48 protein-coding genes (1 of these 48 only partly in view) are annotated in these 56,889 nt (G+C 73.4%); 17 read left to right on the forward strand and 31 right to left on the reverse strand.

The features are described 5' to 3' along the window. Positions 1-116 precede the first annotated feature (116 nt). The 9 genes from ET526_RS13055 to ET526_RS13095 form a co-directional block, all read right to left on the reverse strand. Positions 117-1,223, reverse strand: a complete 1,107-nt coding sequence (locus ET526_RS13055) for a DSD1 family PLP-dependent enzyme (protein ID WP_135468149.1) — start codon at positions 1,221-1,223, stop codon at positions 117-119. Positions 1,224-1,252: 29 nt separating this feature from the next. After that, positions 1,253-1,651, reverse strand: a complete 399-nt coding sequence (locus ET526_RS13060) for a gamma-glutamylcyclotransferase family protein (RefSeq protein ID WP_135468150.1) — start codon at positions 1,649-1,651, stop codon at positions 1,253-1,255. Next, complete coding sequence (locus tag ET526_RS13065; protein WP_135468151.1) at positions 1,648-2,637, reverse strand: Bug family tripartite tricarboxylate transporter substrate binding protein; 990 nt, start codon at positions 2,635-2,637, stop codon at positions 1,648-1,650. Before ET526_RS13065 ends, ET526_RS13060 begins: the two co-directional genes overlap by 4 nt. 322 nt (positions 2,638-2,959) lie before the next feature. Then, the gene (locus ET526_RS13070; RefSeq protein WP_135468152.1) at positions 2,960-3,943 is read right to left on the reverse strand and encodes a tripartite tricarboxylate transporter substrate-binding protein; all 984 of its coding nucleotides are present in this window, start codon (positions 3,941-3,943) and stop codon (positions 2,960-2,962) included. A gap of 85 nt (positions 3,944-4,028) precedes the next feature. Then, positions 4,029-5,444, reverse strand: coding sequence for a phosphoglucomutase/phosphomannomutase PgmG (gene pgmG / locus ET526_RS13075; RefSeq protein WP_135468153.1), 1,416 nt, complete (start codon positions 5,442-5,444; stop codon positions 4,029-4,031). A 22-nt stretch (positions 5,445-5,466) separates the two neighbouring features. Further along, on the reverse strand, positions 5,467-6,786 hold the full coding sequence (locus tag ET526_RS13080) for a UDP-glucose dehydrogenase family protein (protein ID WP_135468154.1): 1,320 nt from the start codon (positions 6,784-6,786) through the stop codon (positions 5,467-5,469). Positions 6,787-6,811: 25 nt separating this feature from the next. Next, positions 6,812-7,687, reverse strand: coding sequence for a UTP--glucose-1-phosphate uridylyltransferase GalU (gene galU, locus ET526_RS13085; RefSeq protein WP_135468155.1), 876 nt, complete (start codon positions 7,685-7,687; stop codon positions 6,812-6,814). 167 nt (positions 7,688-7,854) lie between these two features. Further along, positions 7,855-8,574, reverse strand: coding sequence for a J domain-containing protein (locus tag ET526_RS22060; protein ID WP_135468156.1), 720 nt, complete (start codon positions 8,572-8,574; stop codon positions 7,855-7,857). Between the two features lie 5 nt (positions 8,575-8,579). Next, the gene (locus ET526_RS13095; RefSeq protein ID WP_135468157.1) at positions 8,580-9,281 is read right to left on the reverse strand and encodes a VWA domain-containing protein; all 702 of its coding nucleotides are present in this window, start codon (positions 9,279-9,281) and stop codon (positions 8,580-8,582) included. A 113-nt stretch (positions 9,282-9,394) separates the two neighbouring features. Between ET526_RS13095 and ET526_RS13100 the strand changes: the two genes are divergently transcribed. Beyond that, on the forward strand, positions 9,395-10,762 hold the full coding sequence (locus ET526_RS13100) for a hypothetical protein (RefSeq protein WP_135468158.1): 1,368 nt from the start codon (positions 9,395-9,397) through the stop codon (positions 10,760-10,762). Positions 10,763-11,038: 276 nt separating this feature from the next. Then, positions 11,039-12,010, forward strand: a complete 972-nt coding sequence (locus tag ET526_RS13105) for a Bug family tripartite tricarboxylate transporter substrate binding protein (RefSeq protein ID WP_135468159.1) — start codon at positions 11,039-11,041, stop codon at positions 12,008-12,010. 100 nt (positions 12,011-12,110) lie between these two features. Here the strand turns inward: ET526_RS13105 and ET526_RS13110 are convergent, their stop codons facing one another. The 3 genes from ET526_RS13110 to ET526_RS13120 all read right to left on the reverse strand — a co-directional run bounded on the left by ET526_RS13110 (position 12,111) and on the right by ET526_RS13120 (position 16,264). Next, positions 12,111-12,716 carry a YcbK family protein gene (locus ET526_RS13110; RefSeq protein ID WP_135468160.1) on the reverse strand — a complete coding sequence of 202 codons (606 nt, stop codon included), beginning with the start codon at positions 12,714-12,716 and terminating at the stop codon, positions 12,111-12,113. Between the two features lie 93 nt (positions 12,717-12,809). After that, positions 12,810-15,191, reverse strand: coding sequence for a phosphoenolpyruvate synthase (gene ppsA, locus ET526_RS13115; protein ID WP_135468161.1), 2,382 nt, complete (start codon positions 15,189-15,191; stop codon positions 12,810-12,812). Beyond that, the gene (locus ET526_RS13120) at positions 15,188-16,264 is read right to left on the reverse strand and encodes an NAD(P)-dependent alcohol dehydrogenase (RefSeq protein WP_135468162.1); all 1,077 of its coding nucleotides are present in this window, start codon (positions 16,262-16,264) and stop codon (positions 15,188-15,190) included. Before ET526_RS13120 ends, ppsA begins: the two co-directional genes overlap by 4 nt. A gap of 158 nt (positions 16,265-16,422) precedes the next feature. On the opposite strand from ET526_RS13120, the gene ET526_RS13125 reads away from it, so the two are divergent. Further along, entirely contained in the window at positions 16,423-18,429 is a 2,007-nt protein-coding gene (locus ET526_RS13125; protein ID WP_204623620.1) for a glycogen debranching protein, read from the forward strand. A 13-nt stretch (positions 18,430-18,442) separates the two neighbouring features. Next, a complete protein-coding gene (gene glgP / locus ET526_RS13130; RefSeq protein WP_204623622.1) occupies positions 18,443-20,143 on the forward strand; it encodes an alpha-glucan family phosphorylase in 1,701 nt (566 codons plus the stop codon). A 12-nt stretch (positions 20,144-20,155) separates the two neighbouring features. Here glgP and ET526_RS13135 read toward each other — a convergent pair whose 3' ends face one another. Genes ET526_RS13135 through ET526_RS13145 form a run of 3 tightly spaced genes read right to left on the reverse strand, consistent with a single transcriptional unit; the run spans position 20,156 to position 23,744 of the window. Continuing rightward, the gene (locus ET526_RS13135; RefSeq protein ID WP_135468164.1) at positions 20,156-21,037 is read right to left on the reverse strand and encodes a 50S ribosomal protein L11 methyltransferase; all 882 of its coding nucleotides are present in this window, start codon (positions 21,035-21,037) and stop codon (positions 20,156-20,158) included. Beyond that, positions 21,034-23,247: an ATP-dependent helicase gene (locus ET526_RS13140; protein ID WP_240048384.1), complete on the reverse strand. Its 2,214-nt coding sequence runs from the start codon at positions 23,245-23,247 to the stop codon at positions 21,034-21,036. Before ET526_RS13140 ends, ET526_RS13135 begins: the two co-directional genes overlap by 4 nt. Beyond that, positions 23,244-23,744, reverse strand: coding sequence for a pentapeptide repeat-containing protein (locus tag ET526_RS13145; protein WP_240048385.1), 501 nt, complete (start codon positions 23,742-23,744; stop codon positions 23,244-23,246). Before ET526_RS13145 ends, ET526_RS13140 begins: the two co-directional genes overlap by 4 nt. 167 nt (positions 23,745-23,911) lie before the next feature. On the opposite strand from ET526_RS13145, the gene ET526_RS13150 reads away from it, so the two are divergent. Beyond that, positions 23,912-24,739 (forward strand): bile acid:sodium symporter family protein, encoded by an 828-nt coding sequence (locus ET526_RS13150; RefSeq protein ID WP_240048386.1) that lies wholly within the window; start codon positions 23,912-23,914, stop codon positions 24,737-24,739. 47 nt (positions 24,740-24,786) lie between these two features. Here ET526_RS13150 and ET526_RS13155 read toward each other — a convergent pair whose 3' ends face one another. Together ET526_RS13155 and metF are read right to left on the reverse strand one after the other, a co-directional pair. Beyond that, positions 24,787-25,587 carry a phytanoyl-CoA dioxygenase family protein gene (locus ET526_RS13155; protein WP_135468168.1) on the reverse strand — a complete coding sequence of 267 codons (801 nt, stop codon included), beginning with the start codon at positions 25,585-25,587 and terminating at the stop codon, positions 24,787-24,789. A gap of 17 nt (positions 25,588-25,604) precedes the next feature. After that, positions 25,605-26,546: a methylenetetrahydrofolate reductase [NAD(P)H] gene (gene metF, locus ET526_RS13160; protein ID WP_135468197.1), complete on the reverse strand. Its 942-nt coding sequence runs from the start codon at positions 26,544-26,546 to the stop codon at positions 25,605-25,607. 172 nt (positions 26,547-26,718) lie between these two features. Here metF and ET526_RS13165 point away from each other — a divergent pair, with 172 nt between their 5' ends. Beyond that, on the forward strand, positions 26,719-27,513 hold the full coding sequence (locus ET526_RS13165; protein ID WP_135468169.1) for an MlaA family lipoprotein: 795 nt from the start codon (positions 26,719-26,721) through the stop codon (positions 27,511-27,513). A gap of 35 nt (positions 27,514-27,548) precedes the next feature. Next, a complete protein-coding gene (locus ET526_RS13170; RefSeq protein WP_135468170.1) occupies positions 27,549-28,196 on the forward strand; it encodes an MlaC/ttg2D family ABC transporter substrate-binding protein in 648 nt (215 codons plus the stop codon). Positions 28,197-28,213: 17 nt separating this feature from the next. Here the strand turns inward: ET526_RS13170 and ET526_RS13175 are convergent, their stop codons facing one another. The 4 genes from ET526_RS13175 to ET526_RS13190 all read right to left on the reverse strand — a co-directional run bounded on the left by ET526_RS13175 (position 28,214) and on the right by ET526_RS13190 (position 32,232). After that, complete coding sequence (locus ET526_RS13175; protein WP_135468171.1) at positions 28,214-28,720, reverse strand: GNAT family N-acetyltransferase; 507 nt, start codon at positions 28,718-28,720, stop codon at positions 28,214-28,216. Between the two features lie 13 nt (positions 28,721-28,733). Further along, positions 28,734-30,413 carry an energy-dependent translational throttle protein EttA gene (gene ettA / locus ET526_RS13180; protein WP_135468172.1) on the reverse strand — a complete coding sequence of 560 codons (1,680 nt, stop codon included), beginning with the start codon at positions 30,411-30,413 and terminating at the stop codon, positions 28,734-28,736. A 72-nt stretch (positions 30,414-30,485) separates the two neighbouring features. Then, positions 30,486-31,244: an SDR family oxidoreductase gene (locus ET526_RS13185; RefSeq protein WP_135468173.1), complete on the reverse strand. Its 759-nt coding sequence runs from the start codon at positions 31,242-31,244 to the stop codon at positions 30,486-30,488. 10 nt (positions 31,245-31,254) lie between these two features. Next, positions 31,255-32,232, reverse strand: a complete 978-nt coding sequence (locus ET526_RS13190) for a Bug family tripartite tricarboxylate transporter substrate binding protein (protein WP_135468174.1) — start codon at positions 32,230-32,232, stop codon at positions 31,255-31,257. A 285-nt stretch (positions 32,233-32,517) separates the two neighbouring features. Here ET526_RS13190 and ET526_RS21530 point away from each other — a divergent pair, with 285 nt between their 5' ends. Next, positions 32,518-32,667: a hypothetical protein gene (locus tag ET526_RS21530; protein WP_192898692.1), complete on the forward strand. Its 150-nt coding sequence runs from the start codon at positions 32,518-32,520 to the stop codon at positions 32,665-32,667. Between the two features lie 71 nt (positions 32,668-32,738). Here ET526_RS21530 and ET526_RS13195 read toward each other — a convergent pair whose 3' ends face one another. Next, positions 32,739-33,884: a TAXI family TRAP transporter solute-binding subunit gene (locus ET526_RS13195; RefSeq protein ID WP_135468175.1), complete on the reverse strand. Its 1,146-nt coding sequence runs from the start codon at positions 33,882-33,884 to the stop codon at positions 32,739-32,741. 23 nt (positions 33,885-33,907) lie between these two features. Beyond that, positions 33,908-35,902 carry a TRAP transporter permease gene (locus ET526_RS13200; protein WP_135468176.1) on the reverse strand — a complete coding sequence of 665 codons (1,995 nt, stop codon included), beginning with the start codon at positions 35,900-35,902 and terminating at the stop codon, positions 33,908-33,910. 260 nt (positions 35,903-36,162) lie between these two features. Here ET526_RS13200 and ET526_RS13205 point away from each other — a divergent pair, with 260 nt between their 5' ends. The 3 genes from ET526_RS13205 to ET526_RS13215 all read left to right on the forward strand — a co-directional run bounded on the left by ET526_RS13205 (position 36,163) and on the right by ET526_RS13215 (position 39,084). Next, positions 36,163-37,137 (forward strand): TRAP transporter substrate-binding protein, encoded by a 975-nt coding sequence (locus ET526_RS13205; protein ID WP_135468177.1) that lies wholly within the window; start codon positions 36,163-36,165, stop codon positions 37,135-37,137. Positions 37,138-37,213: 76 nt separating this feature from the next. Further along, positions 37,214-37,810: a TRAP transporter small permease gene (locus ET526_RS13210; protein ID WP_240048387.1), complete on the forward strand. Its 597-nt coding sequence runs from the start codon at positions 37,214-37,216 to the stop codon at positions 37,808-37,810. Next, entirely contained in the window at positions 37,807-39,084 is a 1,278-nt protein-coding gene (locus ET526_RS13215) for a TRAP transporter large permease (RefSeq protein ID WP_135468178.1), read from the forward strand. The genes ET526_RS13210 and ET526_RS13215 overlap by 4 nt, the downstream gene beginning before the upstream one ends. Before the next feature lie 8 nt (positions 39,085-39,092). Here the strand turns inward: ET526_RS13215 and ET526_RS13220 are convergent, their stop codons facing one another. Next, positions 39,093-41,978: a PAS domain S-box protein gene (locus ET526_RS13220; RefSeq protein ID WP_135468179.1), complete on the reverse strand. Its 2,886-nt coding sequence runs from the start codon at positions 41,976-41,978 to the stop codon at positions 39,093-39,095. A gap of 184 nt (positions 41,979-42,162) precedes the next feature. Here ET526_RS13220 and ET526_RS13225 point away from each other — a divergent pair, with 184 nt between their 5' ends. From ET526_RS13225 to ET526_RS13235, 3 genes are all read left to right on the forward strand, one after another. Then, the gene (locus ET526_RS13225) at positions 42,163-42,414 is read left to right on the forward strand and encodes a hypothetical protein (RefSeq protein WP_135468180.1); all 252 of its coding nucleotides are present in this window, start codon (positions 42,163-42,165) and stop codon (positions 42,412-42,414) included. A 17-nt stretch (positions 42,415-42,431) separates the two neighbouring features. After that, positions 42,432-43,643, forward strand: a complete 1,212-nt coding sequence (locus tag ET526_RS13230; protein WP_240048388.1) for a CCA tRNA nucleotidyltransferase — start codon at positions 42,432-42,434, stop codon at positions 43,641-43,643. A 272-nt stretch (positions 43,644-43,915) separates the two neighbouring features. After that, positions 43,916-44,911, forward strand: coding sequence for an alpha/beta fold hydrolase (locus ET526_RS13235; RefSeq protein WP_135468182.1), 996 nt, complete (start codon positions 43,916-43,918; stop codon positions 44,909-44,911). Between the two features lie 12 nt (positions 44,912-44,923). On the opposite strand, the gene ET526_RS13240 is transcribed toward ET526_RS13235, so the two are convergent. The 3 genes from ET526_RS13240 to ET526_RS13250 form a co-directional block, all read right to left on the reverse strand. Then, positions 44,924-45,937 carry an AI-2E family transporter gene (locus ET526_RS13240; protein WP_135468183.1) on the reverse strand — a complete coding sequence of 338 codons (1,014 nt, stop codon included), beginning with the start codon at positions 45,935-45,937 and terminating at the stop codon, positions 44,924-44,926. A gap of 158 nt (positions 45,938-46,095) precedes the next feature. Continuing rightward, entirely contained in the window at positions 46,096-47,733 is a 1,638-nt protein-coding gene (locus ET526_RS13245) for an acyl-CoA synthetase (RefSeq protein ID WP_135468184.1), read from the reverse strand. Between the two features lie 17 nt (positions 47,734-47,750). Beyond that, complete coding sequence (locus tag ET526_RS13250) at positions 47,751-48,572, reverse strand: enoyl-CoA hydratase (protein WP_135468185.1); 822 nt, start codon at positions 48,570-48,572, stop codon at positions 47,751-47,753. Between the two features lie 375 nt (positions 48,573-48,947). Between ET526_RS13250 and ET526_RS13255 the strand changes: the two genes are divergently transcribed. Next, positions 48,948-50,003, forward strand: coding sequence for a class I SAM-dependent methyltransferase (locus ET526_RS13255; protein ID WP_135468186.1), 1,056 nt, complete (start codon positions 48,948-48,950; stop codon positions 50,001-50,003). A gap of 130 nt (positions 50,004-50,133) precedes the next feature. Here ET526_RS13255 and ET526_RS13260 read toward each other — a convergent pair whose 3' ends face one another. The 4 genes from ET526_RS13260 to uvrA form a co-directional block, all read right to left on the reverse strand. Beyond that, complete coding sequence (locus ET526_RS13260; RefSeq protein ID WP_135468187.1) at positions 50,134-50,532, reverse strand: Zn-ribbon domain-containing OB-fold protein; 399 nt, start codon at positions 50,530-50,532, stop codon at positions 50,134-50,136. A gap of 5 nt (positions 50,533-50,537) precedes the next feature. Further along, entirely contained in the window at positions 50,538-51,710 is a 1,173-nt protein-coding gene (locus ET526_RS13265) for a thiolase domain-containing protein (protein ID WP_135468188.1), read from the reverse strand. Between the two features lie 94 nt (positions 51,711-51,804). Next, positions 51,805-52,572, reverse strand: coding sequence for an SDR family oxidoreductase (locus tag ET526_RS13270; protein WP_135468189.1), 768 nt, complete (start codon positions 52,570-52,572; stop codon positions 51,805-51,807). Positions 52,573-52,633: 61 nt separating this feature from the next. Next, on the reverse strand, positions 52,634-55,537 hold the full coding sequence (uvrA, locus tag ET526_RS13275; protein ID WP_135468190.1) for an excinuclease ABC subunit UvrA: 2,904 nt from the start codon (positions 55,535-55,537) through the stop codon (positions 52,634-52,636). A 187-nt stretch (positions 55,538-55,724) separates the two neighbouring features. On the opposite strand from uvrA, the gene ssb reads away from it, so the two are divergent. Beyond that, positions 55,725-56,222: a single-stranded DNA-binding protein gene (ssb, locus tag ET526_RS13280; protein ID WP_135468191.1), complete on the forward strand. Its 498-nt coding sequence runs from the start codon at positions 55,725-55,727 to the stop codon at positions 56,220-56,222. A 255-nt stretch (positions 56,223-56,477) separates the two neighbouring features. Then, positions 56,478-56,889, forward strand: partial view of a PAS domain S-box protein gene (locus ET526_RS13285; RefSeq protein ID WP_135468192.1) — the beginning only. The gene runs 2,249 nt beyond the window's last position; only the first 412 of its 2,661 coding nucleotides appear in the window; it begins with the start codon at positions 56,478-56,480; its stop codon lies beyond the right edge, outside the window.

Here is a 56,889-nt window from a genome sequence, read left to right on the forward strand (position 1 = left end):
CGCGCGCAGCCCCTCCGCCGCGCGCAGCCAGGCCCGCGCTCCGGCCAAGGCCGCCACCGCGCCGGCGCGCCGCACCGCCTCGCGGTGACGCGCCGGCCCGGACACCCCGGGCCGCGTCACGCCATGCCGCCGCGGGCCGAGACGGGCCAGAGGCACTCCACGCGCCCGCCGCGCACCCCAACATACCAATCGTAGCGGTCCACCGTCGGGTCGCAGTGGCCCGGCACCAGCCGCAGCCGCTCCCCGAGCGCCGGTGCCGCGCCGTCCTCCACCAGGATCTTGCCGTGCTCGTCCGAGGCGCTGGCGTAGCGCAGGCCGGGGCGTTGCCAGACCAGCGGCAGGCCCGAATCCACCGCCACTGCCTTGTGTCCCGCATCCACCACGACGACGCCCGGCACCGCGCGGCTCATCACGGTGGCGAGCACGAACAGGCTCTGGCGGAAGGGCGGCGGCTCCTCGTTGCGGGCGTAGTCGGCGTCCATGAAGGCGTAGGAGCCGGCCTGGATCTCGGTATAGACGCCGCTCGCCGCCTCCAGCGCGAAGGTGCCGGTGCCGGCGCCGCCGACGATCGGGCAGTCGAGCCCGCGCTGGCGAAGCTGCTCCACCGTCCGGCGCGCCATGTCGGAGGCGGCGGCGATGGCCGACCGGCGCTCCTCCGGGCTGCGGCGGTGCTGGGCGCTGCCGTGATAGGCCTGCAGCCCGCCGAAGACCAGGTGCCGGCTGGCGGCGATCCGCTCGGCCAGCGCGACGGCGGGCGGCCCGGGCTCCACCCCGCAGCGGCCTGCCCCGACGTCGATCTCCACCAGCACGGGAAGGCGGATGCCGGCCGCCTCGGCGGCCGCCTCGCAGGCGGCGACATGCGCCGCGTCATCGGCGCAGACCGCCACCCGGGCAATGCGGGCGAGCGCGGCGAGGCGCGCCAGCTTGCGCGCGCCCACCACCTCGTTGCTCACCAGGATGTCGGGGATGCCGCCCCAGGCCAGCGCCTCGGCCTCCGCCACCTTCTGCACGCACTGCCCGATGGCGCCGCGCGCCATCTGCAGCCGTGCGATCACCGCCGATTTGTGCGTCTTGGCGTGCGCCCGCAGCTTCGCCCCGGTCGGCGCCAGCCGCGCCGCCATGGCGTCGAGGTTGTGCTCAAAGGCGTCGAGATCGAGCAGAAGGGCGGGGGTGTCCACCTCCTCCTCGCGCATTCCGGGTTCGGCGGGGGGTGGCTGCAGCATGGGCGCTCCTCGGAGGGCTGGGGAAAAGGTCAGGCGGATCGCGGGCGGCGCCCGGGCGTGGACCCCACCCGCTCCCCGCCGGGCGGCGCCCAGGGGCGGGCCGGATCGGCCCGCCAGGCGGCGCCGATCCAGGCCCGGGCGCGGCACGGGCCACGCGGCGTCTCCACCCGCACCGGCACCAGCCGGTAGGACGGGCCCTCATAGGCGGCGAGGCGGGCCAGCGCCGCCGGCCCGGCGCGCAGCACCGCCCCGTCCGTCGCGCCGCCCGGTGCGGGCAGCAGGGTGGGGTAGGGCGTGCCGCGCAGCGCCACCCGCCGCCAGCCCGGCAGGCGGGCCGGCCGCAGCCGCCGCGCCAGCCCGGCCTCACCGGATTGGGCGGCCAGCACCCGCGGGTCGAGCAGCGTGCCGTAGAGGAAGAGCAGCATCATCCCGGGCGGAGGCCCACCTCCTCCACCAACTGGCGGATGCGTGCCGCCTGCGCCCGCACCATCGCGCCGAATTCCTCGCTCGAGGAGCCGACCGGCTCCGCCCCCACCTCCTCGACCCGCGCGCGCAGGTCCGGATGGCGCGCCGCGGCGGCGATCTCGCGCTGCAGCCGCGCCAGGATCTCCGGCGGCGTGCGGGCGGGGGCGAAAAAGCCGTTCCAGCCCTCCAGCTCGATGGCGGGGAAGCCCTGCTCGCGCACCGTCGCGATCTCGGGCAGGGCCGGGGAGCGGCGGGCGGAGAGCAGCGCCAGCCCCCGCAGATTGCCGCCCCTGACATGGCCAAGCGAGGTGGAAAGCTGGTCGCCGCCGAACTGCACCCGGCCCGCCATCAGCTCCTGCACCATCGGTGCGGCGCCACGGTAGGGCACGTGCTCCATCTCGATGCGGGCCTCGCGCTTCAGCACCTCGCCGAGCAGGTTCATGATGCTGCCATAGCCCGTGGAGCCGTAGAACACCGGCTGGCGGCCGGAGCGCACCCACTCCGTGAACTCGCGCAGGTTCGCCGCCGGCACCGCCGGGTTGGCGAGCAGGATGAAGGGCACGTTGGCGCCAAGCGAGACCGGGGCGAAGTCCCGCTCGATCTCGTGCGGGGCCCGCCCGGCCAGCGCCAGGGTCGCGGTGGTGGTCGGGAAGGTGATGTTGTGGAACAGCAGGGTATGGCCGTCGGGCGGCGCCTTCGCCACCACGTCGGCTCCGATCGAGCCGCCGGCGCCGCCGCGGTTCTCCACCAGCACGGTCTGGCCCAGCGTCTCGGTCATGCGCTGGGCGAAGAGGCGGGCCAGCATGTCCGTGGTGCCGCCGGCGGGGAAGGGCACGACGATGCGGATGGGCTGGCGGGGCCACTCCCCGCCCTGGGCCATCGCCCTTCCGGCGAGCGCGGGCGTGGTGAGGGCGAGCGCGGCGAGGCCGCGGCGGGTGATTCGGGCCATTCTCGGTCTCCTCCCGCGGCGCGGACCGTCTTCCCGCGCCGCCACCGGCAGAGCTTGGGAAGCCCCCGGGCCGGGCGTCAATCCGCACCCGGCTTCCCCGCCCATGCCAGCGGCCGCATGCACCGACCCGCATGGCCGTGGCGCCGCCACCGCTCCGGCGCTCCCGCCTTCGCGGATCGGGCGCCGGTCGCGATCGGCCGCGCCGGGATCCCGGCAGCCGCGCGCGGATGCGTCCGGCGAGGTCGCCGGCCGTGCCATGCCGGCAGCCCGTGGCTCACGCCGCGCACCGGCCCGGATGCGCCAGGCATCCGGGCCGTTGGCGTCAGTCCTCGAGCTGCACGCCGCTGTCGCGCACCACCGCGGCCCATTCCTCGCGCTCGCGCCGGATGCGCTCGGCGAAGGCGGCGGGACTCGGCGAGGTGACGGCGCCGTAGTCGAGCTTCTCCAGCGCCTCCCTCATCTCCGGCGTGGCGGCGGCGCGGGTGAGGGCGTCGTAGAGACCCCGCACGATCGGCGCCGGCGTGCCGGCGGGCAGGGCGACGCCGAACCACTCCTCCTTGGTCAGACTCCCGAGGCCGAGCTCGGCGAAGGTGGGGAAGTCCGGATAGCGCGGGTTCCGCCGCTCCGAGGAGACGGCGAGGATGCGCAGGCCCTGGCCGAGATGCGGCGTGATGTCCCCGAGAACGCCCATGAAGGCCTGGATCCGCCCGCCGATCAGGTCCTGCACCGCCGGCGCGGCGCCGCGGTAGCTCACATGGGTCATCCGCGCCCCGATGGCGCGGGCCAGGATCACCCCCATGAAGTGCGGCGCCGCGCCGGCGGCGGGCGAGGCGTAGGGGATGTCCTGCTGCGCCCTGGCCCAGGCGACGAAGCCCTGGAAGTCGCGCGCCGGGTGGTTCGCCGGCACCGCCAGGGCGAAGGGGAAGGTGGCGACGGTCGTCACCGGCGCGAAATCGGTCAGCGCGTCGTAGCGCACCTGGCGGGGGAAGACGTGCGGCTGCAGGGTGAACATGGAGGCCGGGGTCTGCAGCCAGGTCTCGCCGTCCGGCGGCGCGGCCTTCACCGCCTCCACCGCGATGCGCCCGGCGGCGCCGGTGCGGTTCTCGACCAGCACCTGCGGCGCGTAGACCCCGCGCAGCCGCTCGGCGTAGAGCCGCGCCACCACGTCGGAGGAGCCGCCGGCCGGGAAGCCCACGATGGTGCGCCCCGGGCGCTGGATGACCAGCGCGGCGGCGGGCCGGGCGAGGCCGGCGGCGAGCGCCCCGGCGCCGAGGCCGAAGGCGGTGCGGCGGGTGATTCGGACCATCGGGATCGTCTCCTGCCCCCTTGTGACGTTGCGGAGGCAGATGGGGGTGAGGGCGGCCCGGCGTCAACCGGGCCGGCCCGCGGGATCAGTGCCCGGCATTGGCCCCCGTGAAGTCCGGGGCGGCGAGGCCGCTCGCCTCGAGCTGGCGGGCGAGGTGCGCCTTCAGGCGCTCCAGCCCCGCCTCGCTCTTCGCCTCAGCGCGCGCCACCAGCACCGCCTGGGTGTTGGAGGCGCGGAGCAGCCACCACCCGTCCTCGGTCAGCACCCGCACGCCGTCCACGTCCTGCACCTTCGCGCCCTCGGCGGCGAGGCGCTGCTTCACCTCGGCCACCACCTGGAATTTCCGCTCCTCCGGGCAGTCGAAGCGGAGTTCGGGCGTGTTGATCACCCGCGGCAGCGCGGCGCGCGCGGCGGAGAGCGGGCGGTCCATGCGCGCGACGATGCCGAGCAGGCGCACGGCGGAATAGGGCGCGTCGTCGAAGCCGTACCACTTGTCGGCGAAGAAGATGTGGCCCGACATCTCGCCGGCGAGCGGGCTGCCGGTCTCGGCCATCTTCGCCTTGATCAGCGAGTGGCCGGTCTTCCACATCAGCGGCTGGCCGCCCGCCCTGGCGATCTCGTCGAACAGCACCTGGCTCGCCTTCACGTCGGCGATGATGGTGGCGCCGGGGCGCGCCTTCAGCACGTCGCGCGCCAGGATGACCATGAGCTGGTCGCCGAACAGGATGTGGCCCTCGTCGTCCACCACGCCGATGCGGTCGCCGTCGCCGTCGAAGGCGATGCCGAGATCGGCCTTCTCCCGCGCCACCTCCGCGATGAGCTGCTCGAGGTTCTTGGCCACGGTGGGGTCGGGGTGGTGGTTCGGGAAGGTGCCGTCCACCGTGCCGTTGATGACGAAGTGCTCGCCGGGCAGGCGGGAGGCCAGCAGCCTGGTGATGTTGGCCGCCGAGCCGTTGCCGGGGTCCCACACCACGCGCAGCTTCCGCTCCCCGCCGTCGTAGTCGCGCAGCACCCGTGCCGCGTAGTCCTCGGCGATGTCGAGGTGGCGGTCGGAGCCGGCGGCCGAGGCCGGCACCACGTCGCCCTCGGCGGCCATGCGGCCGATCTCCTGGATGTCCTTCCCGAAGAACGGCTTCTTCCCGAGCATCATCTTGAAGCCGTTGTAGTCCGGCGGGTTGTGGCTGCCGGTGACCATCACCGCCCCGTCGGTCTCCTGCGCGTAGGCGGCGAAATACAGCATCGGCGTGGCGCAGAGGCCGATGCGCAGCACCTCCAGCCCGCAGGCGCGCAGCCCCGCGACGAGCTGCGGCTCGAGATCGGGGGAGGAGAGGCGGCCGTCATGGCCCACCGCCGCCCGCTTCCCGCCCTGCCGCGCGACGATGGAGCCGAAGCAGCGGCCGATGGCGAAGGCATCCTCGGGCTTCAGTGTCTGCCCGACGATGCCCCGTATGTCGTATTCCCGCAGCACGGTCGGGTGGAAGCTGTGGCGGAAGGCGGTCATGGGATCGTCCTTCTCAGGGGCGCTATGGACGGCCGATGGAGAGGTAGCGGAACCCCGCCGCGCGCATCGCCTCCGGGTCGTAGACGTTGCGCAGGTCGAGCAGCACGTCGCCGCGCATCGCCGCCTTCAGCCGCTCGGGCGAGAGGGCGCGGAACTCGTTCCATTCGGTCAGCAGCACCAGGGCGTCCGCTCCCGCCGCGGCGTCGAGGGCGTTGGTGGCGTAGTGCACCGAGGAGGGCAGCAGCGGCTTCGCATGCGCCATGCCGGCCGGGTCGAAGGCGCGCAGCGCAGCGCCGGCCTCCGCGAGGCGCGGCACGATGGCGAGGGAGGGCGCCTCGCGCATGTCGTCGGTCTCGGGCTTGAAGGTGAGGCCGAGCACGGCCACGGTCTTCCCCGCGACCGAACCGCCGCAGGCGGCGATCACGCGCTCGGCCATCTGCGCCTTGCGCGCCTCGTTCACCGCGATGGTGGTCTCCACCAGCCGCATCGGCGCGCCGGCGTCCTGCGCCGTGCGCGCCAGCGCCAGCGTGTCCTTGGGGAAGCAGGAGCCGCCGTATCCGGGGCCGGCGTGGAGGAATTTCCGCCCGATCCGGCCGTCGAGCCCCATGCCGCGCGCCACGTCGTGCACGTTGGCGCCCACCTTCTCGCACAGGTCGGCGACCTCGTTGATGAAGGTGATCTTGGTGGCGAGGAAGGCGTTGGCGGCGTACTTGATGAGCTCCGCCGTCTCGATGCCGGTGGCGACGATCGGCGTCTCGATCAGGTAGAGCGGGCGGTAGAGCCGGCGCAGCACGGCGAGGGCGCGCTCCCCCGCCTCGCCCGGCTCGACGCCGATCACCACCCGGTCGGGGCGCATGAAGTCGCCGATGGCGCTGCCCTCGCGGAGGAACTCCGGGTTGGAGGCGACGTCGATGGCGATGTCCGGCCGGGCGGTGCGCACGATCTCGCGCACCTGGGCGCCGGTGCCGACCGGCACGGTGGACTTCGTCACCAGCACCAGCGGCCCGGTCGCGGCGCGCGCCACCTGCTCGGCCGCGGCGAAGACGTAGGAGAGGTCGGCATGGCCGTCGCCGCGGCGCGACGGCGTGCCGACGGCGAGGAACACCGCCTCGGCGCCCGCCACCGCCTCGGCGAGGTCGGTGGTGAAGGTCAGGCGCCTCTCGCGGACATTGTCCGCCACCAGCCGCTCCAGCCCCGGCTCGTAGATCGGGATCCGCCCCTCGCGCAGCGCCGCAACCTTTGTCGCGTCGGTGTCCACCACGCACACCTCGACGCCGAATTCGGCGAAGCAGGCGCCGGAGACGAGGCCGACATAGCCGGCCCCAACCATGGCGATCCGCATTCCGGTCCCCCTTCCCCGAGCGGGCTCAGGCGTAGCGTTTCAGGAATTCCCGCACCGCGGGCGCCATGTCCGGCCGCTTCAGCGCGAAGGCGATCTGCGCCTCGAGGAAGCCGGCCTTGTCGCCGCAATCGAAGCGCCGCCCCTCGTAGCGCAGCCCGTGGAAGGGCTGGCTGCCGATCAGCTTCGCCATGCCGTCGGTGAGCTGCACCTCGCCCCCCGCGCCGCGCTCCATGCGCGCGAGGTGGCCGATCACCTCCGGCATCAGCACGTAGCGGCCGATGATGGTGAGGTTGGAGGGCGCCTTCTCCGGCGCCGGCTTCTCCACCAGCCCCTGCACCGAGATCAGGCGCCCCTTGTCCTCGGCGATGTCGAGCACGCCGTAGCGGTTCACCCGCTCCCGCGGCACCTCCTCGACCGCCACCACGTTGCCCCCCGTCTCGCGGTAGGCGCGGGCGAGCTGCTCGGTGCAGGGCGTGTCGCACATCATCAGGTCGTCGGGCAGCAGGATGGCGAAGGGGTCGTCGCCGATGAAGGCACGGGCGCACCAGATGGCGTGGCCGAGCCCCATCGGCACCTGCTGGCGGACGGTGACGATGCTGCCGGGCTCCACCGCCTGGGCGCGCAGCTCGGCCAGCTCCTTCGCCTTGCCGCGCTCCTCCAGCGTGCGCTCGAGCTCGTAGGCGACGTCGAAATGCTCGACCAGCGCGGTCTTGCCGCGGCCGGTGACGAAGCAGAACTGCTCGATGCCGGCCGCGCGCGCCTCCTCGACCGCGTACTGGATCAGCGGCTTGTCCACGACCGGCAGCATCTCCTTCGCCATAGCCTTGGTGGCGGGAAGGAAGCGGGTGCCGAGGCCGGCGACGGGCAGAACGGCCTTCTTCAGCGGCTTGAGCGCGGGCAAGGGAACCCTCCTGAACAGGGCCTGGCAGCCGAGTCGGCCGTCGGCCGGGCCGGTCGGCCGGGAATGCCATGCGCCCCCGCAGGGAGCAAGCTGGGCCGCATTCTCTTGAACATGTTCAGACCCTGGCGAAGCAACGCGCGGCGCGCGCCCGGGTGGCGCCGCCAGGCTCAGCCGAGCAGCACGTCCCGCGCCTCGTTGATCCGCGCCGCCAGCCAGTCGCTGCCGCCACTGTCCGGATGCGCGCTGCGCATCAGCCGCCGGTGCGCGGCGCGGATCTCCTCCGGCGTCGCGCCCTCGCGCAGCCCGAGCACGGCCAGCGCCTCCTCCCGCGTCATCCGCCCCCCGGCAGGGCGCCGGCCGGCGGCGCGGTCGCCGCCGCCGGAGAAGGCCTCCGCCTCCCGCCAGTCCGGCGCCACGCGGTCGAGCCACGCCTCGAGCAGGGGCACGCTCTCCGGGTCATCGGCGCGGCAGCCGGCGAGCAGGGAGAGCAGCTCCTCCAGATCGAGCTCCGCAAGCTCCCGCCCTGCGAAGCGGCCGCGGCGCACCCGCCCGCTCATGCGCCCCGTGGCGTGGTCCAGGCGCATCAGCAGGGTGGCGGTCTCGACCGCCGTCTCGCCGCCGCCGGACGCGCCGGGCTGGCGGCCGAATTGCCGCGCGGCATGCCAGGACTGCACCAGCCGCCACAGCAGGGGGCCGAACAGCAGCAGGGTCCAGAGCGCCTGCGCACCGCGCCCGGTGGCGAGCGTCACCACCAGCAGGCTCGCCCCGAGGAGGCCGGCGGTCCAGGCCGCGGCCTTCTTCACCGTCTCCACCCTGGCCGTGGCGAACAGGCTGCCGAGCCACAGCACGAGCAGCAGGGCGGCGGCGCCGAGGGCGATCCAGACCATGGCGGCTACCGCGACGGCCCCGGAAGCTGCCCGGCAATCCGCCGCGCGGCGGTGCCCGGCAGCCGCTCCAGCGCGCTCCGCCCCCCGGCGGCATAGACGGCGACGGCGCGCAGCAGCTCCCGCAGCGCCTCGGGGGCGGCGCTGTCGAAGGGCGCGTAGGCCCCGCCTGAGAGCTTGGCCACCTGCCGGAAGACGTTGCCGGCGACCGGGTCCATGCCCTCGTGGAACAGGAAGGCCGGGGTGCCGTGCAGGCCGAGCTGCCCCGCCAGGTGGCAGATCGGGTCGGGCGGCTCCTCCACCGCGTCGCCGACGAAGACGAGCGCGTTCACCCGCTCGCGCCTGGTCTCGGCCAGCACGTGTTCGAGCAGGCGCCGGATCTGGGTCTGCCCGCCGAGGCACTGCACCCCGCTCATGCGCCGCGCCAGCTCCTCGGCGTCGGCGAGGAAGGGGGTGGCGGCGAATTCCATGAAGCCGCGATAGTAGGCGAGCTGGATCTCCAGCCCCCCGAGGTCGCGGGTGGCCAGGAACATCTCCCCCTGGAGCTGGCAGGCGCGGTCCCAGCTCGGCTGGCGGGAGGCGGTGGCGTCGATGGCGAAGATCAGGCGGCCCCGGCGGCCGCTGGCCGGCCGCACCTGCGGCAGGCTCGCCATCTTGCTGAGGAACGCCGCGACGGCGGCGCTGGCCGGCTTGTCGGGCAGGCTGCTCATGCCGGAGAGATGGTCCGCATCCGGCCTTCCCGCCAGACCGGCGCCGCCGCGCGGGAGGCGGGGCGGCGCGGTCCGGTGTAGGATGGGCGCGGCCGGAACGGGCGGAGGCGGCGATGCGGTGGAGGGCATATCTGGCGCTGGCGGGGCTGCTCGCCTGCGGCGCGGCGCTGGCGCAGGAGAGGCCGGCGCCCGCCGCGCCCCCGCCCGCCCCCGCCGCCCCGGCCGGGGAGCCAGAGGCGGTCCGCGCCCTGCGCGCCCTGCTCGGGCCCGGCACGCGGCTCACCTACGCCGCGGCGGAGGTGATCGAGCCGGTGCGCGGCACGCTGCGGCTGCGCGAGGTGGCGCTCATCCAGCCGGAGGGCCGGGCGACGGCGGCCGAGCTGCTGCTGGACGGGCTGCGCGCCGAGGCGGTGGAGGAGGCCACCGCGCGGGGCGTGGTCCTGCACGGGCCGGAGGGGGAGGTGCGCATGGACACCCTGCGCCTCGCGGGCTTCTCGTTGCGGCGCCCCGCCGGCGGGGAGGCGCCGCGTCCGGACATGATCCGCGCCGACGCCTTGCGCGTCGAGGGGTTGACCGTGCCGGGCGAGACGCCGGTCGCCCTCGCGACGCTGGTTGTGGAGGATTACGGCGCCGGGCGGCCCGGCCGGGCGAGGCTCGAGGGGCTCGAGATCCGGCCCGCGGAAGGCGGGGGGCTGGACCGCGTCTCGCTCGAGCGCCTGGAAGTGCGCGGCCTCGACCTCGCCGGGACCCTGACGGCGCTGGCCGGGCAGGAGGTTCCGCCGCCCCCGCCCGGCCCCTACAGCCTGGAGGCGGAGGGGCTGTCGCTGGGGCAGGGGGGGCGGCCGGTCGGCGCGCTCGGCACGCTGCGCCTGGGCGGGGAGGTCACGGCGGACGGCACGGAGAGCGGCCGGCTGGCCCTGCGCGACATCCGGGTGGAACCCTTCCCGGGCCTCGACGAGTGGCTCCGGCGCTTCGGCTACGCCGCCCTGCTGGCGGACCTCACCGCCGAGACGCGCTACGAGCGGGGCACCGGGCGGCTCGAGATCGGTGCCCTCTCCCTGGCGGCGCGGGAGGTCGGCGCCCTCTCCCTCTCGCTCGACCTGGAAGGCGCCACCGCCGAGGCGCTGGAGGCGCAGGATCTGGACGCGATGCGCCTGCGCGCCCTCGCCCTGCGCTACGCGGACCATTCCCTCTATGGCCGCTTCGTGCGCGAGCAGGCGCGGCAGACGCGCCAAGCGGAGCCGCAGGTGCGCCGCCAGCTCGCCGCCCAGGCGGCGGCCGCGCTGGCGGCGGAGGGGGAAGGCGCCGCGCTCGCCCCGGTGCGCGAGGCCATCCTGCGCTTCCTGCACGGCGAGGCGCGGGAGGTGGAGTTCGTCCTCCGCCCGCCGCGGCCCCTGCCCCTGTCGGAGCTGCCGACGGCCGCGGCGGCGGGACCGGCGGAGCTGCAGCGCCTTCTCGGCCTCGGCGCCACGGCGCGATAGGGCGGATCGCAGAGGGCCGGGGGCGGCCCCTTCCGCCCGGTCCGCGGCGGCAGGATCGCCGGGGCGGCGCCCCCGTCGCGCGACCAGGGGCGAAAGTGCGATGCGCGACGGCAGAGCATGCCGCAGGCGGGCCGTGGAGGGGCGGGCTTGACTCCGCCCTGTTTCGCCGGCTGGTTCCATGGCCGAACGGGGCGCGGAAGGCGCCGACGGGTTCGCGGCCGGAGCCGCCCCGGCGGCAGGCCGCCCCCCGGAAGCGGACGCACAGGGAGGACCGCCATGCTCACCCGCCGCCATCTTGGCGCCGCCGCCGCCGCGGCGCTCGCCGCCCCCGCCATCGCCCGCGGCCAGGCCGCCTGGCCTGGCGAGCGGCCGATCGAGGTCATCGTGCCCTTCCCACCGGGCGGCGGGGTGGATGTGATGGCGCGGCTCACCCTCCCCTTCCTGCAGCGCCATCTGGGCGCCGGCCAGTTCGTGGTGATCAACCGCCCAGGCGCGGGCGGCCAGCTCGGCTTCGAGGCGACCTTCAACGCCGCGCCGGACGGGCAGACCCTGGGCGCCGTCGCGGTGCCGGCGATCAACACCTTCCCGCTGGAACGCCCGGTGCGCTACCGGCCGATGGAGTTCACCTTCCTCGCCAATGTGGTGGACGATCCGAACACCATCTACGTCCCGGCCGCCTCGCCGCTGCGCAACCTGGCCGATCTCGTGGCGGCGGCGAAGGCGCGGCCGGGACAGATGCATTACGGCACCACCGGCGTTGGTTCGGACGACCACATCCTCATGCTGGCGCTCGAAGGCATGGCGGGGCTGGAGCCGATGACGCATGTGCCCTTCGTCGGCTCCGCGCCGCTGCTGGCGCAGGTGCTGGGCGGGCACATCGAGCTCGGCGTCGGCAACGTGGCCGAGATCCTGGGGCCGATGCGTGACGGGCGGGTGCGCGCGCTCGGCCAGGCGGCGGAACAGCGCTGGGAGGCGGCGCCGGACGTGCCCACCTTCCGCGAGCAGGGCTTCGACATCGTCGCCGGTTCCGCGCGCGGCATCGTCGGCCCGCCCCGCCTGCCGGATCCGATCCGGGAGCGGCTGGAGCGCGCCTTCGCCGCCACCTTCGCCGATCCGGAGTTCCGGCGCGAGGCGGAGCGCGCCGCCCTGCCGCTGCGGCCGCTGGTGGGGGAGGAGTACCGCCGCATGGTCGAGCAGACGAACACGGCGGTGCAGGCGCTCTGGCAGCAGCGGCCCTGGAGCCGCTAGGGCAGATCCCGTTCAGGCGGCCTCGCCTGAACGGGCGGAGAGGCTCGCGCACGCAACGGGCTGGAGCCTTTACAGTGGGCCAGGGCGAACGGGCCATGCCTTAACGCTGCGTGGCGGCCCAGGCCTCGGCGATCCGCGAGAGCCGGTCCTCCGCCGGCGCGCGGCGCGCGGAGACCTCGCCCCAGCGCCTCACCGGGCCGGAATCGATATGGACGAAGCCGCGCGCGGGATAGACCCCGACCCCGCCGCGACCGAGCGCCAGCGCCGCCGCGCCGAACGCCGCCAGGCGGGCCGAGGGAATCAGCAGGTCGAGCGCCGCGGCGCGCAGATGCTGGCTGTCGGCCGCGCCCTCCACCAGCGCGTTGGTGCCGGGCGTGCGGTAGCCGGAGAGCACGGCGAACTCCCGGATGCGCTCCCGCTCGCCCAGCTCCCACAGGATTTCGATCGCGCGCGGATCGAAGGGGCGGACGGCGCCCGTCCGGCTGTCGGCCAGGACGGCGGAGAGTTCGCGCATCGCCCCGGCATCGGGAACGACGCCATTATGCCACGTGCCGGAGAAGGTGGCGCCCGTGGCGGCATGGCGCAGCGCCAGGCGCCGCGGCGCGATCGCGTGCCACCTGCCCTGCTGACCAGAGGCGGCGAGGGACGGCGCGGCGCCAGCGAGAGCTGCGAGCGCCGCGAGACAACAGGCCGTTCTGCGGTGCATGGCGCCCGGCGTAGACCGGCGGCGTCCGCGCCGGAAACCCGGCCTCGCGCAATAGCTACCGCGCCGGCGTTCAGGCGGCCGTGAGGCTCGCGCTCAGCCGGCCGCTTCCGCTTCCGCCACCTGTCTTGCCGCCGCCACGAAACCGTCCGGATTGAGCGAGATGGAATCGATCCCGCACCGTACCAGGAAGGCGGCGAAGTCCGGGTGGTTCGAGGGCGCCTCGCCGCAGATCCCCACCCTCGTCCCGCAGGCATGGGCGCGGCGGATGACCTCTGCGATCATGCGCTTCACCGCCTCGTCGCGCTCGTCGAACAGGCCGCGCAGCTCGGCGCTGTCGCGGTCCACGCCGAGCACGAGCTGGGTCAGGTCGTTGGAGCCGATGGAGAAGCCGTCGAAGCGGGCAGCGAATTCCTCGGCCAGCACGACGTTGGAGGGGATCTCGCACATCACGTAGACCTTGAGGCCGTCCCGGCCCCGCTCCAGCCCGTGCTCCTTCATCACCGCCAGCACCCGGTCGGCCTCGGCCGGGGTGCGGCAGAAGGGGATCATGACGACGATGTTGCCGAGGCCGATCTCCTCCCGCGCCTTGCGCACCGCGCGGCATTCCAGCGCGAAGCCCTCGCGGTAGCGCTCGGAGTAGTAGCGGGAGGCGCCGCGCAGCCCGAGCATCGGGTTCTCCTCCTCGGGCTCGAAGGGCGCGCCACCGATGAGGTGGGCGTATTCGTTGCTCTTGAAGTCCGACATCCGCAGGATGACGGGGTGCGGGTGGAAGGGCGCGGCGATGCGCGCCACGCCGCGCGCCAGCGTGTCCACGAAGTAGCTGGGCTTGTCGGGGAAGCCGCGGGTCAGCGCCTCGATCTGCCGCCGTGCCTCGGGGTCCGTCACCTGGTCGAAACGCACCAGCGCCATCGGGTGCGCCTTGATCACCGAGCCGACGATGAACTCCATCCGCGCCAGGCCGATGCCCTTGGCCGGCAGACGCCACCAGCGCAGCGCCGCGGCGGGGCTGGCGATGTTCAGCATCATCGCCGTGCGCGTCGCCGGGATGGTGGAGAGGTCGAGCTCGGTCGCGGCGAAGTCGAGCCTGCCGTCATAGACCCGCCCCTCCTCGCCCTCGGCGCAGGAGAGCGTCACCTCCTGCCCGTCGCGCAGCGTGGCGGTGGCGCGCTGCGTGCCGACCACGGCGGGCAGGCCGAGCTCGCGGCTGACGATGGCGGCGTGGCTGGTGGCGCCGCCATGGTCGGTGACGATGCCGGCCGCCTTCTTCATCAGCGGCACCCAGTCGGGATCCGTGGCGTCGGCCACCAGGATGGCGCCTTCCGGGAAGTCCGCCGCCGCCTCGGGGCTGTGCACGACCCGCACCGGCCCGGCGGCGATGGCGTCCCCCACCGCGGCGCCGGTCAGGAGCGGCGCGCGCGGCCGGCCCCTGAGCCGCCAGGTGCGCAGCAGCCCGCCCGAGCGGGCGCCGTGCACGGTCTCCGGCCGCGCCTGGACGATGAACAGCTCGTCCGTGGCGCCGTCCTTCGCCCATTCCATGTCCATCGGCCGGCCGTAATGCCGCTCGATCGCCACCGCCCAACGGGCGAGGGCGAGGATCTCGGCGTCCGAGAGCACCAGCGCGTCGCGCTCGCGCCGCGTGGTCTCGACCAGGGCGGTGCGAGCGCTGCCGCCGGTGGCATAGACCATCTTCCGCGCCTTGGCGCCGCGCGCCTTGTCCAGGATCGGCACCTTGGCGGGATCGTCGAGCGGCGGCTTGAACACCAGGTAGCGGTCGGGGTCCACGAGGCCCTGCACCACCGTCTCGCCCAGGCCCCAGGCGGCGCTGATGACGACCACGCCCGGGAAGCCGCTCTCGGTGTCGATCGAGAACATAACGCCCGAGCCGCCGAGATCGGCCCGCACCATCGCCTGCACGCCGACCGAGAGCGCCACCTGCAGGTGGTCGAAGCCGTGCATCTCGCGGTAGGAGATGGCGCGGTCGGTGAAGAGCGAGGCGAAGCAGGCGCGGCACGCTTCCAGCAGCGCGCGCTCCCCGCGGACGTTCAGGAAAGTCTCCTGCTGGCCGGCGAAGCTCGCCGTCGGCAAATCCTCGGCGGTGGCGCTGCTGCGCACGGCGACGGCGGTCTCCGCCTCGCCGCGGCGGTCGCACAGGGCGCGGTAGGCGGCGCGGATCTCCGCGGCCAGCGGGGGTTGGATCTCGCCGTCGAGGAACAGGCGGCGGATGGCCGCGCCCGTCTCCTGCAACGTGGCGCGGCCCTGGCGCATCGCCTCCAGCCGCGCGCGCATCGCATCGCCGATACCATTGGCGGCGACGTAGTCGCGGAAGGCCTCGGCCGTGGTGGCGAAGCCGGGGGGCACGCGCACCCCGGCGGCGGAGAGGGCACGGATCATCTCTCCGAGCGAGGCGTTCTTGCCGCCGACCCGCGCCACATCGTCAAGGCCGACCTCCTCGAACCAGACCAGGAACCTGCTCATGGCGTGATCGCCACCTTGAGCACGCCGTCGCGCTGGTGCGCGAAGAAGTCGTAGGCCTCCTCGATGCGGTCGAGCGGGAAGCGGTGCGTCACCATCGGCTTCAGGTCCACCCGGCCGGATTCGATCACCGCCATCAGCCGCCGCATCCGCTCCTTTCCGCCCGGGCAGAGGGTGGTGAGGATGCGGTGGTCGCCGAGCCCGGCCGCGAAGGCGTCGAGCGGGATGCGCAGGTCGGAGGAATAGACGCCGAGCGAGGAGAGCGTCCCGCCCGGGCGCAGCACGCGCAGCGCCGCCTCGAAGGTCTGCTGCGTGCCGAGCGCCTCGATGGCGACGTCCACGCCGCGCCCGCCGGTGAGGCGGCGGACCTCCTCCACCGCATCGACCTTGGAGACGTCCACCACGTGGTCGGCGCCGAGGCGCCGCGCCATCTCCAGCCGTCCCGGCACGCGGTCCATGGCGATGATCGTCGTCGCGCCCATCAGCCGCGCCCCGGCGGTGGCGCAGAGGCCGATCGGCCCCTGGGCGAACACCGCCACGCTGTCGCCGATGCGGATGCCGCCCGATTCGGCGCCGCCGAAGCCGGTGGACATGATGTCGGGGCACATCAGCACCTGCTCGTCCGAGAGCCCGTCCGGCACCGGTGCCAGGTTCGCCATGGCGTCGGGCACCAGCACGTACTCGGCCTGGCAGCCATCGATGGTGTTGCCGAATTTCCAACCGCCGATCGGCTTCCAGCCATGCGCGGTGCCGGCGCCGTCCTGGGCGCAGAAGCCGCAGAGGCAGGCATTGCTGTGCCCGCTCGGCGTAATGGCGCCGGCGATGACACGCTGGCCCTCGCGATAGCCCTTCACCGCCGAGCCGAGCCGCTCGATCACCCCCACCGGCTCGTGGCCGATGGTGAGGCCCTCCGCCACGGGGTACTCGCCCTTCAGGATATGCACGTCGGTGCCGCAGATGGTGGTGGTGGTCACGCGCAGCAGCGCATCGAGCGGCCCCACCTCCGGCACCGTCTTCTCGCGTAGCTCAATCCGGCCCGGCCGCACGAAGCAGGCCGCCTTCATCGTCCTCGGCATCACAGCCTCCTCCCGGCTTGCCTGCCTAGTTGGGGGCGGGGGCACCCCGCCGCCATGATCTGGCGCAATCGCTACCGTCTCCGCGCCGCACCGTTCCGCCTGGCGCTGGCGCGGAACGTGGCGGGCGGTATGGTGGCGGCGCGATGCGGAGGACCCCGTTGGCGGATATCGGACTCGAGCCCGGCGACCCGCTGCCGCTCGGCCCCCGGCTGACGGGGGAGGGCTGCAACATCGCCGTCTTCAGCCGCCACGCCGCGCGGCTTTCCGTGATCGTGTTCGATCCCTCCGGCGCGCCGGCGGGCGTCCTGCCGCTCGACCCGGCGCGGCACCGCACCGGCGACATCTGGCATGCGCATGTCACCGGCGTCTCGGCCGGCTGGTCCTATGCGCTGCGGGCGGAGGGCCCCTGGGCGCCGGAGAGGGGTCACCGCTTCGACCCGCACCTGCCGCTGCTCGACCCCTACGCGCCGGCGCTGGCGGGGCGCCCGCGCCCCGGCGAGGCGCGCTGCCTGCTCGCCGACCGCCGCTTCGACTGGGGCGACGACCGCCCGCCTGCCCATTCCTGGCGCGACACCGTGATCTACGAGGCGCATGTGAAGGGGCTGACCGCGCACCCCTCCTCGGGCGCGCGGCATGCCGGGCGCTTCCTTGGCGTGATCGAGACCATCCCCTACCTGCTCTCGCTCGGCGTCACCGCGCTCGAACTGATGCCGGTGCAGGAGGCGCCCGAGGAGGCGGGCGGCGGGCGGGCGGATCCGGCCACCGGCGCGCCGCTGCGGAACTACTGGGGCTACGATCCCGTGGCGCTGTTCGCGCCCCGCGCCGCCTATGCCGGCGAAGCGCCAGGCGCGGCGCTGCGCGAGTTCAAGGCGATGGTGCGCGAACTGCACCGCGCCGGCATCGAGGTGATCCTCGACGTGGTGTTCAACCACACCGCGGAGGGCGGGGAAGGGGGGCCGACCTTCTCCTTCCGCGGCCTCGACAACGCCATCTACTACATGTTGACGCCGCAGGGCGGTTATGCCGACTACACCGGCTGCGGCAACACGCTGAACTGCAATCATCCAGTGGTACGGTCGCTGATCATGGACTGCCTGCGCCACTGGGTGACGGAGATGCGCGTGGACGGCTTCCGCTTCGATCTCGCCGCGGTGCTCGGCCGTGGCCCGGACGGCACGCTGCTGCCCAACCCGCCGCTGCTGGAGCAGATCGCCGAGGATCCGGTGCTGCGCGGCACGAAGCTGATCGTCGAGGCGTGGGACGCGGCCGGCGCCTTCCGCCTCGGCAGCTTTCCGGGGGAGCGCTGGGCGGAGTGGAACGCGCATTTCCGCGACGATGTCCGCCGCTTCTGGCGCGGCGATGCCGGGCTGACCGGCGCCTTCGCCACGCGCCTCGCCGGCAGCTCCGATCTCTACGCCCGCGGCCCGGCCGGGGGACCGCTGCGCAGCATCAACTTCGTCACCTGCCATGACGGGCCGACGCTGAACGACTTGGTGAGCTATGCGCGCCCGCACAACGAGGCCAACGGGCCCGAACCGCCTCCCCTGGTCCCGAGCTGGGGGGAGAACAACGGTACCGAGGGGCCGAGCGAGGATCCCGCCATAGAGGCGATGCGGGCGCGCCAGGTGCGCAACATGCTGGCCACCCTGTTCCTGTCACGCGGCGTGCCGATGCTGCTCGGCGGCGACGAGTTCCGGCGCACGCAGCGCGGCAACACCAACGCCTGGTGCCAGGACAACGAGATCTCCTGGCACGACTGGCGCCTGGTCTCGCGCCACGCCGGCCTGGTGCGCTTCGTCCGCCGGCTGATCGCCTTCCGCCGCGCCCATCCGGTGCTCTCGGCCGAGCGTTTCTACGACGCGGCGGAGATCGCCTGGTTCGGTCCGGACGGCGCGGAACCCGACTGGCACGGCGCGGAGAACCGCCTCGGCTGCATGATCCGCGAGGAGGGCGCGGTGCCGGGTGCGCTCTGCCTGCTGTTCAACGCCTCGCGCCACGCCCCGGCGCGCTTCCTGCCGCCGCCCCCGCCCGCCGGAGCCTGGCGCATCGCCTTCGACACTGCGGCGGCGGCGCCGGACGACGCCGCCGACCCCGGCGGCGAACGGCCGGCGGAGGCGGCCCCGGTGCTGGTGCCCCGCTCCACGCTCGTACTCGTCTCGCGCTGAGGAGGCCGCTCGCTTGCCATCGCCGCTCGACAGCCTGGTGCGCCACACCCGTGTCGCCTACCTTTCGATGGAGATCGCCTTCGATCCGAAGGTGCCGACCTATGCCGGCGGCCTCGGCGTGCTGGCGGGAGACACCGCACGGTCCTGCGCCGACCTCGAACTGCCGGTGGTGTTCGTCACCCTTGCCAGCCGCGAGGGCTATCTGCGCCAGGAGATCAGCCCCGAGGGCGAGCAGGTGGATCATCCCGACCCCTGGGATCCGGCTTCGCGCACCACGCCTCTCGGCGCGATGGTGGCGGTGCGCCTCGAGGGACGGACGGTGTGGATCCGCCCCTGGCTCTACCTCCACGCCTGCCCGCTCGGAAGCTGCGTGCCGGTGATCCTGCTCGACACGCGGCTTGAGGACAACGACCCGGCCGATCGCGGCATCACCGACCGGCTCTATGGCGGCGACGAGGCGCTACGGCTGAAGCAGGAGGCGGTGCTCGGCATCGGCGGCGAGCGGATGCTGCGTGCCCTCGGCTTCGAGATCGAGACCTGGCACCTGAACGAGGGCCATGCGGCGCTCCTGCCGCTGGCGCTGCTGCGGCGGCGGCGCCTGCCGCCCGACCGGCTCGGCGGCGGACCGCTGCACTACGACATCGAGGAGGTGCGGGAACGCTGCATCTTCACCACCCACACGCCGGTGGAGGCCGGGCATGACCGCTTCCCCTATCCGCTGGTGGAGCGGATCCTCGGCGACTTCTTCGAGATCGACCAGCTCCGCCTGCTGGCCGGGGCGGAGGCCCTGAACATGACGCGGCTCGCCCTCAGCCTCAGCGGCTGGGTGAACGGAGTGGCGTCGCGCCATGCCGATACGGCGCGGCGCATGTTCCCGGGCTATCGCATCCATGCCGTGACGAACGGGGTGCATGTGCCGACCTGGGCGCATCCCGCCTTCCGGCGGCTGTTCCAGGCGGTGGCGCCGGAATGGGCGCACGATCCGGACATGCTGCTGCGCGCCGACCGGCTGCCGGACGAGGCGGTGTGGGCGGCGCATGAGGAGGCGAAGGCGGAGCTGATCGAGGAGGCGCGGCGGCGCTGCGGCGTGGCGCTGCGGCCCGACCTGCCGGTCCTCGCCTTCGCCCGCCGCATGACCGGCTACAAGCGGCCCGACCTGCTGTTCGCCGACCCCGCAAGGCTGCGCGACATCGCCGCCCGCCATCCCTTCCAGGTCGTGGTGGCGGGCAAGGCGCATCCGCAGGACGGACAGGGCAAGGCGCTGATCCGCCGTATCCACGAGCACGCCCGCGCGCTGCGCGACGCGGTGCCGGTCGCCTTCCTGCCAGGATACGACATGGCGCTGGCGAAGGTGATGGTGGCTGGGGCGGATCTCTGGCTGAACACCCCGCTGCCGCCCCTCGAGGCCTCGGGGACCAGCGGCATGAAGGCGGCGCTGAACGGCGTGCCCAATTGCAGCGTGCTCGACGGCTGGTGGGTCGAGGCCTGGGAGGAGGGGATCACCGGCTGGGCCATCGGCGGCGAGGCGGCTGCGGCGGATGGAGAGCACGCCCGGGACCTCTACCACAAGCTCGAGACCACCATCCTGCCGCTCTGGCACGGCGACAGGGCGCGCTGGATCTGGATGATGAAGCAGTCCATCGCTCGCGTCGGCAGCCGCTTCCACAGCCAGCGCATGATGCGCCGCTACGCCGCCGAGGCCTATCTGCGCTGAGCGGCTCCGCCTTCAGCCCTTGCGCAGCACCAGCGTGGTCCAGCGCCCATGGTCGAGGCGCGCCTGCAGCCGCAGGCCCTGCCGCCGGTGCGCCGCCAGCACCATCCGCGCCTGGGTGTCGAGCAGCCCGGCCAGGATCGCCGTGCCGCCGGGGGCGAGGTGCGCGGCGAGGTCGCTCGCCATGGTGCAGAGCGGGCGCGCCAGGATGTTGGCGAGGACGAGGTCGTAGCGCCCGGCGCGCACCGCGCGGTGCCGCCAGCCATCCGCGAGCCGCGCCGCGACCAGGCGGCCGAGCCCGTTGCGCCGCGCATTCTCCGCCGCGACGCGCACCGACCAGGGCTCGATGTCGGTCGCCAGCACCGGCCGGCGCAGGAGGCGTGCCGCCGCCATCGCCAGGATGCCGGAACCGGTGCCGAGATCGAGGATGCGCCGCGGCCGGCGATGCGCCACGCGCTCCAGCGCCAGCAGGCAGCCGCGGGTGGAGCCGTGCTCGCCGCTGCCGAAGGCGACCCCGGCATCGAGGCGGAGCACGATGCGCCCAGGGGCGGGCGGGTCGGGCAGGTGGGTCGGGCGCACCAGGAAGCGGCGGCCGATCGGCTGTTCGGGGAAGCCTTCCGCCACGCGCTCCAGCCAACCCTCGGCATCGACCGGCGCCCGGTGCAGCGCCGGAGAGAGGCCGGTGAGCGCGGCGGCGAGGGCCAGCGCGCCGGTGAGCTCCGCCTCGCCGGCGCCGGCCTCGCGCACGCCCTCGATGCGCCAGGTGCCGGCCTCCTCGTCGCGGAAATAGCCGACGGTGCCGCAGACGGTGGCGAGCGCCGCCTCGAAGGCCGGCACCGCCTCCTCCGGCAGGCCGTCGAGGCTGAGCGCCTCCAGCGGCTCGGCGCGGCGCCTCATGCCTTCTCCACGAAGCGGTCGAGCACGCGCTTGCGCCCCGCCTTCTCGAATTCGATGTCGAGCTTGTCGTCCTCCACCGCCTCCACCCGGCCGTAGCCGAATTTCTGGTGGAAGACGCGGCTGCCGACCGCGATCGGCTCGGCGCGGGCGGGGCGCTGCTGCACCTCCCAGACGCCGGCCTCGATCACCCGCGGGCGGCGCGGCTGCAGGCCCCAGGCGCCGGCGAAGACGCTCGGCATCTCGGCCATGCGGTTGCGCGCCATGCCGGCGCTGCCCTCGTGCTCCACCTGCTCCTCGGGCAGTTCGTCAAGAAAGCGGCTGGGGATGGAGCTGGTCCAGTTGCCGTAGACGCGGCGGTTGGCGGCGTGGCTGACGATCGCCTGCCGCCGCGCCCGCGTCAGCCCGACATAGGCGAGGCGCCGCTCCTCCTCCAGCGCCTTCTCGCCGCCCTCGTCCAGGCTGCGCTGGGAGGGGAAGAGGCCTTCCTCCCAGCCGGGCAGGAACACCATGTCGAATTCGAGGCCCTTGGCGGCGTGCAGCGTCATCAGGGAGACGCGGTCGCCCTCCGCGGCCTCGTCGGTCTCCATCACCAGCGCGACATGCTCGAGGAAGCCGGCGAGGCTCTCGAACTCGCCCATGGCGCGCAGCAGCTCCTTCAGGTTCTCGAGCCGGCCCGGCGCCTCTGGCGAGCGGTCCTGCTTCCACATCTCGGTGTAGCCGCTCTCGTCGAGCAGGGTGGCGGCGGCGACCACGTGGCCCTCCCGCGGCAGCATCTCCCGCCAGCGGGCGAAACCCTGCATCAGCTCGGCGAGCGCCTGGCGGGTCCGCGCCACCTTGATGGCGCCGCCCGCCAGCAGACGCTCGGCGGCGAGCGAGAGGGGCAGCCGCTCCTCCCGCGCGATCTGGTGCATGGCCCGCAGCGCGCCGTCGCCGATACCGCGCTTCGGCACGTTGACGATGCGCTCGAAGGCGAGATCGTCGGCGGGCTGGTGCAGCACGCGCAGATAAGCCAGCGCGTCGCGGATCTCCTGCCGCTCGTAGAATTTCAGCCCGCCGACGACGCGGTAGGGCACGCCGAGGGTGATCAGCCGCTCCTCGAAGGCGCGCGTCTGGAAGCCGGCGCGCACCAGGATCGCGATCTCTGAAAGCGCGTGGCCGGCGCGGCGCGCCGCCTCGATCCGCTCGCCGACCATGCGCGCCTCCTCCTCCGAGTCCCAGAGCGAGACCAGGCGCACCTTCTCTCCCTCGGCGTCGTTGCGCCCGCTGCGGAGGGTCTTGCCGAGGCGGCCGGTGTTGTGCGCGATCAGGTGCGAGGCGGCGGCGAGGATCGGCCGGGTGGAGCGGTAATTGCTCTCCAGCCGCACCACCCTGGCGCCGGGGAAGTCGCGCTCGAAGCGCAGGATGTTCTCGATCTCGGCGCCGCGCCAGGAGTAGATGGACTGGTCGTCGTCCCCGACGCAGCAGATGTTGCGGTGGTCCTGCGCCAGCAGACGCAGCCAGAGATACTGCACCAGGTTGGTGTCCTGGTACTCGTCCACCAGTATGTAGCGGAAGCGCCGGTGCCACTCCGCCAGCACCTCGGGGCGGGTGCGCAGGATCTCCGTCATGTGCAGCAGCAGGTCGCCGAAATCGGCGGCGTTCAGCTCGCGCAGCCGCTGCTGGTAGGCGGCGTAGAGGGCGCGGGCGCGGCCGGCGGCGTAGTCGGTGTCCTCCGCCGGCGTCACCCGTTCCGGCGTCAGGCCGCGGTCCTTCCAGCGCTGGATCACGCCCATCAGGCCGGCGGGCGGCCAGCGCTTGGCATCCACCCCGGCCGCCTCCATCACCTGTTTCAGCAGGCGGAGCTGGTCGTCGGTGTCGAGGATGGTGAAGTCGGGCCTGAGCCCCGCGAGCTCGGCGTGCCGGCGCAGCATGCGCGCGCAGAGGGAGTGGAAGGTGCCGAGCCACAGCCCCTCCACCGGCTGGCCGAGGATGGCGGAGACCCTCTCGCGCATCTCCCGCGCCGCCTTGTTGGTGAAGGTGACGGCGAGCACCTGGCCAGGCCAGGCGCGGCCCGTGACCAGGAGATGTGCGAAGCGCGTGGTCAGCACCCGGGTCTTGCCGGTGCCGGCGCCGGCGAGCACCAGCAGGGGGCCCTCCAGCGTCTCCACCGCCTCCCGCTGCTCGGGGTTGAGGCGGGCTAGGTAGTCCGGCGGGGCGGCGGTTCGGCTCACTGGCAGCCTCCGACCGAGCCTTCGGCGCAGATGCGCTCGCCATCCGTCCAGCGCGCCCCGTCCAGCACCGCGTGCAGCAGGTCGGCGCCGTCGAGCCGCGCGCCGGTGAGGTCGGCGCCGGAGAGGTCGGCGCGGAAGAAGCGGGCGCGGCGCAGATCCGCCCTCGCCAGCCGCGCGCCCCGCAGGTTGGCGCGCGTGAAGTCGGCGCGCAGCAGCACCGCGCCTTCCAGATCCGCATCCTCGAGATCGGCGGAGACGAAGCGCGCGCTCGGCGCGTCCGCGCGCGCCAGCGTCGCGCCGCGCAGGATGGCGCGGTCGAACGACGCGTCGCGCAGCACCGCCCCGGCGAGGTCGGCGTTGGAGAGGTCGCGCCCGACCAGCAGGCAGCGCCGCCAGTCCACACCGGGCTGCGGCGGATCCTGGCAGGCCGCGCCGGCGGCCTGGGGCAGGATCAGGAACAGGGCGAGAAAGCCGAGGAACGGGAATGGCGCGGACACGCGAGGCGATATAGAACCGATGCCGCGTCCCTCCAACCGTTCCGGCTTCCGCGCTGCCCCCGCTCCGTCTCCTTCTGGACTGGTCATCGCGTCACGGAGGCGCGCTGCTGGCGGCGAGCATCTTCGGCGGCATCCTCTTCCCGCCGCTCGCCGCCGCCCTGCGCGACGTGGTCACGCCCGCCGTCGCCCTGCTGATGCTGCTCGTGCTCCTGCGCGTGGACCCTGCCCAGCTCCTCGCGCATCTGCGCCGGCCGTTGCTGATCGCCCTGCTGGCCGCGTGGATCCTGCTCGTCGCACCCGTGCTCGCCTTCGCCGCCACCCGCGCGCTCGGCCTGGACGGGCCGCTGGGCACGGGGCTGGTGCTGATGGCGGCGGGCTGCGCCGCCACCTCCTGCCCCGCCTTCGCGCGCCTGGTCGGGCTGGACGCGGAGCTCAGCCTGGTGGTGGCGCTGCTGAGCACCGCGCTGGTGCCCTTCACCGCGCCGCCGCTGGCACTCGGCCTCCTCGACCTGGATCTCGCGATCTCGGCCGGCGGGCTGATGCTGCGGCTGCTGCTGGTGGTCGGCGTGCCGGGCCTGGCCGCGGTGCTGCTGCGGCGCCTGCTCGGGCCGGCGCGCCTGGCGCGCGCGGGGCAGGGCCTGGACGGCGCGGTGGTGCTGGTGCTGATGGCCTTCGCCTTCGGGGTCATGGACGGGGTGCAGGCACGGCTGCTGGCCGACCCGCTCTGGGTCGCAGGCGGCGTCGCCCTGGCGTTGGTCGGCAATCTCGGCCTCAACGCCGCCACCGCGCTCGCCTTCCTGCCCGCCGGGCGGAGGGCGGCGCTGACGGCCGGGCTGCTGTCGGGCAACCGCAACATGGCGCTGTTCCTGGCGGTGCTCCCGGCCGAGGCCGACAGGGGCGTGCTCCTGTTCTTCGCCCTGGGGCAGATCCCGATGTTCCTGATGCCGGCCCTGCTGCGGCCGCTCTATCCGCGTCTGCTGCCGCAGGGCGGCTGAGCCCCGCACCCGCCCTGCCGCAGGAAGGGTGGGTGCGGGGGCGGCCGCTATTCCGCGGCCTGTCGGTAGCGCTGCGCGTAGCGCGTCAGGGCGTCGTCGGCCACCGGCTCGATCGGCGTGAAGTCGCGGTGCGCGATCCACTCCGGCCGCGTCGGGGTACGGATGTAATTCGAGACGGCGTTCAGCGTCAGGTACACGATCTTGCGCGGGTAGGGGGTGATGTTGGGTGCCGAGCCGTGCACCAGGTTGCCGTGGAACATCAGCACCCCGCCCGGCTTGCCGGTGGGGGCGACGATGCCGCCCTCCTCGACCAGGCGCGTCACCGTCGCCTCGTCCAGCGTCCAGAGCGGGTAGGAGGTGGTGGCGGTGTCGTGCTCGGCATCCAGCGTGCCGTAGCGCTGGCTGCGGGGGATCAGCATCAGCGGGCCGTTGATCGGCATCACCTCGTCGAGGAAGACCGAGATGTTCATCGCCCGCGGCTCCGGCATGCCGTCGTCGCGCTTCCAGGTGCCGTAATCCTGGTGCCACTGCCAGACGTCGCCGGTGAAGGCCGCCTTGGCGTTGATCTTGAACTGATGCATGTAGAGCCGCTCGCCGAAGATCTGCTCCACGGGGCGGATCAGGCGCGGGTGGGCGCCGAGGAGGCGGAAGGCCTCGTTATAGGTGTGGGCGGCGAAGGCGGTGCGCGGCGCGCCGGACTTCTCGCGCCAGATCTCCGGGCGCTGCTCGCGGTAGATCGCCTCCGCCTCCTGACGGAGCGCCGCCACCTCCTCGGGCGAGAAGACCTCGGGCAGGAACAGCCAGCCCTCGTCATGGAAGCGGCGGATCTCCTGGTCGGACAGCAGCATCGGACCTCTCCTCCTTCTCAGGCCGGGTTCGTCTCCGGCTGTCGCGCGCGCACGCCGAGGATGTGCGCGATGGCGTAGGTCAGGTCGGGCCGGTTCAGCGTGTAGAAGTGGAACTCGCCCACGCCATTGGCCTGCAGCAGCCGCACCTGCTCGGCCGCGACCACGGCGGCGACCATGCGGCGGGTCTCCGCATCCTCGTCCAGCCCCTCGAACAGCCGCCCCATCCATTCGGGAACGCTGGCGCCGCACATGGCGCTGAATTTCCGCACCTGGGCGAAATTCGTCACCGGCAGGATGCCTGGCACGATGGGAACGCTGATGCCGGCGGCGGCGCAGCGGTCGAGGAAGCGCAGGTAGAGGTCGGTGTCGAAGAAGTACTGGGTGATGGCGCGGCTCGCGCCGGCGTCCAGCTTGCGCTTCAGGTTGTCGAGGTCATGCTCGGGAGAGAGCGCGGCCGGATGGGTCTCCGGATAGGCGGCGACGCTGATCTCGAAGGGAGCGATGCGGCGCAGCCCCGCCACCAGGTCGGCGGCGTAGGCATAGCCCTGCGGATGCGGTTCGTAGCGCGCAGCGCCGGCCGGCGGGTCGCCGCGCAGCGCCACGATGTGGCGAACGCCCGCTTCCCAGTAGGCGCGCGCGACGGCGTCAACCTCCTCCCGCGGCGCGCCGACGCAGGTGAGATGCGCGGCCGGGGTGAGGGAGGTCTCGCGCAGGATGCGCGTCACCGTCGCATGGGTGCGCGCCTGGGTGCTGCCGCCCGCCCCGTAGGTGACAGAGACGAAGCGCGGCCGTAGCGGCTCCAGCCGGCGGATGCAGGTCCAGAGCTGGGCTTCCAGGGCCTCGGTCCGAGGCGGGAAGAACTCGAAGGAGAGCTGCGGCGGCGGCAGTTCCGCCGGAGCCGGCAGCGCGCCTGGCCGGGCGCCGGTGAGCCAGGGACGCGGGGTGCCGGCATGGGCCATCCCTCCGCGACGTGAGGAGGAGTCGGGGCGCGGCCCGGCGTCAGGCGGGGAAGGCTGGTCCATGCCCTATCCTCTGCCGGTTCCCGCCGGGCGGTGCAAGTACGGCGCGAGGGGTGGACAGGCTGGGCGACCATTCCGATATAGCGTGCTCCCCCTTCTTCCGGCCTCCCTCATGTCCCCCAGCCCCCTTCTCGTCGCGCTGTCGCTCGTCGCCGTGCTGGCCACGGGCTGTGCCACCCGGCCTCCGGCGGGCGATCCGGAGGCGCTGGCCGAATTCCGGGAAACCAACGACCCGGCCGAGCCCTTCAACCGGGCCATGTACGACGTCCACCAGGGCCTCGACCGCGCGGTGCTGCGCCCGGTCGCCCGCGGCTACCGCACCGTGGTGCCGCAGCCGGTCCGCACCGGGGTGCGCAACGTGCTCGGCAACCTGCGCTCGCCGGTGATCCTGCTGAACGACATGCTGCAGGGAGAGCCGCGTCGCGCCGGCGACACGCTCGGCCGCTTCGTCATCAACTCCACCCTGGGCCTTGGCGGCATCTTCGACGTGGCGAAGAGCCATTTCGGCGTTCCCGGCCACACGGCGGATTTCGGGCAGACCCTGGGGCGCTGGGGGGTGGGGGAGGGGCCCTACCTGTTCGTGCCCGTGCTCGGCCCCTCCAATCCGCGCGACCTGCTGGGCTTCGGCGCCGGGGTCGCCGCCGATCCCTTCTTCTGGGTGGGCCAGGGGGCGGTGGTGGACGGGCTGGCCTGGGGACGCGTCGGGGCCACGGTTGTGGACACGCGCGAGGACCTGCTCGATCCGCTCGACGAGCTGGAGCGCTCCTCGCTCGATCCCTACGCGACGCTGCGCAGCGTCTACCGCCAGCGCCGCCGCGCCATGATCGAGCTGCGGCCGGGGGCGGAGGCGCCGGCCGGCTATGGCACGGGGTTCGGCATCGGAACTGGCCAGGACCAGGGGCGCTAACACCGCGCACCCGCCATCCGACGGGAGAGACTTGCATGACCAAGACCAACCGCCGCGTGCTGCTGTCCGCCTGCGGGCTCGCCCTGGGCGCCGCCCTGCTGCCCCTGGCGCCGATGGCGCGCGCCCAGACCGATCCCGCCAGGGCCGCGGCCTTCATCCAGGCCGTGGGGCAGGAGCTGGTGGCGGCGATCAACAACCCGGCCCTGCCGCATGCCGAGCGGCGCCGGCGGGTCGCCGACATCCTCCGCCAGGCGGTGGACATCGAGGGGGTGGGACGCTTCATCCTCGGCCGCTGGTGGCGCCAGGCGACGCCGCAGGAGCAGCAGGAGTATCTGCGCCTGTTCGAGGAGACGCTGATCCGCAACCTCGCCGCCCGCTTCGGCGAGTATCAGGGCGTCCAGTTCCAGCTCGGCCGCACCCAGCAGCGCACCGAGGACGACGTGCTGGTGAACACCATCATCACCCGCCCCGGCACCGCGCCCTTCGCGCTGGACTGGCGGGTGAGCGAGGTCGGCGGCCAGCCGAGGATCGTGGACGTGATCGCCGAGGGCACCTCGCTGCGGCTGACGCAGCGCAGCGAGTACTCGGCGGTGGTGCAGCGCAACGGCGGCCAGGTCTCGGCGCTGCTTGCCGCAATGCGCCAGCAGATCCAGCAGCTCGCGGCGCGGGAAGGTCAGAGCTGAGCGGGCGTCCCCGCCCTTCAGCGCAGGCTCTCGTAGACCAGCATGCGGTGGCCGTGGTTCATGAACTCCCCGCACTCCCGCATGCCGAGATCGGCCAGCACGGCGCGGGAGGCGTGGTTGGTCTCCCGCGCCACGGCGATGATGCGGGCGAGCCCGGCGCGGTGGCCGAACTCCAGCGCCGCCCGCGCCGCCTCGCGCGCATAGCCCTTGCCGCGGCATTCCGGCCACAGCGCGAAACGCAGGGCGACGCCCCGCCCGTCCGGGCGCTCCATCAGCCCGGCGATGCCGAGGAAGGCGCCGCTCGCACGCTCGAACACGCTCCAGGTGCCGTAGCCGCGCACCCGCCAGAACTCCATGTCGTCCTCGAGCTCCTCGCGCGTCCGCTGGGGCGTGCGGGTGCCGTGCAGCATGAAGCCGAAGACCCGCTCATCCGCCTTCAGGCGGATGAGGTCGTCGAGATGCTCCGGACCGGGGGGCAGCAGGGAGAGCCGCTCGGTGGTGATGGTCCGGGGCCAGTGCAGCATGGCCCGGCCTGCCTCAGCGGGTCAGCGGCTTGTACTTGATGCGGTGCGGCTGGTCGGCCGCGGCACCGAGGCGGCGGCGCCTGTCCTCCTCGTAGGCCTGGTAGTTGCCTTCGAACCACTCGACATGGCTGTCGCCCTCGAAGGCCAGGATGTGGGTGGCCAGGCGGTCGAGGAACCAGCGGTCGTGGCTGATGATCACGGCGCAGCCGGCGAACTCCATCAGCGCCTCCTCCAGCGAGCGCAGCGTGTCCACGTCGAGGTCGTTGGTCGGCTCGTCGAGCAGGATGACGTTGTGCGGCCGCTTCAGCATCTTGGCGAGGTGCACCCGGTTGCGCTCCCCGCCCGAGAGCACGCCGACGCGCTTCTGCTGGTCTGTCCCCTTGAAGTTGAAGGCGGCGACATAGGCGCGGGAGGGAACGCTGCGCTTGCCGATGGTGATGGTGTCCTCTCCGCCCGAGATCTCCTCCCAGACGGTCTTGCTGTCGTCCAGGCTTTCCCGGCTCTGGTCCACATAGCCGAGCTCGACCGTCTCGCCGATCCGCAGGGCGCCGCCGTCCGGCTGCTCCTGACCGGTGATCATGCGGAACAGCGTAGTCTTGCCGGCGCCGTTGGGGCCGATGACGCCGACGATGCCGCCCGGGGGCAGCTTGAAGGAGAGATCGTCTATCAGCAGCCTGTTGCCGTAGCCCTTGCGCAGGTGCTCCGCCTCGATGACGACGCTGCCGAGGCGCGGGCCGGGGGGGATGACGATCTCGGTCGGGTCGGGGGCGCGCTCCTGGCTCCTCGCCAGCAGCTCCTCATAGGCCTGGATGCGCGCCTTGCTCTTGGCCTGACGGGCCTGCGGGCTGCGGCCGATCCACTCCCGCTCCTCGGCCAGCGCGCGCTGGCGCGCCGTCTCCTCGCGCTCCTCCTGCTGCAGCCGCTTGCGCTTCTGCTCGAGGTAGGCGGAGTAGTTGCCCTGGTAGGGAATGCCGCGGCCGCGATCTATCTCCAGGATCCAGCCGGTGACGTTGTCGAGGAAGTAGCGGTCGTGGGTGACGATCAGCACCGCGCCCGGATACTCGCGCAGCGTCCGCTCCAGCCAGGCGACGCTCTCGGCGTCGAGGTGGTTGGTCGGCTCGTCGAGCAGCAGCAGGTCCGGCTTCTCCAGCAGCAGCTTGCACAGCGCGACGCGCCGCCGCTCGCCGCCCGAGAGGTTGGTCACCGGGCTGTCGGCCGGCGGGCAGCGCAGCGCGTCGAGCGCGATGTCCACCGTGCGGTCCAGCTCCCATCCGTTGGCGGCGTCGATCCGCTCCTGCAGCTCGGCCTGCTCCGCGAGGAGGGCGTTCATCTCCTCCTCCTCCATCGGCTCGGCGAATCTGGCGCTGATCTCGTTGAAGCGGTCGAGATCGGCCTTCAGCGCGGCGAAGGCGTCCATCACGTTCTCGCCCACGGTCCTGTCGGGGTCGAGCTGCGGCTCCTGCGGCAGGTAGCCGACCCTGGCGCCCTCGGCCGCCCAGGCCTCACCGCCGAAATCCCTGTCCTGCCCGGCCATGATGCGGAGCAGCGTGGACTTGCCGGCGCCGTTCGGACCGAGCACGCCGATCTTGGCGCCGGGCAGGAAGGAGAGGGTGATTCCCTTGAAGACCTCGCGCCCGCCCGGATAGGACTTGGTGAGGTTCTTCATGACAAAGACGTACTGGTAGGCGGGCATGGCGCTGCTCTGCTTCGGGAGGTTCGGCCGGGGTTCTAACGGCCTCCGCCCCGTCGCGCCAAGGCTCCCCGGTCAGAGGGCCCGGTTCCAGCCTCCATCCACGTCGAGGATCGCGCCCTGCACGTAGCTCGCCTCCTTGCCCGCCAGGAAGGCGACGGCGGCGGCGATCTCCTCCGGCGCGCCGAAGCGCGCCACGCCCGCCTCCTCGGCCAGCGCCCGCGCCGCCGCCTCCGGCGAGAGGCCGCGCGCGGCGGCCAGCGCCTCGATGCGACGGGCCAGGCGGTCGGTGCGGATGCTGCCGGGGTTGACGCAGGCCACGCGCACCCCGTCCCGCACGCCGCGATCGGCCAGGGCCTTGGTCAGGTTCATCAGCGCCGCATTCACCGAGCCGCCGATGGTGAAGTCGGCGCTGGCCAGCCGCCCGCCGATGCCGGCGATCATCACCACCGTGCCGCCGGAGGCGCGGAGATGCGGCCAGGCGGCGCGGGTCAGTCGCACCGCGCCGAACAGCTTCAGCGCGTAGCCATCCGCCCAGGCCGCGTCGTCGAGGGCGAGGAAGTCGCCCCGTTGCGTCGCGCCGGCATTGTTGACCAGGAGGTCGAGCCGGCCGAACCGGGCCACCGCCTCGGCCACGGCACGGCCTGCCGCCTCGGGCTCGCGCAGGTCGGCGGCGAGCCAGGCGGCGCCGGGCAGCGCCGCCGCCTCGCGCGCCAGCGCCTCCGCCGAGCGGGCGAGGAGCAGCACCCGCATCCCTTCCGCGGCGAGGCGCCGCGCGATGGCGAGCCCGATGCCGCGGCTCGCCCCGCTGACCAGCGCCGCGCCGCCGCGCATCCCCGGCGCCTCAGCGCTCGAGCTGGATGTTGGCCTCGCGGATCAGCCGCCCCCACATCTCGGTGTCGCGGACGAGGATCTCGCGCATCCCGGCGGGGGCGCTGCCCTCGAGCTGCACGCCAAGCTCGGCGAGGCGGGTACGCAGCGCCTCGTCGCGCGTCGTTGCCTGCAGCGCGGCGGAGAGCCGGCTGACGATCGGCTCCGGCAGCCCGGCCGGGCCGAACAGCCCCTGCCAGAAGGAAGTCTCGAAGCCCTCCACCGTCTCCGCCACCGGCGGCAGGTCGGGCAGCAGCGCCAGCCGCTCCCTCGAGCTGACGGCAAGACCCCGCGTGTGGCCCTCCCGCAGCGCCGGCAGCGCCTCCAGGATGGCGGCGAACATGACGTGGATGCGGCCCTGGCGCAGGTCGATCAGCGCCGGCGCGCCGCCGCGATAGGGCACGTGCAGCACGTCGATGCCGGTCCGGATGCGGAACAGCTCCAGCGAGAGGTGGTTCACCGCGCCCACCCCGGAGGAGCCCCAGTTCAGCCGGCCCGGATTGGCCTTCGCGTACGCGATCAGCTCGGCGACGCTGCGCACCGGCAGGTCGGGATGCACGTGCAGCACGAAGCCGGTGCGGTAGGCGAGGCCGATCGGCGTCAGCTCCCGCAGCGGCTCGCGCGGCGCGAGGTCGGGCTGCAGGGTCGGGTTGATCGCCAGGGTGGTCGCGCCCATCAGCAGCGTGTAGCCGTCCGGTCGCGCCTGCGCGACGGCCTGGGAGGCGACCGCGGTGGCGGCGCCGGGGCGGTTCTCCACCACCACCGGCTGGCCGAGCTCCTGCTGCAGCCTCTCGCAGATGGCGCGGGTGGAGGTGTCGGTGAGGCCGCCCGGCGGGTAGCCGTTCACCACGGTGACGGGGCGAGTGGGGTAGCGCTCCTGCGCCCTGGCGTGGCTCGCGGCGAGAAGGAGGGTGGCGGTGCCTCCGGTGAGGAGGGTGCGGCGGCCCGGCATGATGGCGTCTCCCTGTTGCTGCGCCTTTGGCGCCTGATCCGCGGAGGCGGACCCGCCGGAACGGTGACTCGGCCGCCCGACGAACGGCGAAAGTGTGATCCGCCAAGGCGGATCATGCCGTAGGATCGCGCGGCCGGAGGCGTCCGGCAAGGAAGGGGCCGAAACCTTCCGCCGCGGCGGCGAACGGAAGGCGCGCTGCGTCGTTCCCGCTCGGTGGCCCGGCGCCGTCCGCCGCGGCCCCGTCCGGAACGGCACGGCATCCCGTACCCAGCAGGAGAGGTCCGCATGGCGAACGAGCCCGATCCCCCCACGAGGCCGGTCCTGACGACGAAGGAGGCACGGCAGGGCACCACCCGCTTTCCGCTACGGCATGTGCTGGCGGTGTCGCTGGCGCTCGCCGTGATCGTGCTGGTGATCGCCTTCCTGGTGGCCTGACGGCTCCCGCCGCGCCGGGGCGGCGCCCGCTTCCGGCCCCACGCCATGGCGGCGCGGGGCCGGGACCGCGCCTATTTCTCGAACACGACGGGCAGGTTCGCCGCGCGCAACGCCTCGGCGCGGGCGCGCATCCATCCTTCGGCGAAGGCCGCCGCCTCCTGCGGGGCGCCCTGGGCATAGCGCCGCCAGGCATCCGCCAGCACCTCCTGGCGGCGGATCAGCGCCTGGTTGTGCGCGTCGTGCTCGTCCTTCCAGGCGCCCGCCTCGCGCAGCGCCCGCACCGCGCCCGGATGGTAGGGCACGGCCCAGTCGAAGCGCTGGCGCTCCAGCGCCCAGCCGTTGTTGCCCGGCGCGGCGCCGGCATAGTCCCTGTAGAAGGCGAGCATGGCGCGGGTGAAGTTGTAGGCGAGCCCTTCGTCGAGCGTCGCGTAGCCCATCAGGATCGGATAGGGATAGGTGGTGCTCTCCACCGGCTTGTCGGGCGTGATGCCCGCACCCTCGCGGCCGACGCCGGGCAGGAACCAGGGGGCGATCTCCCGCAGCCTGGCCCACGCCTCGGTGTCCGAGTGCGGGAAGGTGGGGTAGCGCAGGCCGCGCGGACTCGCCTCGAGCTGGAACAGCGGGCCGGAGATGGAGCTCGCCCAGCCGGCATCGGCCTGGCCGTTGATGATGCCCTGCATCGCCGGGCCGTAGCCGCCGAACTGCACGCGCTGCACGTCGTTCCAGGTGAGGCCGACCGCGGCCATCACCGCCTCGACATTGGCGTTCAGCGCCGGCGCGCCCGCCACATAGACCACGCGCTTGCCGCGCAGGTCGCGCATGGTCTGGATGTTGGCGTCGGCCGCGGTGGCGATGGTGAGGATCTGGTCCGAATTGTTCAGCAGCAGGATCCGTACGGGCTGCGGCCCCCAGTCGCGGGAGGCGAACTCGAACACCCCCTCCTGGCTGAAATAGGTGCCGACGCCGTGGAAGCTCATCGGCACCCGGCCGTCGCGCACCGGCGCCTGCCGCGCCACGTCGTTGCGGCCGGGCAGGATGCGCAGGTTGACGTTCAGGTGCTGCTTCAGGGCGTTGCCGATGGCCACCGCCTGGTTGTAGCCGCCCGAGCCGACATCATAGGCCGTGACGCCGACGGTGCCGGGAAGCTGGATCTGGGGCTGTTGCGCATAGGCCGGAAAGGCCACGCAGGCGGCGAGCGCCGCGAGACGGAGACGCAAGGCGGTTCCTCCCTCCGGTGTCGTTAGGGCGAAGCTTGCCGCAGCGGGGCGTCGGCCGCAACCGCCCCGCCCAGCAGCCGCAGGAGCAGGAGGCTCGCCAGGGCAAGGATGGCCGCGGCGGCCAGCAGCTCGGCATGCGTGAAGCCGGTCAGCTCGCCCCCGGGCAGCGCGAAGGTGAGGCCGGCGAGGCCGAGCAGCGCCCGCCCCAGCACGCCCTGCAGATTGCCGCGCATCGCGCCCACCCCCACCAGGTAGCCCTGCAGCGCCGAGCCGATCAGCACGATGCCGACCAGCGCCGTCACCACCACCAGCGCCACCTCCCCCCAGGTGCCGTGCAGGATCAGCGCCGGGTTCAGCACGAAGAAGAAGGGCACGATGTAGATCGCCATGCCGAGGCGGCTCGCCTCCAGCCCGGTGCGCATCGGGCTGGTCTTGCCGATGCTGGCCGCGGTGAAGGCGGCGAGCGCCACGGGCGGCGTGATGAAGCTGACCATGCCCCAGTACATGATGAAGAGGTGCACGGCGAGCGGGTCGAGCCCCGCGTTCACCAGCGCCGGCGCCAGGGTGATGGCGAGGAAGATGTAGCAGGCCGTCACCGTCATCCCCATGCCGAAGATGAAGCTGGTGATGGCGCCCATCACCAGCAGCACCAGCGGCCGGTCGCCGGCCATGAACACCAGGTCGTTGGCCAGCGTCCCTGCAAGGCCAGTCATTGCGAAGGCGCCGACGATCAGCCCGACGCCAAGCAGGATGGAGACCAGCTCCGCCAGCCCCCGCGCCGCATCCGCAAGGAAAGCTCCGAGCGCACGCAGCCCGAGACGGCGGGAGGGCATGAACTGGTTGATCACCAGCAGGGTCGCGGTGGCGTACCAGGGCGCCAGCGGCTCCTGCTGCTGCGAGAGCAGGAAGAAGATCAGCACCGCGAAGACCAGGATGAAGGGCCAGCCCTCGCGCAGCGTCTCCCGCACCGGGGGAATCTGCGCCGGATCCACGGTGCCGATGCGCCGCCGCGCCGCGTAGCCGTCGATCTGCACCACCAGGCAGAAGTAGAAGAGCAGCGCCGGGATCGCCGCGGCGACGGCGATCTGGGCATAGGGAATGCCGAGGAAGCTCGCCATCACGAAGGCGGTCGAGCCCATCACCGGCGGCATCAGCACCCCGCCCGTGGAGGCGACGGATTCGATGCCCGACGCGGTCGGCGGCGCGAAGCCGGTGCGCTTCATCAGCGGGATCGTGACGACGCCCGAGGTGACGACGTTCGAGATGACGCTGCCCGTGATCGAGCCCTGCATGCCGGAGGAGACGACGGCCACCTGCGCCGCGCCGCCGCGCCAGCGCCCGACCAGGGCGAAGGCCAGGTTGTTGAAGAAATTGCCCGCCCCGGTGTGGATCATCGCGATGCCGAAGACGATGAAGCCCACCACCAGCTCGCCGAAGGCGCGCATCGGGATGCCGAAGGCGCTCTCGAGCGAGAGGATGTGGAAGGCCGCCGCCTGCTCGAACGGCGCACCGAGGGCGGCGAGCGGGCCCGGCATGTGCTCGGCCACCAGGGGATAGAGCGACAGGACCGAGACGATGATGAAGATCGCCATGCCGCCGCCGCGCCGCAGCGCCTCCAGGATCAGCACCCAGAGCAGCGTCGCCACGGCGATGGCGCTGGAGGGGGCGGCGTATTCCCACCCCTCCATCACGATGCGGTCGGAGTTCCAGGCGAGCCAACCCGCCGCGCCCGCGGCAAGGGCTGCGAGGCCCCAATCCGCCAGCGGCACGCCGGGGCGGGTGCGGCGCCAGCCCGGGAAGGAGAGGAAGGCGGCCGGCAGGAAGCAGGCGGCGAGCAGGAACAGGTAGCGGTTGTCGAGGATGACGATGCCGGCGAAGAATTGCAGGTTGAAGAGCTGGTTCACCGCCAGCGCCATCCCGCAGGCGCCGAGCGCGCCCACCACCGCACGCTCCGCCGGCCGCAGCCGCGTCGCCGGGACCGCACGGTCCCCCTGGCCTTCGAGAGCCACCTCCGACATGTCTCTTCCTCCCTGAGACGCGGCTCTCGGCCGCTGCCGCCCCGGCAGGGGCGCCAGCCCGGCGGACGCTCCCTCGGCCCCGTCTAGCCCCTGGGCGCCGCAGAGGCCAAGCCTCGCCACCCCGCCCGTTCCAGGCGGCGGACCGCGCCGGGAGGCCGCGCGGCAGGGGCGGGATTGCCCGAAACCCGTTGCCTCACCTATAAGCCCGCCGCCGCGGGGCCCCATGCGGGGTTCCGCCCCAGGAGGAGGCTTCCCCGAGAATGCACCCGACCCGCCGGGCGGCGCTGGCCGCCGTGCTCGCCGCCCCGCTCTTCGCCGCTCCCGCGCTGGCCCAGACGCAGATCACCATCCAGCACGCGCTGCCGCTCGACAGCCACTACGGCGCCGGCGCCACCGCCTTCAAGGAGGCCTTCGAGCGCGCCACCGGCAACCGCTACCGCGTCGTCATCCAGCGCAACGACAACGAGCGGGAGATGATCGAGAGCGTGCAGATCGGCACGCTCGACTGCACCATCACCTCCACCGGCCCGGTCGGGAATTTCGTGCCGGAGGTGCGCAACGTGGACGTGCCCTTCCTGTTCCGGGACTACGACCATGCCCGGGGCGTGCTGGATTCCGAGATCGGCCAGCAGCTCCTGCAGCGCTTCTCCGCCCGCGGCCTCGCCGGCGTGGTGTGGATGGAGAACGGCTTCCGCCACCTCACCAACTCGCGCCGGGAGGTGAACCGGCCGGAGGACGTGCGCGGCCTCAAGGTCCGCACCATGGAGAACCAGGTGCACATGCGCGCCTTCCAGACCCTCGGCGCGCTGCCGACGCCGATGGCCTTCAGCGAGCTGGTCCCGGCGCTGCAGCAGGGCACGGTGGACGGGCAGGAGAACCCGATCCCCGTCATCGTCGCCAACAACCTGAACCAGGTGCAGCGCTACCTGACGCTGACCGGCCACGTCTATTCGCCGGCGGTGATGATCTGCAACCCCGCGACGCTGCAGCGCCTGAACCAGGCCGACCGCACCGCCTTCATGGAGGCCGCGCGCGCCGCGCAGAAGGCGAACCGCGATCGCGTTTCCGCCGACGACGCGCGCGGGGTGGAGGAGCTGCGCCGCCGCGGCATGACGGTGACCACCGAGGTGGACGGGGAGGCCTTCCGCAGCGCCCTCGCCCCCGCCTTCGCCGAGTACGAGCGCCAGCTCGACGGGGCGCTGCTGCGCCGCATGCGCGAGTGGCGCCCGAACTGACGGGCGGCCTCGGTCCAATCGGCAACGGGGGCGCGGGCCTCTCCCGCGCCCCCTTCCGCGTCGGGGTGGTGGGCGGATGAACGCGATGAACCTGCTGCCGCTGCAGGTGACGGCGCTGGCGACGCTGCTGGTGGTGGCGGTCTCGCTCTGGGCCGGATCGGGCGCCGGGACGCGGGCGGGGCTGCGCCGCGCCGTGCTCGGCCTCGACCGGTTCAGCACCGGCCTCGCCGCCGCCCTCGCCTGCGCGGCGCTTGCGGTGGCCTTCGTCGCCGGGCTGTGGCAGGTGATCTCGCGCTTCGCCACCGCCACCCCCGCCGCCTGGTCGGAGGCGCTGGTGCGCACCGCGCTGATCTGGATGGCCTTTCTCGGCGTCGCCGTGGCGCTGCGCGCGGGCGCCCTGGTCGCCATAGACGTCGCCCACCGCCTGGCACGCGGCGCCGTGCGGCGGGCGCTGGAGGCGGCCTCGCTCGCCGCCACGCTGTCGCTGCTCGGCGTCATGTTCTGGTTCGGCTGGCTGATGGCCGAGCGGGTGCGCTTCCAGGAGATGGCGGGGCTCGAGGTCTCGATGTCCTGGGGCTACGCCGCGATCCCGGTCGGTGCCGTCTTCGCCATGGTGGGGGCGGTGGCGCGCTTCCTCGACCATCGCGCCGCCGCGCCGGAGGCCGCGCCATGAGCGGCGCCATGCTCGCGGTGATGCTGGTGCTCTTCGCCGCCAGCGTCCCCGTCGCCGTCGCCATCGGCATCGCGGCGGTGGTCGGCATCCAGGGCTACACGAACTTCCCGCTGATCGTCGTCGCGCAGCAGCTCTTCGTGGCGCTGGACCGCTTCCCGCTCGCCGCCATCCCCTTCTTCATCCTGGCCGGCAACCTGATGGAGGTGGGCGGCATCTCGCGCCGGCTGGTGGACTTCGCCAAGTCCATTGTCGGCGGCATCCAGGGCGGGCTGGCGGCGACCTGCGTCGTCACCTGCATGATCTTCGCGGCGATCAGCGGCAGCTCGGTCGCCACCACCTTCGCCATCGGCGCCATCATGATCCCGGCGCTGGTGCGCGCGGGCTATCCCGTGCCCTTCGCGGCGGCGCTGCAGGCGACCTCGGCCGAGCTCGGCGTGGTGATCCCGCCCTCGATTCCGATGATCCTCTACGGCGTCACCACCCAGACCTCGATCCCGGAGCTGTTCATCGCCGGCTTCGGGCCGGGCCTGCTGATCTCCGGCAGCCTGGTGGCGACGGTGCTCGTCTGGTGCCGCCTCAAGGGCTGGGGCAAGGGCGACGCCGAGGGGCGGCTGCCCTTCCTCGTCGCCGCCCGCCAGGCCGGCTGGGCGCTGCTGATGCCCGTGGTGGTGCTGGGCGGCATCTACGGCGGCATCACCACGCCGACCGAGGCGAGCGTGATCGCCGTCGCCTACGCCCTCGTCGTGGGGCTGCTGATCCACCGCGAGATCGGCCTGAGGGACCTCTACCCCATCTTCCGCCGCTCGGTGGTGGCGAGCGCGGTGATCCTGTTCATCATCGCCTGCGCGGCGCTGTTCTCCTGGCTGCTGAACCGCCAGGGCGTGCCGGACGCCGCCGCCACCTGGCTCGCCACCAGCTTCGACAGCCCTGGCCTCTACCTGCTGGCGGTGAATGTCTGCCTGTTCTTCGTCGGCATGTTCGTGGAGACCTCGGCCTCCATCATCGTGCTCGCGCCGGTGCTGCAGGAGGCGGCGCAGCGCCTCGGCATCGACGGGGTGCATTTCGGCACGGTGATGGTGGTGAACCTGGCAATGGGCATGGTCACGCCGCCCTTCGGCGTGAACCTTTTCGCCGCGGCGCAGGTGGCCGGCACCAGCATCGACCGGATGATGCGCTACCTGCCGGTGTTCATCGGCGTGATCTTCGCCTGCCTGATGGCGATCACCTACCTGCCCTGGATCGCGCTGGCGCTGCCGCAGCTCGTCTTCCGCTGAGCGGCGGATCAGGCGCCGGCGACCTGCCGCGCCGCCTCGGGCGGCGCGTTCCCGGCCGGGGGCGGCGCGTCCCACGCCGGCGCGGAAAGCAGGCGGCTGGCGGGGATGGCGAGATCGCAGCGCATCCCCTCCGCGCTCCAGGCGAAGCGCGCCGTGCCGCCGAGCTGCCGCTCCACCGTGCCCTCCAGCACGCGCGAGCCGAAGCCCTGGCGCATGGGCGGCGCGGCGACCGGGGGGCCTCCGCTCTCCTGCCAGCGGAGGCGGAGCACCCCGCCTTCCGCCTCCACCGACCAGGACACCACGACCCGCCCCTCGGGCCGCGACAGGGCGCCGTGCTTCGCGGCATTGGTCGCCAGCTCGTGCAGCGCCATGGACAGCGGCTGGACGGCGTCCGCGCGCAGCCGGACGGGCGGGCCCTCAAGGCGGACGCGCTCCCGCTCCCGCGCGGCGTAGGCGGCAAGCTCCTCCTCCGCCAGTGCCCGCAGCTCCGCGCCACGCCAGCTCTCCCGCGCCAGCAGCGCATGGGCGCGGGCGAGCGCGGCGACCCGTCCCTCCACCGCCTCGGCGAAGCGGCGCGGGTCGTCGGCGCGGGTGAGGCGCAGCACCGACTGCACCACGGCGAGCACGTTGCGCGCCCGGTGGTCCACCTCCCGCGCCAGCAGCTCGCGCCGTTCCTCCGCCTCGCGGCGGTCGTGGATGTCGAGCGCGACGCCCACCCAGCGCTCCACCCGCCCGCCGGGGCCGCGCACCGGCGCGGCCTTGGCCAGGAACCAGCGCCAAGCCCCGTCCGTGCCGCGGCGCAGGCGCAGCTCGGCCACGCATTCGCCCGCACCCCCGGCCGCCGCCTCGGCCAGCGCCGCGCGCAGCGCCGCGTGGCTGCGGGCGCGATCCTCGGGGTGGATGGCCGCGACCCAGCCCTCGCCGGCCGACTCCTGCTCCGACAGACCGGTAAGGGCGTGCCAGTAGGCGTTGAGGTAGGTGATGCGGCCCTCGGCATCCGCCAGCCACACCACCTGCGGCGAAAGCTCGACCAGCGCGCGGTAGCGCTCCTCCGCCTCGCGCCGCTCGGTGATGTCGGTGTTGGTGCCGAACCAGAGGGTGATCCGCCCCTCCGCGTCGCGGATCGGCTCCGCGCGGGAGAGGAACCAGCGCCAGGCGCCGTCGCGGCCGCGCAGGGGGAAGGTGTCCTCCCAGGGCTCGCCGGCCGCGATGGCGCGGCGGAAGCCCGCCTCCACCCGCTCCAGGTGCTCGGGGTGGTGCACGGCGCGCCAGCCCCAGCCCTCCATCTCCTCGAGGGTGGTACCGGTGTAGGCGTGCCAGCGCCGGTTGTACCAGACGATCCACCCATCCGGGCGCGCCATCCAGGCGAGCTGGGGAATGCTGTCGGCCATCGCCCGGAAGCGCGCCTCGCTCTCGCGCAGCGCCGCCTCCTGCCGCCGCCTTTCGGTGATGTCGCGGAGCACGCCGACGAACCGCCCGCCCGGCATCACCCGCCCGCGCGCGGCCAGCCAGCGGAGCTCGCCCGTGTCGGCGCGCAGGATGCGGAACTCGTCCTCGTATTCGCCGCGTGCCTTCACCGCGGCACGCACCCTGGCGAGGAGGTGGGGGCGGTCCTCGGGGTGGATCCGCTCGGCCCAGTCGGCGAACGCCACCCGCCTCCGATCCGCCGGCAGGCCGTGCAGGCGGAGATACTCGGCATTGACCACCGCGCCGCCGCTGCGGGGATCGGCGTCCCAGATCCCGACCCCGGCGGCCTCGGAGGCGAGGGCGAGCCGCTCCTCCCAGGCGCCGATCGCCTCCTCGGCCGCGGCCAGCCCGTCGCGCAGATCGTCGAACTCCAGGACGCCGGTCGGGCCGGGCACCGCCGCCGCGATGCCGCCCGCCCGCCGCCCGCCTGCCGAGGCGATGGACAGGGCGGCGGTGGCCAGCGCCTCCACCGGGCGGAGCAGGCGCCGCGAGAGCGAGAGCGCTGCGGCCGCCGCAGCGGCGAGCATCAGCGCCCCAGCGGCGCCGAGGAACAGCAGCGGCCGCGCCCAGGCGGCGCGGTAGCGGCTCCAGGGTTCGGCGACGACCACCTTCCAGCCCGGCGCGCTCCGCAGCCGCTCGAAGCCGAACAGGGTGGGCGTGCCCTCGATGCTGCGGCCGGTGAGGATGCCCCGCTCGCGCCCCCTGGTCGCCTCCACGTACCAGCCCGGCACCTCCCGCCCGATCAGCGTCGCTGCGCCATGGGAGCGGGCGACGATGCGCTGCCGGGCATCCGTCAGCGCGGCGAAGGCGCCATGCTCCAGGCCTTGCGCCGCCAGCAGCTCCGACAGGCGCAGCGGATCGAGCCGCCCGACCAGGGCCAGTACCGGTGTCTCCTCGCGCAGCACCGGCATGACCACCGCCGCCACCGGCCGGCCCGCCGTGGGGCTGAAGGCGAGATCCGAGAGCACCGGCCGGCGCTCCGCCAGCGCCCGCTTCACATCCTCCGGCCGTCCTGTAGGCGGGAGGAGGGTGCCGAAGGGAAGGTCCGTGCTGGCAAGCTGGCGGCCATCGGGGGCGACCACGGCGATGCTCGTGCCAAGGGCCCTCGCCACCGCCTGCGCCTTGGCATGGAAGGCGGCGAGGTCGCCGCTGGGCGCCTCCTCCGCCGCGAGCTGCGGGAAGGCGGCAAGGGCGAGCAGCGTCGCCTCCACCGTCTCCATCTCGCTTTCCATGGCAAGACGAAGGGCGCGGGCGGTGTCCTGCAGCCGGGCCTGAAAGGCGGCGCCATAATCCCGCATGGCAAGCCAGGCGGCGGCGGCGCCGACGCCGAGGGCGGGCAGCAGCACTGCCAAAGCAAAGAGGGCGAGGTGCCGGCGCAGCCGGCGCGAAGCGGGCCCGCCGCCCTCCTGCCCCAGCCTAGGTGACACCCGCTCCGCCTCCTTCGTCCGCCGGCGCAGTCCCGCCATGGACCGGAGGCGGGGAGGAGAGCTTACAGGAAAATCCCCGCGCGCCAGGGGGGATGCGCCGCCTTGGCGGTGGTCCGGGCCCAGGGCCCTCACGCCAAGGATGGGGACGCGCTACCTAGATGATCGCCGCCGGGAAGCCCCAGTCGTGATCTACCTTCTCAACCTTCTGCTGTTCCTGCTGCCCTTCCTCGCCTATGCGATCTGGCGCCGGTACAACCCGCAGGCGGAGCCGGATCCGCGGATCGTCGTGCTCGGCCTGATCGGCATCGGCCTCGGCCTGGCCGCCGCCACCTGGTATGGGCTTTCCGTCAGCATGGACCGCGACACGGTCTACATCCCCGCCTATCTCGACGAGCATGGCCGGATCGTGCCCGGCCGGGCGGAGCCGCGGCGCTGATGGAGGCGGACCCGCCCGTGGCACGCATCGCACCTCCGCCGATCCTGGCCTGCCCGGCCCCGGCGGCGGTGCTCGCCGCCCTGCCGGGCGCGCGCGCCGTGGGCGGGGCGGTGCGCGACGCGCTGGCCGGGCTGCCGGTGCAGGATGTGGACATCGCCGCGCCGCTGCCGCCCGAGCGCATCGCCGCGCGGCTGCGCGCCGCGGGGCTCAGCGTGTTCGAGACCGGCCTCTCCCATGGCACGGTGACGGCAGTGCTCGCCGGCATGCCGGTGGAGGTGACCAGCCTGCGCCGCGACATCACCACCGACGGCCGGCACGCCGAGGTGGAATGGACCACCGACTGGCGCGAGGACGCGGCGCGGCGCGACTTCACCATCAACGCCATGTCGCTCTCGGCCGAGGGCTGGCTGTGGGACTATTTCGGGGGACGGGAGGACCTCGCCGCCGGGCGGGTGCGCTTCGTCGGCGAACCGGCCCGGCGCCTCGCGGAGGATTATCTCCGTGCCCTCCGCTTCTTCCGCTTCCACGCCCGCTACGGCCGGGGCGCGCCGGATGCGGAGGCGCTCGCCGCCATCCGTGCTGCCGTGCCCGGCCTCGCCCGTCTTTCGGCGGAGCGGATCTGGGCCGAGATCAAGCGCCTGCTGGAGGCGCCGAACCCGTCGGGCGCGCTGGCGCTGATGGCGAAAACGGGGGTTCTGGGCGCGGTGCTGCCGGAGGCGGGGCGGCAGGGGCGGCTCGTCGCCTATCTCCGCTCCCCCTGCCCGCAGGCGCCGCTGCCGCGCCTCGCGGCCCTGCTCGGGGAGGGGGCCGATCCCACCCGCCTCGCTGCGCGGCTGCGCCTGTCGCGGGAGGAGGCGGAGCGCCTCGCCGGCTATCTGCGCGGGCCGACGCTGGACCCCGGGGCGGAGGAGGCGGCGCTGCGCCGGGGGCTGGCGGAGACGGAGGGGGAGACGCTGCTGGTCCGCTCCTGGCTTGCCGCCCAGGCGGCGGCGGGAGGCGACGCCGATCCGCCGGGGGACTGGGCGGGGCTCGCGGCACGGATCGCGGCCATGCCGCGGCCGGTCTTCCCCCTGCAGGGGAGGGATGTGCTGGCCGAGGGCGTCCCGCCGGGGCCACGGGTCGGCGCGCTGCTCGGCGCGGTCCGCCGCTGGTGGCTCGAAGGCGGCTGCACCGCCGGGCGCGAGGCGTGCCTCGCCCGCCTGCGGGCCCTGCGCGGCGGGGAAGCGTGACCGCCGCGCCGCCCGGCTTGCCTCGGGCGGGGCAGGGCGCCATCCTGTGCCGGATCGCTGAAAGGAATGAGCGCCAGAGCCGAGCGCCACCCCCGCCGGCCGCCCCCATCCGGGGGGGCCGGCCACGGCACCGGGGCGATGCCGGAACGGGCGGCGGCCCGTACCTCGTCCCACGACCGTCCCGGCCGGGGCCGGCCCGGGGGCGGTGCCCTGACGCGACCTAGCCCCTGGGCCGGCGCCCCCCGCCACCCCTTGCGGGCATCCTCCGCCCCATGCTGAGGCGCCGGCTGCTCCTCGGCGGGCTCGGACTCGGCGCGGCGGCGTGCACGCCCGTCACCATCCCCGCCGGTCCGCCCTTCGGGCCGCCCGCCATCACCCGCGACGCCTTCATCATGCCGGACGGCGCGCGGCTGCCCTACGAGGCCTGGCTGCCGGACGGGCCGCCGCGCGCGATCCTGCTCGGGCTGCACGGCTTCGGGGACTACTCGACCAACGCCTTCGACCTGCCGGCACCGCTGTTCACCGGGCACGGGGTGGCCCTCTACGCCTACGACCAGAGGGGGTTCGGCGCCGCCCCGCACCGGGGCCTGTGGCCGGGCGGCGACACGCTGGCCGGGGACGCCGCGGCGGTGACGCGGCTGCTCAGGGCGCGCCATCCCGGCGTGCCGGTGTTCCTGCTGGGCGAGAGCATGGGGGCGGCGGTGCTGCTGGTCGCCGCCACCTCCGCCGATCCGCCGCCGGCGGAAGGCTACATCCTCATGGCGCCCGGCGTGCGCGGCCGGGCGGGGATGAGCCGGTTCGCCAGGGCGACGCTGGAGGTCGCCTCCCGCGCCATCCCGGCGGTGGGCTTCAGCGGCTCCGCCCCCGGCTTCTCCCCCACCGACAACGAGGCGGCGATGCGCCGCTGGTCGCGCGACCCGCTGACCGCGAAGGAGTTCCGGGTGGACCTGGTCTATGGCCTGGTCAACCTGATGGACGACGCCCTGGAGGCGGCGCCCCGCTTCCGCGGGCCGGCGCTGGTGCTGTATGGCGGCCGCGACCGCATCGTGCCCGAGCGCCCGGTGCGCCGCCTGCTCGCCGCCCTGCCGCAGGGTGGGGCGGTGCGCCTCGCCTTCTATCCGCAGGGGCACCACCTGCTGCTGCGCGACAGCGGGCGGGCGACGGTGGCCCGCGACATCCTGGCCTGGATGGCGGGGCAGGAGGCGCCGCTGCCCTCCGGCGCGGACGAGGCGGGGCGGCGCTGGCTGGCCGAGGCGCGGGCGTGGTAGCCGGCGACCCGCTCAGGCGGGCGGCGGCGGTTCCGGCGCTTCCAGCCAGCGCTCCACATAGCTGCAGCGGATGATGCCGAGCAGGGTCGCCACGAGCGGCGTGGCCAGGATGATCCCGGGCAGGCCGAACAGCAGGCCCATCAGGGTCTGCGAGGCCAGCACCAGGACCGGCGGCACCCGCGCGCCGGCATACTGCGCCAGGGGCTCGACCACATTCGCCTCGATCGCTTGCACGGCGAGGTAGAGGGCGAGCACCCAGAGCACCATGTCGCCCCCGGCCGCCAGCGCCACGAGCAGCGCCGGCACCGCCGAGGCGATCGCCCCGACATAGGGCACGAACTCGAACAGGCCCGCGATCACCGCGAGGGCGAAGGCGTTCGGCATGCCGATCAGGGTCAGCCCGGCCCAGACGCCGAGGAAGATCACCAGCATGGAGACGCCCTTGGCCCAGAGCCAGCCGCGCAGCGCCCGCCCGCCCGCGCCGAGCGCGATGCGCGCCTCCTCCCGCAGCGGCGGGGCGAAGAGGCGGACCAGCCCCGCCTGGTAGAGGCCGGGCATGGCGGCGAGATAGACCGAGGCGACCAGCACGAGCAGGACGGCGAGCAGGGCGTTCGCCGTGCCGAGGCCGAGCCGCGCCAGCACCCCCGCCGCGTCCTCCGGCCCCTCCCGCAGGAAGTCCTCGGCGGCGCCGAGCAGCGCCTCCCCGCCCGGCAGGCCGGCGAGCAGCTCCCGCACCGCCTCGAGGCCGCGGGGCAGCAGCCGCATCAGGTCGGACCACTGCTCCACCAGCATCGCCGCGCCGAAGACGAGACCGGCGGCGAGGGCGAGGCCGACCAGGGCCATCACCCCGGCCGTCGCCATGCCCTCGCCGAGGCCGGTCCGCCGCGCGATGGCGGCGCCGGCGGTGCGCCAGACCACGGCGAGCATCGCCGCGCCGAACAGCGCGAGCGGGATCTGCGGCGCCAGCACCAGCAGCAGGCCGAGGCAGGCGGCGAGGACCAGGGCGGAGACGGCGGATCTGCTCATCCGCAGCGCAACGGCGGGCGGCGGGCAGGGTTTGCCCCACCGGGCGAGCGCCGCCTGATGCCGGCGGCACCGGTCCTTGACCGGTGCCGAGGCCGTGGCGGGCGCCGATCGGAGCTGCCGCGTGCCTGCCCGGATGAGCCGGGCAGCCGCCGGCCGGATCAGCCCTCCCGCACCCGTGCGCGCAGCACGTGCTTCTGGATCTTGCCGGTGGAGGTGCGCGGCAGCTCGGTGAACACCACCTGCTTCGGCGTCTTGAAGCCGGCCAGCCGCTCGCGGCAGAAGGCGATCAGCTCCTGCTCGGTGGCCCGCGCGCCGGGCTTGAGCTCGACGAAGGCGCAGGGCACCTCGCCCCATTTCGCGTCGGGCTTCGCCACCACGGCCGCCAGCGCGACGGCCGGGTGCCTGTAGAGCGTGTCCTCCACCTCGATCGAGGAGATGTTCTCGCCGCCGGAGATGATGATGTCCTTGGAACGGTCCTTGAGCTGGATGTAGCCGTCCGGGTGCCTCACCGCGAGGTCGCCGGTGTGGAACCAGCCGCCGGCGAAGGCGCGTTCCGTCGCCTCGCGGTCCTTCAGGTAGCCCTTCATCACCACGTTGCCGCGCATCATCACCTCGCCGAGGGTCGCGCCGTCGGCGGGCACCGGGCGCATGGAGGCGGGGTCCATCACCTCCAGCCCCTCCAGCGCCAGGTAGCGCACGCCCTGGCGCGCCATCAGCCGCGCCTGATCGGGCCGCGGCAGCGCGTCCCACTCCCGGTGCCACTCGTTGACCACGGCGGGGCCGTAGACCTCGGTGAGGCCATAGACGTGCAGCACGGCGAAGCCCGCCTCGCGCATCGCGGCGAGCACCGCCTCGGGCGGCGGCGCGCCGGCGACGACGAACTGCACCTGGCGGGGCAGGGGGCGCTTCTCCGCCGCGGGCGTGTCCAGCAGCGTCGCCATCACCACCGGCGCGCCGCACATGTGGGTGACGCCGTGCTCGGCCATCAGCGACCACATGGCGGGGCCGCGCACCGCGCGCAGGCAGACATGCGTGCCGGCCACGGCGCAGACCGTCCAGGGGAAGCACCAGCCGTTGCAGTGGAACATCGGCAGCGTCCACAGATAGACCGGCTGCCGCCCCATGCCGGAGGAGAGCACGTTGCCCACCGCCAGCAGATGCGCGCCGCGGTGGTGATAGACCACGCCCTTCGGCCGCCCGGTGGTGCCGGAGGTGTAGTTCAGCGTGATCGCGTCCCACTCGTCGCGCGGCAGCGGCCAGGCCCAGTCCGGATCGCCCTCCGCCAGCAGCGCCTCGTAGGCGAGGCCGCCCATGGTGTTGGCCCGCGCCGCCTCCGGCGCCTCCGCATCCTCCACCTCCACCACGAGCGGGCTCTCCCTCCTGGTCAGGGAGAGGGCGACGCGCAGCAGCGGGACGAACTCCCGGTCCACCACCACCGCCTTGGCCTCGCCATGGTCGAGGATGTAGGCGATGGTGTCGGCGTCGAGGCGGGTGTTGATGGTGTTCAGCACCGCGCCCGCCATCGGCACCCCGTAGTGGCATTCCAGCATCTCGGGGATGTTGGGCAGGATCGCCGCCACCGTGTCGCCGCGGCCGATGCCGCGCCGGGCCAGGGCGCTGGCCAGCCGCACGCAGCGCTCGCGCAGCTCGCGATAGGGGCGGCGCAGCGCGCCGTGCACCACCGCCAGGTGATCCGGGAACACCGCGGCGGCGCGCTCGAGGAACAGCAGCGGTGTCAGGGGCTGGTGGTTGGCGGGATTGCGGTCGAGCCCGGTGTCGTAGTCCGCTGCGGCCATGGCGCGCGCCTCTCCCTTCAGCGGTGCCGCCATTCGGGGCGGCGCTTGCCGAGGAAGGCGCTGATGCCCTCGGCGGCATCCTCGGCCAGCAGGTTCTCGACCATCACCGCCGACGCCTCCTCATAGGCGCGGTCGAGCGGCAGGCCCATCTGCGTGTTGAAGCCGCGCTTGCCGAGCCGGAGCGCCACGCCGGAATGTCCGGCGACGCGCCGCGCCAGGGCGACCGCCTCCGGCAGGGCCTGTCCGGCGGGTACCACCCGGTTGACGAGGCCCATGCGCTGCGCCTCGGCAGCCGGCACCAGGTCGCCCAGCAGCAGCAGCTCCATCGCCGCCTTGCGCGGCACGACGCGGCCGACGGCGACGCCAGGGGTCGAGCAGAAGAGGCCGGCATTGATGCCGGAGGTGCCGAATTTCGCCGTTTCGGACGCCACGACCAGGTCGCAGCTCGCGGCGAGCTGGCATCCGGCGGCGGTGGCGATGCCTTCGACCGCGGCGATGACGGGCTGCGGCAGGCCGACCACGCTCTGCATCAGGCGGCTGCACTCGGCGAAGCACTCGGCGAAGAAGCCGCGGCCGCCATCCGGATCGCCGCGGTGCGCGGTGAGCTCCTTGAGGTCGTGACCGGCGGAGAAGGCAGGCCCCTCGGCGGCGAGGACGACGCAGCGGATGCCCTCCTCCCGCCCCACCTCGTCCAGCGCCGCCTGCAGCGCCGCCAGCATGTCGCGGGAGAGGCTGTTGCGCGAATGCGGCCGGTTCAGGGTGAGGGTCGCCACCGCCCCCTCGTCCCGGCGCAGGACCGGCGGGGCGTTGTCGCCGGGTTGGGCATGGGTCGCGGACATGCGCAGCCTCCCTCGATCGCCGGAGAGAGCTAGGCCGTGGCCGGCCGGCGCGCAACCGCCGGTCCGCCCGGCTGCGGAAGGAGGGGGATGGCGAAGGCGCCCCGCCTGCCCGTGGCGCGGGCCCTCCCTCCGGCCGGGTGCCGCCGCATTCCGGGGCCGCCCAGATCGTGCCGATGAGAAGGCCGCTCAAATCCTGGTAGTTGCTTACATCCCGCCAGGCAAAACCGGATGGATTGCTTGCCCACACTGTAACGACGCTTCGGATTCTGATCCGAGGCAGGTTTTTTCATGGCAGGATCGCGGCCATTCGGATATCCTTTACAATAATTCGGCGAGCCATTCATTGGCCGCGGCCGGGATGCGGGGAGATGTCCCATGGACATCGATACGGACCGGCTGAACCAGTTCATCGGCAGGATGCTGGGCGATCTGGGCGGGGCGGTGAGCGTCCCCCTGGTGCGGATCGGCGATACGCTCGGCCTCTACAAGGCCCTGCACGCCGGCGGCCCGATGACCCCGGGGGAGCTGGCGGGCAGGACCCGGGTACATGAGCGGTATCTTCGAGAATGGCTCTCGCACAACGCCGCGGCCGGCTACCTCGACTACGATCCGCGGAGCGGGCGCTTCACCCTGACGCCCGAGCAGGCGATGGTCTTCGTCGTCGAGGACAGCCCCGTGAACCTGATGGGGGCCTTCGACCTGATGGCCGCCATGCAGAAGAACCAGGGCAGGGTCGAGGAGGCGTTCAGGACCGGCGGCGGCGTTCCCTGGGGCGACCTGCAGTGCATGTTCTGCGCCACCGCCCGCTTCTTCCGCCCCGGCTACCAGAACAACCTTGTCCAGCAGTGGCTGCCCGCCCTCGACGGCGTGCAGGCCAGGCTGGAGCAGGGAGCCACGGTGGCCGATGTGGGCTGCGGCTGCGGCTGGTCCACCGTCATCATGGCCAAGGCGTTCCCGAAGAGCCGCTTCGTGGGCTACGACTACCACGAACCCTCGATCGAGGATGCGCGCGCGCATGCCCGCGAGCACGGCGTCGAGGCCAACACCCGCTTCGAGGTCGGGATCGCCAAGGAGATCCCCGACGACGGCTTCGATCTCGTGACCTTCTTCGACTGCCTGCACGACATGGGCGATCCCGCGGGGGCGGCGGCGCATGTCCGCCGCATGCTCAAGCCGGACGGCACGTGGATGATCGTGGAGCCGATCGCCGGCGACCGCCTGGAGGACAACCTCAACCCCGTCGGGCGCCTCTACTACGGGGCCTCGACGATGGTCTGCCTGCCCACCTCGCTGTCGCAGGAGGTGGGCGCCGCGCTTGGCGCGCAGGCGGGCGAGGCGAGGCTGCGCGAGGTCATCGCCGCGGGCGGCTTCCGCCAGGTGCGGCGCGCCGCCGAGACGCCGTTCAACATGGTTCTGGAAGCGCGGCCTTGAGCCCGGCGCGCCTTCGCGGGGGAGGGCCTCTCTCCCCCGCCGCGGCCTCCGGAACGGACCGCGCTTCCGCTCCTTCCCGGGCGGCTGCTCCGCCGCTCCGGCGGCCTCGCCTGCGCGGATCAGGCGCTTTCTAGGCCGGCGTGAACATGGTCGCCGGCGGGCCGTCGCCCTGGGTCGGCTTGAACACCACCTTCACCCGCTGGCCGATGCGCACCGTGTCGAGATCGCAGTCCACGATGTTGGTGAAGACGCGCACGCCCTCGTCGAGCTCGACATAGGCGACGCAGTAGGGCTCCTTGGTGCGCATCACCGTGTAGGTGTAGATCGTGCCGGTGCCCTTCGCCTGCACCAGCTCCACGTTGTTGGAGAGGGTGAAGGGGGAGCAGCCGCGCGGATACCAGAAGTACCTGCCGGTGTCCTTGCAGCGGCCGATCAGCAGCCGCCCCTCGCGCGCGGCGTCGAAATAGGGCTTGTTGGTCGGGTCCACCTGCGGCGCAGGGATCGCCCGGTTGCTGGCCATCGTCGGCATCGATCTCACTCCCGCTCCAGGATCACGGTGGCGCTGCCGTGGCGTGTGCCGAGCAGGCCGCCCGTGCCGTGCGCCAGCGCCAGGGTGCAGTTCGGCACCTGGACCTTCGGATGCGCCTCGCCGCGGAGCTGGCGCACCGCCTCGATCACCTTGGTCATGCCGCCGCGGTTGGCCGGGTGGTTGTTGCAGAGGCCGCCGCCATCGGTGTTGAAGGGTAGCTTGCCCACGCCCGAGATCAGGTTGCCGTCGGCGACGAACTTGCCGCCCTCGCCCTTCTTGCAGAAGCCGAGATCCTCGAGCTGCACCAGCACCGTGATGGTGAAGCTGTCGTAGATCGAGGCGTACTGGATGTCGGAGGGCTTCACCCCCGCCTCCTCGAAGGCGCGAGGGCCGGACCAGACGGCGGCGGAGTAGGTGAGGTCGGTGTAGCCGGCGTTCTGGTTCTTGGTCGCCTCGCCATGCCCGCGCACCTTGACCAGCGGGCGCTTGAGCGACTTCGCGATCTCTGGCCGCGCCACGATCAGGGCGCCGCCGCCGTCGGAGATGACGCAGCAGTCGAGCCGGTGCAGCGGATCGGAGATCATCGGCGAGTTCACCACATCCTCGACCGTGACCACCTTCGGCAGCATGGCGTGCGGGTTGTGCTGCGCGTGGTGGCTGGCCGCAACCTTGATCCAGGCGAGCTGCTCGCTGGTAGTGCCGAACTCGTGCATGTGGCGCATCGCCACCATGGCGTAGGCGTTGGCGACGGTGCGGCCGTAGGGGATCTCGAACGGATCGTCGGGCACGTTCACGCCCCAGCTCCGCGGCGCGGTGCCGGTGGCCATCGCCTCCGCCCGCGGCCGGCCGGCCAGCGTGATCAGGGCGATGTCGCAGAGGCCGAGCGCGATCGCCTCCGCCGCGTGCCCGACATGCATGACGTAGGAGGAGCCGCCGATATCCGTGCTGTCGAAATGGCGCAGCTTGGTCAGGCCCAGATAGTCCGCCATGTTGAGCGGGCCGAGGCCCGGCGCGGCGCCGGTGCAGAAGTAGCCGTCGATGTCGTCCTTGGAGAGGCCCGCATCCTGCAGCGCCCCGTAGGCGACCTCGGCGTGGAGCTGCGCGACGGACTTGTCGTCGGCCTTGCGGATCGGGTGCTCGAAGGCACCCACGATGTACGCCTTGCCGTTGATGCTCATGGGCGGCTTGTCCCTCCCTCGGTCATTGCTGCCTCTCTCGCGGCTGCGAAGGCGCGCAAGGTCCTCCCGTGGCGTGCCCGCGTCAAGCCGGGTATCAGACCACCGCCGTCATGCCGCCATCCACGTAGAGCAGGTGCCCGTTGACGTAGCTGGAGGCGTCGGAGGCGAGGAAGACCGCCGCCCCCATCAGCTCCGGCAGCTCTCCCCAGCGGCCGGCCGGGGTGCGACGGCAGAGCCACTCGTTGAAGGCGGGGTCGGCGCGCAGCGGCGCCGTCAGCTCGGTGGCGAAGTAGCCGGGGGCGATGGCGTTGGCCTGGATGCCGTGCCGCGCCCAGTCCGCGCACATGGCGCGCGTCAGCATCATCAGCGCGCCCTTGGTGGTGGCGTAGGCGCCGGTGGTCGGGCGCGCCAGGCGGCTCATCACCGAGCAGGTATTGATGATCTTCCCCCGCCGGCGCGGGATCATCCGCCTCGCCACGGCGCGGGCGCAGTAGAAGGCGCTGTCGAGGTTGGTGGCGAGCACCGCGCGCCAGGTCTCGTCCGGCATCTCGTCGAGCGGGGCGCGCAGGTTGACCCCGGCGTTGTTGAACAGGATGTCGATCGGGCCCCGCTCGGCCTCGATGCGCGCCACCGCCGCCTCCACCGCCGCCGGGTCGGTGACGTCGAAGGCGGCGGTCTCCACCGCCAGCCCGTCCCGCCGCAGCGCCTCGGCTGCGGCCTCCAGGGCGGCGGGGTCGCGCCCGTTCAGCACCGCCGTCGCGCCGGCCCCGGCCACGCCGCGCGCCAGCGCGAGCCCGATCCCGCGGCTCGATCCCGTCACCAGCGCGCGGCGGCCAGTGAGGTCGAAAAGCGCAAGCGCCATGCGGTCCGCTCCCTCCCGTCCCGCGCAGCCTCGCAGGACCGGGCGGGAGGGGCAAGCGGGGTTAGGCCCGCCAGCGCTCGCGCCGCGGCGCCTCGCGCGCCAGCAGCGGGGCGAGGAAGCGGCCGGTGTGGCTGCCCTCGGCCGCTGCCACCTGCTCCGGCGTGCCGGCGGCGACGATGCGCCCGCCGCCGTCGCCCCCCTCGGGGCCGAGATCGAGGATCCAGTCGGCGGTCTTGATGACCTCGAGGTTGTGCTCGATCACCACGACCGTGTTGCCCGCCTCCACCAGCGCGTGCAGCACCTCGAGCAGCTTGCGCACGTCCTCGAAGTGCAGGCCGGTGGTCGGCTCGTCCAGGATGTAGAGGGTGCGGCCGGTGGCGCGGCGGGAGAGCTCCTTCGCCAGCTTGATGCGCTGCGCCTCGCCGCCGGAGAGCGTGGTCGCCTGCTGGCCGAGATGGATGTAGCCGAGCCCGACCTCCCGCAGCACCTTCAGCCGGTCGTGGATGGCGGGCACCGCGGAGAAGAACGCCACCGCCTCGTCCACCGTCATCTCCAGCACGTCGGCGATGGACTTGCCGCGGAACCGCACCTCCAGCGTCTCGCGGTTGTAGCGCCTGCCCTTGCAGGCGTCGCAGGTGACGTAGACGTCGGGCAGGAAGTGCATCTCGATCTTCAGCACGCCGTCGCCCTGGCAGGCCTCGCAGCGCCCGCCCTTGACGTTGAAGGAGAACCGGCCGGGCTTGTAGCCGCGGGCGCGGCTCTCCGGCAGTTCCGCGAACCAGTCGCGGATCGGCGCGAACAGGCCGGTGTAGGTGGCGGGGTTGGAGCGCGGCGTGCGGCCGATCGGCGACTGGTCGATGTCGATGATCTTGTCGAGCGCCTCCAACCCCTCGATCCGCTCGTGCGGCGCGGGCACGGTGCCGGCGCCCATCAGCCGGCGCGCCGCGGCCTTGTACAGCGTCTCGATCACCAGGGTGGACTTGCCGCCGCCGGAGACGCCGGTGACGCAAGTGAAGGTGCCGAGCGGGAATTCGGCGGTCACGCCCTTGAGGTTGTTGCCGGAGGCGCCGACGACGCGCAGCATGCGCCTGCGGTCCGCCTTGCGCCGCGCCACCGGCAGCGGGATGGCGCGGCGCCCGGCGAGGTAGTCGCCGGTGAGGCTCGCCGGATTGGCCGCCACCTCCGCCGGCGTGCCCTGCGCCACCACCCGCCCGCCGCCGGCGCCGGCGCCGGGGCCGATGTCCACCAGGTGGTCGGCGGCGCGGATCGCGTCCTCGTCGTGCTCCACCACCAGCACGGTGTTGCCGAGGTCGCGCAGGCGCTTCAGCGTCGCCAGCAGCCTCGCATTGTCGCGCTGGTGCAGGCCGATCGAGGGCTCGTCCAGCACGTAGAGCACGCCGGTCAGGCCGCTGCCGATCTGCGAGGCGAGGCGGATGCGCTGGCTCTCGCCGCCCGACAGCGTGGCCGAGGAGCGGCCGAGCGAGAGGTAGTCGAGCCCGACATCCACGAGGAACTGCAGCCGCTCCTCGATCTCGCGCAGGATGCGGCGCGCGATCTCCTGCCGCTGCGGCGTCAGCGTCCCGGCGACGCCGGCGAACCATTCGCGCGCGCGGCGGATGGAGAGCTCGCTCGCCTCGCCGATGTGCTTCCCGGCCACCTTCACCGCCAGCGCCTCGGGCTTCAGGCGGTGGCCGCCGCAGGCGGGGCAGGGCTTTTCCGCCTGGTAGCGCGCGAGATCCTCGCGCACCCAGGGGTTGTCGGTCTCGCGGAAGCGGCGCTCCAGGTTGGGCAGCACGCCCTCGAAGGGCTTCTCGACATTGTAGCTGCGCAGCCCGTCCTTGTAGCGCAGCGTCACCACCTCCTCGCCGGTGCCGTGCAGGATGGCGTGGCGCACCTTGGCCGGCAGGTCGCCCCAGGGGGTGGCGGTGGAGACCCTGAAGTGCCGCGCCAGGCTCTCCAGCGTCTGGTCGTAATAGGGCGATGCGGCGCCGGACCAGGGGGCGATGGCGCCTTCCGCGAGGCTGCGCGCCTCGTCCGGCACCACCAGCATCGGGTCGAAGAAGGTCTGGGTGCCGAGGCCGTCGCATTGCGGGCAGGCGCCCTGCGGGCTGTTGAAGCTGAACAGCCGCGGCTCGATCTCCTCGATGCTGAAGCCGGAGACGGGGCAGGCGAATTTGGCGCTGAACACGGTGCGCTCGCCGCTGTCGGCGTTCTCGGCGTAGGCGATGCCGTCGGCCAGGGCCAGCGCGGTCTCCAGGCTGTCGGCGAGGCGGGGCGCGATGCCCTCCCGCACCACCACGCGGTCCACCACCACCTCGATGTCGTGCTTCAGCTTCTTGTTGAGCGCAGGCACCTCGCCGATCAGGCGCAGCGTGCCGTCCACCTTCACCCGCTCGAAGCCGCGGCGCTGCCATTCCGCCAGCTCCTTGCGGTACTCGCCCTTCTTGCCGCGCACCACGGGGGCGAGCAGCAGCAGGCGCGTCCCCTCGGGCATGGCCAGGATGCGGTCCACCATCTGGCTCACCGTCTGCGCCTCGATCGGCAGGCCGGTGGCCGGCGAATGCGGCACGCCGACCCGCGCCCAGAGCAGGCGCATGTAGTCGTGGATCTCGGTGACCGTGCCGACCGTGGAGCGCGGGTTGTGGCTGGTGGTCTTCTGCTCGATGGAGATCGCCGGCGACAGGCCCTCGATGGAATCCACGTCGGGCTTCTGCATCAGCTGCAGGAACTGCCGCGCATAGGCCGAGAGGCTCTCGACGTAGCGCCGCTGCCCCTCGGCGTAGATGGTGTCGAAGGCAAGCGAGGACTTGCCGGAGCCGGACAGGCCGGTGATGACCGTCAGCGTGCCCTTCGGGATGTCGAGGTCGAGGTTCCTGAGGTTGTGGGTCCTGGCCCCGCGGATGCGCAGCCAGCCGCCGGCGAGCGAGGCGCCGGCGGCCGGCGCGGGGGGGAGGGGTCCATCCATCGGCGCGCTCCGCGGGGCCGGGAGGGCCCCAGGTTCACATTGTGTTCGCGGCTGTTTGCCAGCATACTGGCACGGCGGGAAGGGGTTCCCGTACCCGAAGGCGCATGGGGTGCCCATGCGCTCCCGCCGCTGGCCCGAGGGGGTCCGGGCGGGTAGGGTTGAGCACGGAATCGAGGATCAGATCGGCATGGCCGGCAGCGTCAACAAGGTCATTCTCGTCGGCAATCTGGGGCGGGACCCGGAGGTGCGGAATACCCAGTCCGGGGCGAAGGTGGTCAACCTGCGCATCGCCACCAGCGAGACCTGGAAGGACCGCCAGAGCGGGGAGCGCCAGGAGCGCACCGAATGGCACAACGTGGCCATCTTCAACGAGAACCTGGCCGACATCGCCGAGAAGTACCTGCGCAAGGGCAGCAAGGTCTATGTCGAGGGCAGCCTGCAGACCCGCAAATGGACCGACCAGCAGGGTCAGGAGCGCTACACCACCGAGGTGGTGCTGAGCCGCTTCCGCGGCGAACTCACCCTGCTCGACGGCCGCGGCGGCGGGGCGGAGGCCCCCGAGGGCGGCGACCGCCCGGCCCGCTCCCCCTCCGGCTTCGGCAGCGGGGAGCGCGAGCGCGGCGGCGGCCGGGGTGGCTGGGACCGTCCGAAGGGCGGCGACCTCGACGACGACATCCCGTTCTGACGGATGCCGGGCGGAGTATTCGTTTCCATACCGTTTATCACGAGCCGGTGAGGCGAGCCTCACGCGCCCGAGAACCATCGGCAGCCGATTCAAGCCTGCGCTAGGCTGCGGGTTATGCAACTTAAACGGGCTCTTGGGGGCCTGCTTGCCTCCTCGTCCGCGTGCCCCGCCGATTCCGGCGCCAAGCCGGGCGGCGCCGTCCCGCGCCGTCCGGGGCATGTCGCCAGCCTCGCCCTGCTGATCGGCGCCATCCTGATGCCGCTCGCGAATCTCGGCGTCGGCGCCTACATCGCTTGGCGCGAGGTCTGGCGCGACGCCGCCGCCGATCTCATCCGCAGCGCCGACGCGGCCGCCGAATACGCGCGGCGCGTGCTCGACCTCCACGAGGCCGCCGTCGCGCGGGTGGACGACCTGCTACGTGGCCTCCCGGAGGCGGAGATCCGTGCCCGCGAGGCCGAGCTGCGCGAGGCCATCCTCCGCCTCGCCGGGGATATGCCCGGGCTCCGCGCCGCCCTGTTTTTCGGCCGGGAAGGCGCGTCGCTGCTGGAGGTGGAAGCCTTCCCCGCATCGCGGGGGGAGCGCGGCGTCGCCTGGAATGAGGTGATCCCCCTCGGCGAGGCCAAGGGGGGGACGATCCGCCTCGGCCGGATCCCGGCGCGGGAGGGGA

Source organism: Crenalkalicoccus roseus, from assembly GCF_004761865.1.
Taxonomy (GTDB): domain Bacteria; phylum Pseudomonadota; class Alphaproteobacteria; order Acetobacterales; family Acetobacteraceae; genus Crenalkalicoccus; species Crenalkalicoccus roseus.

Coding starts and splice junctions, on each gene's coding strand:
- ET526_RS13055 (WP_135468149.1), bottom strand. CDS start 1,223: ATGCTGCAGCCACCCCCCGCCGAACCCGGAATGCGCGAGGAGGAGGTG.
- ET526_RS13185 (WP_135468173.1), bottom strand. CDS start 31,244: ATGCGCGGCGGCGCGGCGCTGGTCAGCGGGGCGAGCCGCGGCATCGGG.
- ET526_RS22060 (WP_135468156.1), bottom strand. CDS start 8,574: ATGGTCTGGATCGCCCTCGGCGCCGCCGCCCTGCTGCTCGTGCTGTGG.
- ET526_RS13270 (WP_135468189.1), bottom strand. CDS start 52,572: ATGGCGCTTGCGCTTTTCGACCTCACTGGCCGCCGCGCGCTGGTGACG.
- ET526_RS13165 (WP_135468169.1), top strand. CDS start 26,719: ATGTCCCCCAGCCCCCTTCTCGTCGCGCTGTCGCTCGTCGCCGTGCTG.
- ET526_RS13245 (WP_135468184.1), bottom strand. CDS start 47,733: ATGGCCGCAGCGGACTACGACACCGGGCTCGACCGCAATCCCGCCAAC.
- ET526_RS13155 (WP_135468168.1), bottom strand. CDS start 25,587: ATGCTGCTGTCCGACCAGGAGATCCGCCGCTTCCATGACGAGGGCTGG.
- ET526_RS13070 (WP_135468152.1), bottom strand. CDS start 3,943: ATGGTCCGAATCACCCGCCGCACCGCCTTCGGCCTCGGCGCCGGGGCG.
- pgmG (WP_135468153.1), bottom strand. CDS start 5,444: ATGACCGCCTTCCGCCACAGCTTCCACCCGACCGTGCTGCGGGAATAC.
- ET526_RS13065 (WP_135468151.1), bottom strand. CDS start 2,637: ATGGCCCGAATCACCCGCCGCGGCCTCGCCGCGCTCGCCCTCACCACG.
- ettA (WP_135468172.1), bottom strand. CDS start 30,413: ATGCCCGCCTACCAGTACGTCTTTGTCATGAAGAACCTCACCAAGTCC.
- uvrA (WP_135468190.1), bottom strand. CDS start 55,537: ATGGATGGACCCCTCCCCCCCGCGCCGGCCGCCGGCGCCTCGCTCGCC.
- ET526_RS13190 (WP_135468174.1), bottom strand. CDS start 32,232: ATGCCGGGCCGCCGCACCCTCCTCACCGGAGGCACCGCCACCCTCCTT.
- ET526_RS13235 (WP_135468182.1), top strand. CDS start 43,916: ATGCTGAGGCGCCGGCTGCTCCTCGGCGGGCTCGGACTCGGCGCGGCG.
- ET526_RS13255 (WP_135468186.1), top strand. CDS start 48,948: ATGGACATCGATACGGACCGGCTGAACCAGTTCATCGGCAGGATGCTG.
- ET526_RS13120 (WP_135468162.1), bottom strand. CDS start 16,264: ATGCCGAGGACGATGAAGGCGGCCTGCTTCGTGCGGCCGGGCCGGATT.
- ET526_RS13100 (WP_135468158.1), top strand. CDS start 9,395: ATGCGGTGGAGGGCATATCTGGCGCTGGCGGGGCTGCTCGCCTGCGGC.
- ET526_RS13260 (WP_135468187.1), bottom strand. CDS start 50,532: ATGCCGACGATGGCCAGCAACCGGGCGATCCCTGCGCCGCAGGTGGAC.
- ET526_RS13200 (WP_135468176.1), bottom strand. CDS start 35,902: ATGTCGGAGGTGGCTCTCGAAGGCCAGGGGGACCGTGCGGTCCCGGCG.
- ET526_RS21530 (WP_192898692.1), top strand. CDS start 32,518: ATGGCGAACGAGCCCGATCCCCCCACGAGGCCGGTCCTGACGACGAAG.
- ET526_RS13080 (WP_135468154.1), bottom strand. CDS start 6,786: ATGCGGATCGCCATGGTTGGGGCCGGCTATGTCGGCCTCGTCTCCGGC.
- metF (WP_135468197.1), bottom strand. CDS start 26,546: ATGGCCCATGCCGGCACCCCGCGTCCCTGGCTCACCGGCGCCCGGCCA.
- ssb (WP_135468191.1), top strand. CDS start 55,725: ATGGCCGGCAGCGTCAACAAGGTCATTCTCGTCGGCAATCTGGGGCGG.
- ET526_RS13250 (WP_135468185.1), bottom strand. CDS start 48,572: ATGTCCGCGACCCATGCCCAACCCGGCGACAACGCCCCGCCGGTCCTG.
- ET526_RS13205 (WP_135468177.1), top strand. CDS start 36,163: ATGCACCCGACCCGCCGGGCGGCGCTGGCCGCCGTGCTCGCCGCCCCG.
- ET526_RS13170 (WP_135468170.1), top strand. CDS start 27,549: ATGACCAAGACCAACCGCCGCGTGCTGCTGTCCGCCTGCGGGCTCGCC.
- ET526_RS13095 (WP_135468157.1), bottom strand. CDS start 9,281: ATGAGCAGCCTGCCCGACAAGCCGGCCAGCGCCGCCGTCGCGGCGTTC.
- ET526_RS13105 (WP_135468159.1), top strand. CDS start 11,039: ATGCTCACCCGCCGCCATCTTGGCGCCGCCGCCGCCGCGGCGCTCGCC.
- ppsA (WP_135468161.1), bottom strand. CDS start 15,191: ATGAGCAGGTTCCTGGTCTGGTTCGAGGAGGTCGGCCTTGACGATGTG.
- ET526_RS13240 (WP_135468183.1), bottom strand. CDS start 45,937: ATGAGCAGATCCGCCGTCTCCGCCCTGGTCCTCGCCGCCTGCCTCGGC.
- ET526_RS13210 (WP_240048387.1), top strand. CDS start 37,214: ATGAACGCGATGAACCTGCTGCCGCTGCAGGTGACGGCGCTGGCGACG.
- ET526_RS13175 (WP_135468171.1), bottom strand. CDS start 28,720: ATGCTGCACTGGCCCCGGACCATCACCACCGAGCGGCTCTCCCTGCTG.
- ET526_RS13265 (WP_135468188.1), bottom strand. CDS start 51,710: ATGAGCATCAACGGCAAGGCGTACATCGTGGGTGCCTTCGAGCACCCG.
- ET526_RS13060 (WP_135468150.1), bottom strand. CDS start 1,651: ATGATGCTGCTCTTCCTCTACGGCACGCTGCTCGACCCGCGGGTGCTG.
- ET526_RS13135 (WP_135468164.1), bottom strand. CDS start 21,037: ATGAGGCGCCGCGCCGAGCCGCTGGAGGCGCTCAGCCTCGACGGCCTG.
- ET526_RS13110 (WP_135468160.1), bottom strand. CDS start 12,716: ATGCACCGCAGAACGGCCTGTTGTCTCGCGGCGCTCGCAGCTCTCGCT.
- ET526_RS13215 (WP_135468178.1), top strand. CDS start 37,807: ATGAGCGGCGCCATGCTCGCGGTGATGCTGGTGCTCTTCGCCGCCAGC.